The organism is Pseudomonas canadensis (assembly GCF_030980095.1).
Classification (GTDB): domain Bacteria; phylum Pseudomonadota; class Gammaproteobacteria; order Pseudomonadales; family Pseudomonadaceae; genus Aquipseudomonas; species Aquipseudomonas canadensis.
On the sequence record NZ_CP133298.1, the window covers coordinates 576,376 to 634,046 of the forward strand.

Sequence of the window (57,671 nt, forward strand, 5' to 3'; positions counted from 1 at the left end):
TCCAAGCCGTATCACCGGTACCAAAGCACGTTATCAGCGTCAGCTGGCCACCGCTATCAAGCGCGCCCGCTTCCTGGCCCTGCTGGCCTACACCGACAGCCACGGCCGCTGAGACCGGGCAGTCGACAAGTAGTAAGGGATTGAATGCATGCGCGCCTTAGCTGAGTTCATCATGCGCGGTCGTGTGCAGGCCACTCTGGTAGTGGCTGGATGTGCAGCATTGCCGTTGTTGTATTGGTTGGCTGCTGCCGCTGGATGCCTTGTGCTCCTGCGGCGCGGTTTGCAGGATGCCGTTGGCATCCTGGCCCTGGGAGTCGTAGCCGCCTTGATCTGGTGGTTGCAACTGGGCGAACCCAAAGTGCTTCTGGTGCTGCTGGGGTCGTCGAGCCTTGCGTTGGTTTTGCGCGCAAGTGAGTCCTGGGTCCGCACGCTGCTGGTCAGCGTGGCGTTGGGGTTGGTGTTTTCGGTGTTGATTGACGCGGCTTTCCGCCCGCAGATCGAGGCGCTGTCGCAAGAGATCGTCAAGATCCTGCCGATGGCCCTCGGGGAACTCTACCAACAGCTGTCGGTAGAAGAGCGAGCGCGACTGGCAACGCTGATTGCACCGGCCCTGATCGGCCTGATGGCGGTAATGATGCAGATCGTCAGTTTGCTGAGCCTGATGCTTGGGCGTTATTGGCAGGCGTTGTTGTACAACCCGGGTGGTTTTGGTCGCGAATTTCGCAGTATCAGAATCCCCGTGGGCCCGGCGATGTTGCTGCTGGCACTCATGGTGGTCGGACCGTACTTCGGTTCACAAGCCACCTTGCTGATGCTGTTTTGCAGCGTACCGCTGGTGTTTTCCGGACTGGCCCTGATTCATGGGCTGGTCGCGCAGAAGCGCCTGGCCAAGTTCTGGCTGGTGGGGATGTACGTAACGATGCTGGTGTTCATGCAACTGATCTATCCGTTACTCGTGGTTTTGGCCATTGTCGACGGCCTGATTGATTTTCGCGGTCGTCTGGCGCCGAAAGACGCCGATAACGCGAACGGTGAAGGTTAAAAGTTAGAGGATTTTCACATGCAACTGATCCTTCTGGAAAAAGTCGCCAACCTGGGCAACCTGGGCGACAAAGTGAACGTTAAGGCCGGTTACGGTCGTAACTACCTGCTGCCATACGGCAAAGCCACCGCTGCAACCGCTGCCAACCTGGCTGCGTTTGAAGAGCGTCGTGCTGAGCTGGAACAAGCAGCAGCAGACAAAAAAGCTTCGGCCGAAACTCGCGCTGCCCAACTGGCTGAGCTGGAAGTGACTATCACTGCCACCGCCGGTGACGAAGGCAAGCTGTTCGGTTCGATCGGCACCCACGACATCGCTGATGCACTGACCGCCTCCGGCGTTGAAGTGCAGAAGAGCGAAGTTCGTCTGCCGAACGGCACCATCCGTAACGTAGGTGAATTCGACGTAGCCGTGCACCTGCACGCCGAAGTTGAAGCCACCGTACGCGTTATCGTGGTAGCAGCTTAAGCAGCACCTAACTGACTGGCACCTCGCGTGTCAGCCAGTTAACATCGGGCACGATCCTGTTTACAGGTCGTGCCTTTTGTTTTTCTACACACCCCAAATTCCAAGTGGCCATGAACGATATTTCAGCTCCTGAGCAATACGATCTGCAAACCGCTGCCCTGAAGGTGCCGCCGCATTCCATCGAGGCCGAACAGGCTGTGCTCGGTGGTTTGATGCTGGACAACAACGCCTGGGAGCGCGTGCTGGATCAAGTCTCGGACGGTGACTTCTATCGCCATGACCACCGCCTGATCTTCCGTGCCATCGCCAAGCTGGCCGACCAGAACTCACCGATCGACGTGGTGACCCTGGCCGAGCAGCTAGACAAGGAAGGCCAGACCTCCCAGGTCGGCGGCCTCGGCTACCTCGGTGAACTGGCGAAGAACACGCCGTCCGTCGCCAACATCAAGGCCTATGCCCAGATTGTTCGCCAGCGGGCCACGCTGCGCCAACTGATCGGTATCAGCACCGAGATCGCCGACAGCGCCTTCAACCCGGAAGGGCGTACCGCCGAAGAGATCCTCGACGAAGCCGAACGCCAGATCTTCCAGATCGCCGAGGCCCGCCCGAAAACCGGCGGCCCGGTAGGCGTCAACGAGCTGTTGACCAAGGCCATCGACCGTATCGACACGCTGTTCAACACCGACGCGGCCATCACCGGTATTTCCACCGGCTATGCCGACCTCGACGAGAAGACCAGCGGCCTGCAGCCGTCCGACTTGATCATCGTCGCTGGTCGTCCCTCCATGGGTAAGACCACCTTCGCGATGAACCTGGTCGAAAACGCCGTGTTGCGCAGCGACAAGACCGTCCTGGTGTACTCCCTGGAGATGCCCGGTGAATCGCTGATCATGCGGATGCTCTCGTCCCTGGGCCGTATCGACCAGACCAAGGTGCGTTCCGGCCAGCTGGAAGATGACGACTGGCCGCGGCTGACCTCGGCGGTCAACCTGCTCAATGACCGCAAGCTGTTCATCGACGACACTGCGGGCATCAGCCCCTCGGAGATGCGTGCACGCACCCGCCGCCTGGTGCGTGAACACGGCGATATTGCCTTGATCATGATCGACTACCTGCAGTTGATGCAGATCCCGGGTTCCAGCGGTGACAGCCGGACCAACGAGATTTCCGAGATTTCCCGGTCCTTGAAAGCCCTGGCCAAGGAATTCAACTGCCCGGTGGTGGCGCTGTCCCAGCTCAACCGTTCCCTGGAACAACGTCCCAACAAGCGCCCGGTGAACTCCGACTTGCGGGAATCGGGTGCGATCGAGCAGGACGCCGACGTGATCATGTTCGTGTACCGCGACGAGGTATACCACCCCGAAACCGAGCACAAAGGCATCGCCGAGATCATCATCGGCAAGCAGCGGAACGGGCCGATTGGTTTTATCCGCCTGGCGTTTATCGGCAAGTACACCCGCTTCGAAAACCTCGCGCCAGGCAGCTACAACTTCGACGACGACGAATAACTCGTCTGCTCAATTCCGACCATTACCGTCGGAATTGGTCAAAATTTGTGCTATATTCCGCGCCCGCGATTTTCCATCTCAACACCGGTCACCGTCATGCAAACAGCCAAGCCGTTATTTGACTATCCCAAGTACTGGGCCGAATGTTTCGGTCCAGCGCCATTCCTGCCGATGAGCAGGGAGGAGATGGATCAGCTTGGCTGGGATTCCTGCGACATCATCATCGTCACCGGTGATGCGTATGTTGACCATCCGTCGTTCGGCATGGCGATCATCGGCCGGCTGCTGGAGTCCCAGGGCTTCCGCGTCGGGATCATTGCCCAGCCGAACTGGCAGTCCAAAGACGACTTCATGAAGCTCGGCGAGCCGAACCTGTTCTTCGGCGTCGCGGCCGGCAACATGGATTCGATGATCAACCGCTACACCGCCGACAAGAAAATCCGTTCCGACGACGCCTACACCCCCGGCGGCATGGCCGGCAAACGCCCGGACCGCGCGAGCCTGGTGTACAGCCAGCGTTGCAAGGAAGCCTATAAGAACGTGCCGATCGTACTTGGCGGCATCGAAGCCTCCCTGCGCCGCATCGCCCACTACGACTACTGGCAGGACCGCGTGCGTAACTCGATCCTGATCGACGCTACCGCCGATATCCTGCTGTACGGCAACGCCGAGCGTGCGATTGTCGAAGTCGCCCAGCGCCTGTCGTGGGGCCACAAGATCGAAGACATCACTGACGTGCGCGGCACCGCGTTCATTCGCCGCGACACGCCGGTGGGCTGGTACGAAGTGGACTCCACGCGTATCGACCGTCCAGGCAAGATCGACAAGATCATCAACCCGTACGTCAACACTCAAGACACCCAGGCTTGCGCTATCGAGCAAGAGAAGGGGCCGGTGGATGACCCGGAAGAAGCCAAGGTCGTCCAGATCCTGGCCAGCCCGCGCATGACCCGCGACAAGACCGTGATCCGTCTGCCTTCGGTAGAGAAGGTCCGTGGCGACGCCGTGCTCTACGCTCACGCCAACCGCGTGTTGCACCTGGAAACCAACCCAGGCAACGCCCGTGCCCTGGTGCAGAAGCACGGTGAGGTGGACGTGTGGTTCAATCCGCCGCCCATTCCCATGACCACCGAAGAAATGGACTACGTGTTCGGCATGCCTTACGCCCGTGTTCCGCACCCGGCGTATGGCAAGGAAAAAATTCCGGCCTACGACATGATCCGTTTCTCGGTGAACATCATGCGTGGCTGCTTCGGCGGCTGCACCTTCTGCTCGATCACCGAGCACGAAGGGCGCATCATCCAGAACCGTTCCGAAGAGTCGATCATCCGCGAGATCGAAGAGATCCGCGACAAAGTGCCGGGCTTTACCGGCGTGATCTCCGACCTCGGCGGCCCGACCGCGAACATGTACCGCATCGCCTGCAAGAGCCCGGAAATCGAATCTGCGTGCCGCAAGCCATCGTGCGTATTCCCCGGTATCTGCCCGAACCTGAACACTGATCACTCGTCGTTGATCCAGCTGTATCGCAGCGCGCGTGCATTGCCGGGTGTGAAGAAGATCCTGATCGCTTCCGGCCTGCGCTATGACCTGGCCGTCGAATCGCCGGAATATGTCAAAGAGCTGGTGACCCACCACGTCGGTGGCTACCTCAAGATCGCCCCGGAACACACCGAGGAAGGTCCGCTCAACCAGATGATGAAACCGGGCATTGGCAGCTATGACAAGTTCAAGCGCATGTTCGAGAAGTACACCAAGGAAGCGGGCAAGGAGCAGTACCTGATTCCTTACTTCATCGCCGCCCACCCGGGCACCACCGATGAAGACATGATGAACCTGGCCCTGTGGCTCAAGGGCAACGGCTTCCGCGCCGACCAGGTGCAGGCGTTCTACCCGTCGCCGATGGCCACCGCCACCGCGATGTACCACTCGGGCAAGAACCCGCTGCGCAAGGTCACCTACAAGAGCGATGCAGTGACCATCGTCAAGAGCGAAGAGCAGCGCCGTCTGCACAAGGCGTTCCTGCGTTACCACGACCCGAAAGGCTGGCCAATGCTGCGTGAAGCACTGACCCGCATGGGCCGTGCCGACTTGATCGGGCCAGGCAAGGACCAACTGATCCCGCTGCACCAGCCGAGCACCGACAGCTACCAGAGCGCGCGTCGCAAGAACTCGACGCCGGCCGGCAGCCATAAGGTCGCGAAGGAAACCACCACGAAGATCCTCACCCAGCACACCGGACTGCCGCCGCGTGGCAGCGACGGCAGCAACCCGTGGGACAAGCGTGAGCAAGCCAAGGCCGCGGCCCAGGCGCGTAACAAGCAGGCCGCCAAGGAGCGCGCCGATGCGGCCAAGGGCAAGGGCGGCAAGCCTGCGCGCAAGCCGGTCGTGCCGCGTTGATCGCAGCCTGAACATGTAAAACGCCAGCCTTGTGCTGGCGTTTTGCTTTCTATTCGGTGGCGAGCCTGTTTGTTAAGGTGGCGACCATTAAATCGCCTTCGCGAGCAAGCCCGCTCCCACACTTGAATGTATTCGCAAATCAAAATGTGGGAGCGGGCTTGCTCGCGAAGGCGTCAGTTCAGTCACCACCCATTTCAAGGAAGAACACCCCATGGGCAACCCCCTGGCCGGCATCGGCATGGACTCCAACCGCTCGCAGTTCATGGCGCGCCAGCGCATTGAAAGCCAGATCAACCTGCCGCGCCTGTTCGCGGCTATCGACGCCGATCCCGGGATTGTCGGCGCAGGCGTCGTATACATCGACGCTGACTTCAACATCATTACCCTGCGCGAATTCAAGCCCATCTGCAGCATCAAGCCTAAGCGCATCATTTTGCGTGAAGCGCAGAAGTACATTGCGCCAACGCAGTTTGCTCAACATGTCGTGAGCAATCCTCGAGAGTCGCGACTGATTGGCGAAGCCGTGAATACCGGAGTCTCCTGCTTGGGGGCGGTCATCAGTTGGGCTGCGATTGCCAGTGGAACCATTCTGGTGCCTTTCAGCGCTGGCGCCAGTTCCGTCATCGTTGTAGTGGGGTATGCGGCTGCCGGCGCGAGTACGCTTCAGTGCTTTAACGGCATTGCCCGAACAGCGCTGGAAGTCGCCAAACCTGAGGTCAAGGATTCGCTCGACAGTGAAGGCTGGTACCAGAATGCGTCCATCGTGCTGGACGCCGTATCACTGGCAGGTGTGGGCGCTTCGGCCCTGACGACGGTCAAGCTGGTCAGGGCCGCCAAAGCATCGACGGGCAAGAGCCTGCGTGATGTGCTTCGCGGTTTGAATCGCCAGGAAAGAGCCAAGCTGACGAAAGAGCTGCTGAGCATCAACCATCCCAGCTTGACCGCGAAGATGATCAAATTGAGGCAGGCGTCGGGCGAACTCACCAAGCGTTTCACCCCTACGCAGCTCAAGCACAGCACCACTACCCAGATCAAAGACGTCCTCGGCGCAACCATAGGATTTGGCGGGAGTGCGTACTCCGGAAACGTCAATACCATCGCGATTGGGTTGTACGAGGAAATAAACGAATGAACGAGTTAATGACGCTACGCGACTTTTTCAGGCAATACTTTCTGACGTTTATGGGCGGCGTATTTGCTGCGTGTTTTTCTTTGGCGTTGGCTGTGGCGCTGGCGTTTATCACCTATTTTCGTGATGCGCCCATTGCTCAAGTGGGGCTCAAGATCATGTCTGCCGGGGCGCTGCTCATTCTGTTGACGGTCCATAGCAACTTTATGATTTTGCGGGGCCGCCCCTCCTGGGTGTGGGTGATGGTCGGCATCTACGTCGCCTGTCTACTGTTTGTCGTCCCAATGCTTCAGTACCAGCCTCATAAAGTTCTCTATGGGTTGGCGCTGTTATTCCCGTTCCTTGGATTGTTGATACTTAACAGCAAGGTTCAACGAGAGATGCGTGCAAAACTGGTGGGAATCCGTCGCATTCGGCAATCTGTCAAATCAACCGTTGGGTCGAGTAGCCGCATGTGAAGGAGTCGCCGTCGATACCCGGTTTTTTCGCGCGCTATTTCCCCGTGTTCATGGGCACGATTTTCATGGCGATCTTTTCCGGCTCCGCTGCGGTTTCCACGGCGCGCGTAACCTATTTGCGCGACACTGATCCCGCGCTTAAATCCGGCTGTTCGGGCGCTGCGATCCTGATGCTGGTCGCGGTGCTGGTATTTGGCAACGTCATGATCGCGCGCGGCTATCCGTTGGCGACGAAACTGGTGGCGGGGTATCTCGGCGCTTGCCTGTTGTTCGTACTGCCAATGATTCAATACGACCTGCACACGCTGGTCTATGGCTCGGCTGTGCTCTTCCCGCTGCTTGGATTGTTGCTGCTCAACAGCAAGCGCCATCGCGAAATGCGCCAGAAGCTGCTTGAGATCCGCCACCTGCGTCAAGCCGCGATCGCCAAGCGCAAAACCGGCTGATTGGGTAGATTCCCCACCCACCCTCACATCCGCGCCACAAATATGTGCGTCACATGCACCATGGCGCCCCCGTTGGCGCCGTTTTGGTGCTGTACTGCACCGGGTCTTACGATAAAGCGCAATGACCGCCGCTCTGGCATAAGTCTTGCGCGCTTTGTTCCCATGCCCTGGCTCGCAGGAGGCCGCCGTGTCGATTCATGTCGCGTTGCACCACGTTACGCATTACCGCTACGACCGCGCTGTCGAACTCGGCCCACAGATCGTGCGGTTGCGCCCGGCAGCCCATAGCCGGACGCGAATTCTGTCCTACGCGCTGAAAGTGCTGCCTGAGCAGCATTTCATCAACTGGCAGCAGGACCCCCAGGGCAATTACCTGGCGCGGTTGGTGTTCCCGGAAAAGACTGACGAGCTGCGCATCGAAGTCGACCTGGTCGCTGAAATGGCGGTGTTCAACCCCTTCGACTTTTTCCTCGAGCCCTATGCCGAGAAAATCCCCTTCAGCTACGCCGCCGACGAGCAGCGTGAGCTGGCGCCGTACCTGGAAACCCTGCCGCTGACGCCGAAGTTCGCCGCGTACCTGGCGGGTATCGACCGCACACCCTTGCCGGCCGTGGACTTTCTGGTGGGCCTCAATCAGCGCTTGGCGGCCGATATCGGCTACCTGATCCGCATGGAGCCAGGCGTGCAAACCCCAGAGTTCACCCTGGAAAACGCCTCTGGCTCATGCCGCGACTCGGCCTGGTTGCTGGTGCAGATTCTGCGCAATCTGGGGCTGGCAGCACGTTTCGTGTCCGGTTACCTGATTCAGCTCACAGCCGACGTCAAAGCCCTCGATGGGCCCTCCGGCACCGAAGTGGACTTCACCGACCTGCACGCCTGGTGCGAAGTGTATTTGCCCGGCGCCGGCTGGATTGGCCTGGATGCCACCTCCGGGCTGTTCGCCGGTGAAGGCCATATTCCGTTGGCGTGTAGTCCCGATCCATCGTCCGCCGCACCGATCAGTGGGCTGGTGGAGCCTTGCGAGTGCGAATTCACCCACGAAATGTCGGTTGAGCGGATTTGGGAAGCCCCACGCGTCACCAAGCCTTACACCGAAGAACAATGGCTGGCGATCCAGGCCTTGGGCAGTCAGATCGATGGCGACCTGCTCAAGGACGATGTGCGCCTGACCATGGGCGGCGAGCCGACCTTCGTTTCCATCGACGATCCCGACGGCGCCGAGTGGAACACCGCCGCCTTAGGTCCGGACAAGCGCCGACTGTCTGCCGAGCTGTTCCAGCGCATGCGCAAGCACTACGCACCCAAGGGGTTGGTGCACTTCGGCCAGGGCAAGTGGTACCCCGGCGAGCAACTGCCGCGTTGGTCGCTCAACTGTTACTGGCGCCGCGACGGTGTGCCGATCTGGCACAACAGCGCGTTGATTGCCGATGAGCAGGCGGACTACGGCGCTGACGGTGCGCTGGCCGGACGTTTCCTGGCCAGCGTCGCAGAGCGCCTCAAATTACCGGCGCGCTTTGTGTTCCCGGCGTTCGAAGACAACTTCTACTACCTGTGGCGCGAGGGGGCGCTGCCGCAGAACGTCACCGCCCAAGATCCGCGGCTGAGCGACGATCTGGAGCGCGAACGCCTGCGCAAGGTGTTCAGCCAGGGCCTGGATAAAGTCATCGGCCAAGTGCTGCCGTTGGCGCGCACGGCAGCCAATGACCGCTGGCAAAGCGGGCGCTGGTATTTGCGCGACAACCACTGCCGCCTGGTGCCGGGGGATTCGCCGCTGGGTTATCGCCTGCCATTGGCCTCGCAGCCATGGGTGACGGCGGCGGAGTATCCGTTTGTGCACCCGACTGACCCGAATCAGGATCAGCCGGAGCTGCCGTCCACTAGGCAACTGCAACACCATGATGAGGCCGCGCCGAGCGAGGAGCGTGTGCCCAAGGTGGACGAGTCCGCCGACTGGCTGACTCGCACCGCTCTGTGCGCTGAGGCGCGTGAAGGGCGCCTCTATCTGTTCATGCCGCCCCTGGAGCGCGTCGAAGACTATCTGGAACTGGTGGCAGCCATTGAAGCCACCGCCGAAGAGCTGCACTGCCCGGTATTGCTGGAAGGCTACGAGCCGCCGGCCGACACGCGGCTGAGTAACTTCCGCGTCACGCCGGACCCGGGTGTGATTGAGGTCAACGTGCAGCCGTCCGCCACTTGGGACGAATTGGTGGAACGCACCGAATTTCTCTACGAAGAGGCGCGGCAAACGCGATTGACCACCGAAAGATTCATGATCGACGGGCGTCACACCGGTACCGGCGGCGGTAATCACTTTGTACTCGGTGGTGCAACGCCCAAGGACTCACCGTTTCTGCGCCGACCCGATCTGCTGCGCAGTCTGATCAGCTACTGGCACAACCATCCGTCATTGTCCTACCTGTTTTCCGGCCTGTTCATCGGCCCGACTTCCCAGGCTCCACGGGTGGACGAGGCGCGTAATGACGCGTTGTACGAACTGGAAATCGCCTTCGCACAAATGCCAGAACCCGGTGAGGAATGCCCGCCGTGGTTGGTGGACCGCCTGCTGCGCAACCTGCTGATCGACGTGACTGGCAACACCCACCGCGCCGAATTCTGCATCGACAAACTCTACTCGCCGGACGGCGCCACTGGCCGCCTCGGCCTGCTGGAACTGCGCGCGTTTGAAATGCCGCCCCATGCGCGCATGAGCCTGACCCAGCAATTGCTGTTGCGCGCCTTGGTCGCGCGATTCTGGCGCGAACCCTACGCGCCGCCGAAGCTGGCACGTTGGGGCACAGAGCTGCACGACCGTTTCCTGCTGCCGCATTTCATCGAGCAAGACTTTGCCGACGTGATCGTCGAACTCAACAGCGCCGGCTATCCGCTGCGCGCCGAGTGGTTTGCCGCGCACCTGGAATTCCGTTTCCCCAAAGTGGGTGACTACGCCGTCAGCGGGATCGAGCTGGAGCTGCGTCAGGCTCTGGAACCCTGGCACGTCCTGGGCGAGGAGGGCGCGGTCGGCGGCACAGTGCGTTATGTGGATTCATCCCTTGAGCGTCTGCAAGTCAAATTGACCGGGCTGCCCCCGCAGCGCTACCTGCTGACCTGCAATGGCGTCCCGGTGCCGCTGCAAGCCACCGGGCGAGTTGGTGAGTTCGTCGCTGGCGTGCGTTACCGCGCCTGGCAACCGGCCAACTGTCTTCAACCGACCATCGCGGTGCATGCGCCGCTGGTGTTCGATCTGCTGGACACTTGGATGCAGCGTTCGCTGGGCGGCTGCCAGTACCATGTCGCCCATCCGGGTGGGCGCAATTACGACAGCCTGCCGGTGAATGCCAATGAGGCAGAGAGCCGGCGAATGGCGCGGTTCTTCCGGTTGGGGCATAGCCCAGGGAAGCTCGACGTGCCGACGGTTGTCATCAACGACGAATTGCCGATGACCCTCGATCTACGGCGTTTCCCCAATAAAAATGACTGAACGCTATCCCCTGTGGACGCTAGCTTTTGTGGTGAGCGAGCTTGCCTCGCGCGGGGCAAGCCCGCTCAGCACAAAAGCCCGCGGCTACAGGGGATTTGCAGTGTTTGTTGAGTTAATCTGAGCCCCCTTGCCTCTGCCGAGCGTTCCATGTCCGATTTGCTCGACCGTTACCCGCTGACCGCGGGCACTTATCACGAACTGCTGGATGACAGCGGCGCGGTGCGTGCCCATTGGCGGCGCTTGCTGGATCACCTGCAACGCAGCACGCCCGCGCAACTGGCCCAGCGCCAGGCGCTGTTGACCCGGCAGATCCAGGAAAACGGCGTGACCTACAACGTCTACGCCGACCCCAAGGGCGCCGACCGCCCGTGGGAGCTGGACCTACTGCCCCATGTGTTGGCCGCTGATGAATGGCAGCGCCTGTCGGCGGGTATCGCGCAACGTGCACGCCTGCTCAATGCCGTACTGGCCGATCTCTATGGCCCGCAACGCCTGATCAAGGAAGGCTTGCTGCCGGCTGAGCTGGTATTTGGGCATAACAATTTCCTGTGGCCGTGCCAGGGCATCCAGCCGCCGGACGGTGCGTTCCTGCACCTCTATGCCGTGGACCTGGCACGCACGCCGGATGGTCGCTGGTGGGTCACCGCCGACCGTACCCAGGCGCCGTCCGGTGCCGGATATGCGTTGGAAAACCGCACCATCGTGTCCCGCGCCTTCCCGGATCTTTACCGTGACTTGCAGGTGCAGCACCTCACCGGGTTCTTCCGCACCTTGCAGGAAACCCTGGCCCGCCAGGCGCCCGGTGATGACCAGCCGCCGCTGATCGTGCTGCTGACGCCCGGCCGGTTCAACGAAAGTTACTTCGAGCATCTTTACCTCGCCCGCCAGCTCGGCTACCCGCTGGTGGAGGGCGGCGACCTCACCGTGCGCGACAGCACTGTGTTCCTGAAAACCCTCAGCGGCCTACGCCGGGTGCACGCGATCATGCGTCGCCTCGACGATGATTTCTGCGACCCGCTGGAGCTGCGCACTGACTCGGCCCTCGGCGTACCGGGTTTGCTGGATGCCGTGCGCCAAGGCAATGTGCTGGTGGCCAATGCCCTGGGCAGCGGCGTGCTGGAATCCCCCGGTTTGCTGGGTTTTCTGCCGAAGATCAACGAATTCCTGTTTGGTGAAAAACTGATTCTGCCGTCCATCGCCACCTGGTGGTGCGGTGAGGCGCCGGTGCTGGCCGAAGCTCTGGAGAAACTGCCGGAGTTGCTGATCAAACCCGCGTTTCCGTCGCAGAGTTTTGCGCCGGTATTCGGCCGCGACCTCAACGACGAACAACGCCAGGCCCTGGCCGAGCGCATGCGCGCGCGGCCCTACGCCTACGTCGCCCAGGAGTTGGCTCAATTGTCCCAAGCGCCGGTATGGCACACCGTGGATGACCACCTGCAACACCGCGCCATCGGCATGCGCGTATACGCCGTGGCCAGTGACGACGGTTACCGTGTGCTTCCCGGCGGCCTGACGCGCGTAGCGGCCGAAGCCGATGCCGAAGTGGTGTCGATGCAACGCGGCGGTGCCAGCAAGGACACCTGGGTACTCGGCGAGCGCGCCGCCGGTGGCGAACACTGGCGTGCCCAACGCGCGATTGGCGCCCATGACCTGGTGCGCCGCGATCCCTATCTGCCGTCCCGCGTGGTGGAAAATCTGTTCTGGTTCGGCCGTTACTGCGAACGCTGCGACGACAGCGCGCGTTGGCTGCGTATCGTGCTGGCGCGTTATGTGGATGGCGACGACCCGCTGGCCCTGCAGGCGGCTGTCGAGCTGGGCGAAAACCTGCGTCTGCTGCCGGAGGAGGGCGAATTGCCCGAACGCCTGCTGGCGGCGCTGCTCGGAGACGACTGGCCGTCGAGCCTGCGCGCCAACCTGCAACGCTTGCAGTGGGCGGCGTCGCAGGTACGCGGCAAGCTGTCTCGGGAGAACTGGCAGGCCTTGGTGGAGCTGCAGCGCGAAGCCATGGAGCTGGAAAGCGATTCACCGGATTTTGGCGAGTTGCTGGACTTCCTCAACCGCCTGGTGATGTCCCTGGCGGCGTTGTCCGGGTTTGCCCTGGACGACATGACCCGTGACGAAGGCTGGCGCTTTTTGATGATGGGCCGGCGTATCGAGCGTCTGCAATTCCTGAGCAGCAGCCTGGCGGCGTTCCTGCGCGGCGTGGCGGTGTTCGATCAGGCCGGGTTGGAGTGGTTGCTGGAATTGGGCAACAGCAGCATCACCTACCGTTCGCGTTACCTGGCGGTGCCGCAGTTGATCCCGGTGCTCGACTTGCTGCTGCTGGACGAGCAGAACCCCCACGCGGTGTTGTTCCAGCTCAAGTTGGTGAGCCGCACGCTGCGACGCCTCAACGATGATTTTGGTGTGCCTCGGGAAACCGGCCTTGGCCCATTGGTGGAGCGCCTGGCGCGGTTCGACCTGGGTTGCCTGGAGAACCCGTTGTTCGGCGAATCCAGCGTACGTGCCGCGCTGGACGGCCTGGCCGACCTGCTGCAAGCAGTGGCCGATGAGAGTGGGCTAGTGTCGGACCGCCTGGCCTTGCGTCACTTTGCCCATGTGGATGATGTCAGCCAACAAACGGTGTCGGTGTGATGAGTGCGCGCTACCAGATTTTCCACGATACCCATTACCACTATGACAGCCCGGTGTCCCTGGCCCAGCAGTTGGCGCATTTATGGCCACGGCCGTGCGCCTGGCAGCGTTGCAGCTTGCAGCAACTGGATATCAGCCCGGAACCGACCTCGCGCCGCGATGAGCTGGACGTGTTTGGCAACCCGATCACGCGCCTGGCATTCGAGCGGCCTCATGATGAATTGCTGGTGAACGCCGGGCTGAGCGTGGAAGTGCTGGCGCGGCCGGCGCTGGATTTCCAGCAGTCGCCCGCCTGGGACCAGACCCGCGACAGCCTGACCTACAGCAGCCAGCCGATGTCCGGTGAATTGATCGAAGCCTGCCGCTACCGCTTCGAATCGCCCTACGTGCACTTGAAGAAAACCTTCGTCGAATTTTCCGAAAGCTGCTTTCCTCCCGGCAAACCGCTGCTGCTGGGCGTGCAGGCGCTGATGGAAAAGATCTTCAGCGAGTTTACCTTCGACGCCGAGGCCACCCAAGTCGCCACGCCGCTGGTGGAAGTGCTGGAGCGCCGTCGCGGCGTGTGCCAGGACTTCGCCCACCTGATGCTCGCCTGCCTACGCTCGCGGGGTCTTGCGGCACGCTATATCAGCGGCTACCTGCTCACCCAGCCACCGCCCGGCCAGCCACGGCTGATCGGCGCCGATGCGTCCCACGCGTGGGTCTCGGTGTATTGCCCGGTTTCGGGCTGGGTGGATTTCGATCCGACGAACAATGTGCAGCCGGCACTGGAGCACATCACCCTGGCCTGGGGCCGGGACTTTTCCGATGTGTCGCCGTTGCGAGGGGTGATTCTGGGGGGAGGGAGCCATGATCCGGAGGTGAGGGTAACGGTGATGCCGCTGGAATAACGAGCTTGTTGTAGTGAGCGGGCTTGCCCCGCGCTGGGGCGCGAAGCGGCCCTCAAGCCTGACACCACGGTCTTTCAGGTGTTCTGGTGGGCGCGTAATGGGGCTGCTTCGCAGCCCAGCGCGGGGCAAGCCCGCTCACCACAGCAAGCCCGCTCACCACAGTGCACCGGCTCAGCACAAAGGAATTTATTCAGCCGGATCTTTTGGTGTTTCGGTCTCGTCGCTCGTTTCTTCACCATCAACATCGGCGTTCAGCCCATTGGCCTCTTCTTCTGCAGCGGCTTTCTTGCGTTGCAGTTTTTCCTCTTTCTTCTGCTCCTTGGCCAAGTCTCTCTGACGTTTGGCGAAGGAGTAATTAGGTTTGGCCATGGGCGATCCTCTAGGGTCGAAGGTGAGGGTGGCGGCGCGCAGCTGCCTTGGGACGACATGGTAGCAGCTTCAGGGTGCGCTTGGCCTTCACTTACCGCAGGCGTAGGCGGCCAGCAGGCCGTTGAACAGTTGGTTGAGGTGCATGGCTCGGACTCCGATGGGTGATGAGTCGATCATAGTCAGGAGGTTGTACTTTGGCTGGTAGATTGTGTTGATAAGTCTGATAGCCTAAAGTTGTATACAATCTGTTGATTCAGATCATAAGAATTCCTGCCTGATTCAGGCACCCTTGTCGCAATACGCGTTTTTTAAACCCTGCCTTGGAGATTCACATGTTTGCCAAACTCGTTGCTGTTTCCCTGCTGACTCTGGCGAGCGGCCAGTTGCTTGCTGCAGAGTGCAAGGCCACTGTCGACTCCACCGACCAAATGTCCTTCAACACCAAAGCCATTGAAATCGACAAGAGCTGCAAGACGTTCACCGTTGAGTTGACTCACTCCGGCAACCTGCCGAAAAACGTCATGGGCCACAACTGGGTGCTGACCAGCGCCGCTGACATGCAGCCGGTTGCCACCGACGGCATGGCTGCCGGTATTGACAAGGACTACCTGAAAGAAGGCGACGCACGCATCATCGCCCACACCAAGATCATCGGTGCTGGCGAGAAAGATTCGGTGACCTTCGATGTGTCGAAGCTGAAGGCGGGCACTGACTACGCATTCTTCTGCTCGTTCCCAGGCCACATCTCGATGATGAAAGGCACTGTGACTGTTAAGTAAGACCGCGTTATCGTTCTTCGCGAGCAAGCCCGCTCCCACATTCGACCGCGTTCCCATGTTGGAAAACGGTCAAGTGTGGGAGCGGGCTTGCTCGCGAAGGCGGTCTAAAAAATCAACACAAACCTACAGGGTTCACCTCACGGCGCAAACGGCATGACCCGCTTGTGCTCGGTCTTGCGGTAGGTGTCGCAGATAATCTTGAACGCTTCCTCGCGCACCGGCTCGCCGTGCAGGAACGCATCGATCTCCGCGTAGGTCACGCCATGTGACGCTTCGTCCGGCTTGCCCGGCGACAGGTCTTCCAGGTCCGCCGTAGGCACTTTTTCCACCAACGATTCCGGCGCCCCGAAGTGCCGCGCAATCGCACGCACCTGGTTCTTCACCAGGCCGCTCAACGGCGCCAAATCGCACGCGCCATCACCGAACTTGGTGAAAAAGCCCATCACCGCTTCCGCTGCATGGTCGGTGCCGATCACCAGGCCACCGGCTGCGCCGGCGATGGTGTACTGCGCCACCATGCGCATGCGCGCCTTGGTGTTGCCCAGCACGAAATCCCGGGATACCGCAGCCTTGCCCTCAAACGCTGCCACTTCATTGGCCAGCGCCTTGACCGCCGGGCCGATGTTTACGGTGTGGCGCTCGTCCGGCTCGATAAAGTCCACCGAGGCGGTGGCGTCGATTTCGTCGAACTGGGTTTCGTAAGGCAGACGCACCGCGATAAAGCGGTAAGCCTGATCACCGCTGTTCTCACGCAGCTCTTTTACTGCACGTTGGGCCAAGAGGCCTGCGGTCAGGGAGTCGACGCCACCGCTGATGCCCAGCACCAGCGTCTTGAGCCCGGAATTGCGCAGGCAGTCCTGGATAAAGGTCACGCGGCGGGCAACCTCGGCCTCAAGGGCGGCTTGGTCGTTGAACGGCGCTTGGACCTTGAGCTGTTCAGCAATCTCACGCTGTACGGCTTGCATGATTCACTCCTTGCTAGAGATGGCAGGTACTTTGAAAACATGACGCAAATAGGCGACGAAATTCGGGTCGGTGCAGTGGGTCTTGCCCGCTTCATCGGAGATCTTCGCGACGGGTTGGCCATTGCAGGCGGTCATTTTAAGCACGATGCTCATTGGCTCAACACCTGGAATGTCGCAGGTCAGGTTGGTGCCGATGCCGAAGCTCACATTAATGCGACCACGCAGGGCGCGGAATATCTCCAGGGCCTTGGGCAACGACAGGCTGTCGGAGAACACCAACGTCTTGCTCATCGGCTCGATGCCGAGCTTGTGGTAGTGGGCGATGGCTTTTTCTGCCCATTGCACGGGATCGCCGGAGTCATGGCGCAGGCCGTCGAACAGCTTGGCGAAGTACAGGTCGAAGTCGCCCAGGAACGCGTCGGTGGTGATGCAGTCGGTCAGGGCGATGCCCAGCAGGCCACGGTATTCGCGGACCCAGCAGTCGAGCGCGGCGATCTGGCTGTCGATCAGGCGCGGTCCGAGTTGCTGGTGGGCCATGATCCACTCGTGGGCCATGGTGCCCAGCGGCTTCATATCGAACTCGCGGGCCAGGTGCACGTTGCTGGTGCCGACGAAACGGCCGGGGAAGTCGTGCTTGAGCACGCTGACCACTTCTTCCTGCACCCGATACGAAAAGCGCCGACGCGTGCCGAAGTCGGCCACCTGCAGCTCCGACAGTTCATCGCTGCTGGCGTTGGCGGTCAGCCAGTCGAACTTGCGGTACAGCTGCTCCCGCGCCTGTTCGAGGATCACGGTCTGGTACCGGTAGCGGTTACGCACTTCGCTGACGATGGCCAGCATCGGCACTTCAAACAGAATCACATGCAGCCACGGCCCGCGCAGGCGGATGAACAGTTCGCCGTTCTCGATGCCAGTCTGCACGTAGCGCAGGTTGAAGCGGAACAGCCCGAGGAAGCGCAAAAAGTCCGGCTTCATGAAGCTGATGCGTTCCAGGAAACCCAACTGGTCGGGGCTCAGGCTCAGCTCGGCGAGGCGTTCGATCTGGTAGCGGATCTCCGCCAGGTAAGGGCGCAGATCTTCGCTGTTACGGCAGCGGAACTCCCATTCAACTTCCACGTTGGGGTAGTTGTGCAGCACCGCCTGCATCATGGTCAGCTTGTAGAAGTCGGTGTCGAGCAAGTTCTGCACGATGCGATCGGCAAACACACTCTCGCTCATAACGGGAATCTCCAGACGGGTCGGCGATGGGCGCCGACCTTTACGCACAATTAAGGAAGGGGGCTAGTGGCGCATAGACCTGTAGGGTTTTGCCAGTGATTTTTTGCGCTGGAGCCACCGACGCCTTCGCGAGCAAGCCCGCTCCCACCTTTGGAATGCATTTCAAGTGTGGGAGCGGGCTTGCTCGCGAAGGCGATATTTCAGGCGCTAAATCACCTGCTCCATCATCCACTTCACAAAATCGCGCACCTTGGGCACCTCCGCCGAATGCTCCGGGTACGCCAGGTAATACGCATCCTGACTGGGCATCGCATGCTGCCAGGGGATCACCAGCTTGCCGTCGGCCAGTTCCTCTTCCACCAGAAAACGCGGCAGCAGCGCCACCCCACAACCCACCTGCGCGGCACGGATGCACATATAAAAGGTGTCGAACCGCGGCCCGTGATAGCTGTGCTCGGTCTGGTAGCCCTGGCTGGCGAACCAGTCATGCCAGCCCTGGGGGCGCGAGGCGTTTTGCAGCAGCACCAGGTTGCTCAATTGCGTGGGGTCGGAGAATGGCTGCGCCGGCAGGCTCTCCGGCGCGCACACCGGTACAAGCTCTTCGCTGAACAGCTTCAGGCTCTCGGTGCCGGGGCGTGAACCCTGGCCGAAGTAGAACGCCATGTCGGCCTTGCCTTGCAGCAACTCATCCGGCTCCTGTTCATTGCACAGGTCCAAGTGGATCTGCGGGTGACGCAGTCGCCAGCCCTTCAGACGCGGCACCAGCCAGCGCGCGCCGAAGGTGTAGGGCGTGGAGACCCGCAGCACTTCGGTTTCGCCACCGTAGGAGCGCAGGTAGTGAGTCGACATCTCCACCTGCGTGAGGATCTTGCGCACCTCCACCAGGTACAAGTCACCCGCTGGGGTCATCTGCAATCGCCGGCGCACGCGGCGGAACAGCAAGTGCTGCAGCAACTCTTCCAACTGCGCCACCTGCTTGCTCACCGCGCTCTGCGTGAGGTTCAGTTCCTCGGCGGCGCGGGTGAAGCTCAGGTGGCGGGTGGCGGCTTCGAAGCACTGCAAGGCGGTGATCGAGGGCAAATGTCTTTTGTTCAGCACGGCACGCCTCTTTTTATTCTTTGCATGAATAAACGGAATGATATCTCGCCTAATCGTCGTTTGTTGGCAAGTCTTGGGCCAGCTACAAATAAGCTCTGGATCGCCGTGTCGCCAGCGGCGCGAATTTTCTGTTTGAGATTGAAGGAGTGACCCATGGTTGCCGCATTGCTTGATCGTCTCGGGGTAAACCCGGCGCTGTACCAGTCGGGCAAGCAGCCCGTGCATTCGCCGATTGATGGCAGCCGCATCGGCAGTGTGCACTGGGAAGGTGCCGCCGAGGTGGAGCAACAGGTCAGTCGCGCCGAGCATGCATTCGAGGCCTGGCGCAAAGTGCCGGCACCGCGCCGTGGCGAACTGGTGCGCCAGTTCGGTGACGTATTGCGCGAATACAAGGCCGATCTGGGCGAGCTGGTGTCCTGGGAAGCCGGCAAGATCACCCAGGAAGGCCTGGGCGAAGTGCAGGAAATGATCGACATCTGCGACTTCGCCGTGGGCCTGTCGCGCCAGTTGTACGGCTTGACCATCGCCTCCGAGCGCCCAGGCCACCATATGCGTGAAACCTGGCATCCGCTGGGCGTGGTTGGCGTGATCAGCGCGTTCAACTTCCCGGTCGCCGTGTGGGCGTGGAACACCACCCTGGCGCTGGTGTGCGGCAATGCCGTGATCTGGAAACCCTCGGAAAAGACCCCGCTCACTGCGCTGGCCTGCCAGGCATTGTTCGAGCGCGTGCTGAAGAAATTCGACGGCGCCCCGGAATACCTGAGCCAAGTGATCATCGGCGGCCGCGATGCCGGTGCTGCACTGGTGGACGACCCGCGTGTCGCCCTGATCAGTGCCACCGGCAGCACCCGCATGGGCCGCGAAGTGGCGCCGAAAGTCGCCGCACGTTTTGCCCGCAGCATCCTCGAACTGGGCGGCAACAACGCGATGATCCTCGGCCCGAGCGCCGATCTGGACATGGCCGTGCGCGCCATCCTGTTCAGCGCCGTCGGCACTGCCGGCCAACGGTGCACCACCCTGCGTCGGCTGATCGCCCATGAGTCGGTGAAAGAAGAAATCGTCACCCGCCTCAAGGCCGCCTATTCCAAAGTGCGCATCGGCCACCCGATGGAAGGCAACCTGATCGGCCCGCTGATCGACAAGCACGGCTTCGACAACATGCAGGACGCCCTGGAGCAAGCCCTGAGCGAAGGCGGCAAGGTGTTCGGCGGCAAACGCCAACTGGAAGACACGTTTCCGAATGCCTACTACGTGTCGCCAGCGATTGTGGAAATGCCCGAGCAAAGCGACGTGGTGTGCACCGAGACCTTCGCGCCGATCCTCTATGTGATCGGCTACACCGACTTCAACGAAGCCCTGCGCCTGAACAACGCCGTGCCTCAAGGCCTGTCATCGTGCATCTTCACCACTGACGTGCGTGAAGCCGAGCAATTCATGTCGGCAGTGGGTAGCGACTGTGGCATCGCCAACGTCAACATCGGCCCGAGCGGCGCGGAAATCGGCGGCGCGTTTGGCGGTGAGAAAGAGACCGGCGGCGGGCGTGAATCGGGTTCGGATGCGTGGCGTGGGTACATGCGTCGCCAGACCAATACTGTGAACTACTCGCTGGAGTTGCCGCTGGCACAGGGCATTACCTTCGACTGATTCCTCAAGTCGAAGCGCGGTCAATGTGGGAGCTGGCTTGCCTGCGATAGCATCACCATGGGGTACCTGATACACCGAGGTGCCTGCATCGCAGGCAAGCCAGTTCCCACATTTGATTGGGTTTGCAATTCAAAATAACAGTTGTTTGTTAGGTTTCATCCCGGAGTCTGGCAATGGCACTACGCGAAACATGTTTGTGGGAGCACCTCACCCCTGGCCGGCCGGATCGTGCGGCGCTCAAGGGTGAGGTCAAGGTCGATGTGTGTGTGATCGGTGCCGGGATCACGGGCCTTTCGGCAGCCCTTCATTTGCTGGAACAAGGCAAAAGCGTCGCCGTGCTGGAGGCCCATCGCACCGGCCATGGTGGTTCGGGGCGTAACGTGGGGCTGGTCAATGCCGGCATGTGGATCCCGCCGGACGAGATCGAAGCCGGTTTCGGCGAGGCGGTGGGCAGCCAACTCAACCGCATGTTGGGTGCGGCGCCGTCCCTGGTGTTCAGCCTGATCGACAAATACTCCATCGATTGCCAATTGCGCCGTGAAGGCACCTTGCACATGGCGCACAACGCCCGTGGCGAGGAGGATTTGCGCAGTCGTGAAGCGCAATGGAAACGCCGGGGCGCGCCAGTGGAGCTGCTCACCGGTCAGGCTTGCGAACAGGCCACCGGTACCAAAAAGATCGCCGCCGCCTTGTTGGACCGGCGCGCGGGCACCTTGAACCCGATGGCCTACACCAGTGGCTTGGCCAATGCTGCTGCCGGGCTTGGCGGGCAGTTGTTTGATCACTCACCGGTCACTCAGCTTGAGCGCCAAGGTTCGCACTGGTCGGTGCAGACCGCTCAGGGTTCAGTGCAGGCTGCACAGGTGGTGATCGCCTCCAACGCCTACACCGAGGGCGAATGGACCGAGTTGCGGCGCAATTTTTTCCCCGGCTATTACTATCAGGTCGCGTCGGCTCCGCTCACGGGCGACGCCGCCCAACAGATCCTGCCCGGTGGCCAGGGTTCATGGGATACGCGCCAGGTGCTGAGCAGCATTCGCCGCGATGCCGATGGCCGTCTGTTACTCGGCAGCCTGGGCAACGGCAATCAGAAACCCGCCTGGTTCCTCAAGGCGTGGGCCGATCGGGTGCAGCAGCACTACTTCCCGTACCTCAAATCGGTGCAGTGGGAGTTCACCTGGACCGGCTGTATCGCCTTCACCCCAGACCATTTGATGCGCCTGTTCGAACCAGCGCCCGGCCTCGTAGCAGTGACGGGCTATAACGGCCGCGGCGTAACCACTGGCAGTGTGGTCGGCAAGGCATTTGCCGACTACCTGTGTCACCAGAATCCCCAGGCGCTGCCGATTCCCTTCGCTCCCATGCAACCGCTGGCCGGAGTGGGCCTGCGCAGCTGTCTGTATGAAGCCGGCTTCTCGCTGTATCACGCCGGCCAATGTCTGAGGATCGTGATCTGATCAGCGAAATACCGCTCAAAAGCCTGCATTTTCTTAGCAGGCTACTAATCTGTATTGGTGCAAGTCGTAGCAATCACGCACTGTAAATGTGCAGTTCCGTTACGCCGTTTGTTACAGCGCCAGGAACTGTCGTTTATAGGCTTGGTTGCAGGTGCGACCTGTCGCGGTTGTACTTTTCGGATCCATTGGTTGCACCTACAGACGCTAGAGGGTTGCACGTCCTGGCGAATGGAGCCGAAACACCTGCAATAACAATGACACCGTGTCTTTTTGAAGAATAAAAACGTAATGGCACGCGCCTTGCTCTGGGCTTTCAGTGAAAGGTTTGAATGCAAGTTGTCGTGCCAAAAATCAAAAATATCGGAGCACCACTCATGTCCCAGACGTTTTACAAGAAAGGTTTTCTGGCCCTCGCCGTTGCAGCGGCGCTGGGTGTTTCTACGTTTGTTCAAGCTGATGTGAAGATCGGCGTCGCGGGGCCTATGACGGGCGCCAACGCCGCTTTCGGTGAGCAGTACATGAAGGGTGCCCAGGCGGCAGCCGATGTGATCAACAAGGCCGGCGGCATCAACGGCGAAAAAATCGTGCTGGTGGCCGGTGACGATGCTTGCGAACCCAAACAAGCCGTGGCCGTGGCCAACCGTCTGGCTGACCAGGACAAAGTGATCGGCGTGGTCGGGCACTTCTGTTCTTCCAACACCATCCCGGCCTCCGAGGTGTATGACGAAGCCGGCATCATCGCCATCACCCCAGGCTCCACCAACCCACAAGTGACCGAACGCGGCCTGGGCGCCATGTTCCGCATGTGCGGGCGTGACGACCAGCAAGGCATCGTCGCCGGTGACTACATCGTTGACGTGCTCAAGGGCAAGAAAGTCGCCGTCATCAACGACAAGGACACCTACGGCAAAGGCCTGGCTGACGCCACCGCTGCCCAGTTGACCAAGCGCGGCGTCAAGCCGGTGCTGGAAGAAGGCCTGACCCGTGGCGAGAAAGACTTCAGCGCCCTGGTCACCAAGATCCGCTCCACCGGTGCTGACGTCGTGTACTTCGGCGGCCTGCACCCGGAAGCCGGTCCACTGGTTCGCCAGATCCGTGAAGCCGGTTTGAAAGACGTGAAGTTCATGTCCGATGACGGCGTAGTAACCGACGAACTGGTTGCCACCGCTGGCGGTGCGCAGTACGTAGATGGCGTGTACATGACCTTCGGCGCCGACCCGCGCCTGCTGCCAGACAGCAAGGCCGTGGTGGAAGAGTTCCGCAAAAACGGCACCGAGCCGGAAGGCTACACCCTGTACGCCTACGCGTCGGTCCAGGCCCTGGCCGCCGGCTTCAACGGCGCCAAGTCCAACAAAGGCGAAGACGCCGCCAAGTGGCTCAAGGCTCACCCGGTAAAAACCGTCATGGGCGAAAAAGCCTGGGATTCGAAGGGTGACCTGAAGATCTCCGACTACGTGGTTTACCAGTGGGATAAAGACGGCAAATACCATCAGCTGGAAAAACAGAAGTAATCCGAACTGACTGCGTCACCCTGTAGGAGCGAGCTTGCTCGCGAAGAACTTCAACGATGGCCCGGACATCCAGAATGCCCGCGTCGCTCTCCGGTTTTTCGCGAGCAAGCTCGCTCCTACAAGGGGTATCGCCGAGCCTCTGTTTTCCTCCAGAAGCGCCGCACACCCACCGGTGTGCAGGTGCTCACCGCGTGAGATTGCGTTATGGATGGTATTTTCCTGCAGCAACTGGTCAACGGCCTGACCCTCGGGTCGGTCTATGGCCTGATCGCCATCGGCTACACAATGGTCTATGGCATCATTGGCATGATCAACTTCGCCCACGGCGAGGTTTATATGATTTCCGCTTACCTCGCGGCGATCAGTCTGGCACTGCTGGCTTACTTCGGCATCGAATCCTTCCCGCTGCTCATTCTCGGCACCTTGATCTTTACCGTCGTCGTCACTGGCGTATACGGCTGGGTCATCGAGCGTGTCGCCTACAAACCACTGCGCAACTCCACCCGACTGGCACCGCTGATCAGCGCCATCGGTATCTCGCTGATCCTGCAGAACTACGCGCAGATCGCCCAGGGCGCCAAGCAACAAGGCATTCCCACCCTGCTGGCCGGGGCCTGGCGTGTCGATATCGGCACAGGCTTCGTTCAGTTGACGTACACCAAGGTGTTCATCCTCGTGGCGGCGTTTGCCGGCATGGCGTTGCTCACTTACATCATTAAATACACCAAGCTCGGCCGCATGTGCCGCGCCACCCAGCAAGACCGCAAGATGGCGTCGATCCTGGGCATCAACACCGACCGGGTGATCTCCTATGTGTTCGTCATCGGCGCCGCCATGGCGGCATTGGCTGGCGTGTTGATCACCCTCAACTACGGCACCTTCGACTTCTATGCCGGCTTCATCATCGGCATCAAGGCGTTTACCGCAGCGGTACTCGGCGGCATCGGCTCCCTGCCTGGGGCGATGTTGGGCGGGATCATCCTCGGTATCTCCGAGTCGTTGTTCTCGGGGTTGATCAACTCTGATTACAAAGACGTGTTCAGTTTCTCCCTGCTGGTGGTGATTCTGATTTTCCGTCCCCAGGGCCTGCTTGGTCGCCCACTTGTGGCGAAGGTGTAAACATGTCTGCTGCCAAACCTATCGATATCAAGAAAAGTGTGGTCGATACAGTCCTCGCCGGGCTGATTTCACTGGTCGTGTTCGGTCCGATCGTCGGCGTGGTCCTCGACGGCTACAGCTTCAACCTGGAACCGGCCCGCGTGGCCCTGTTGGTGGCCATCGTGATGGTCGGCCGCTTTGCCATGAGCCTGTTCCTGCAAACCCCCAAGGGCCTGAAGATCCTGCAGGGCTTCGAGAGCACCGGCTCCGGCGTGCACGTCTTGGCGCCGGACTACAAGTCGCGGTTGCGCTGGATCATCCCGGCACTGATCGTGATCGCCATCGTGTTCCCGATCTTCGCCAACAAGTACCTGCTCACCGTGGTGATCCTCGGGCTGATCTATGTGTTGCTCGGTCTGGGCCTCAACATCGTGGTCGGCCTGGCAGGCCTGCTCGACCTGGGTTACGTGGCGTTCTACGCCATCGGCGCCTACGGCCTGGCACTGGGTTATCAATACCTGGGCCTGGGTTTCTGGACGGTGCTGCCGCTGGCGGCCATCGCCGCAGCGTTGGCGGGGTGCATACTCGGGTTCCCGGTGCTACGAATGCACGGGGACTATTTGGCCATCGTGACCCTGGGCTTTGGTGAAATCATCCGTCTGGTGCTCAACAACTGGCTGTCGTTTACCGGTGGGCCCAACGGCATGCCGGTGCCCTCGCCAACCTTCCTCGGCCTGGAGTTCGGCAAGCGCGCGAAGGATGGCGGGGTTCCCTTTCATGAATTCTTCGGCATCGACTACAACCCCAACATCAAATTCCTGTTCATCTACATCGTGCTGTTCCTGGTGGTGCTGGCTGTGCTGTACATCAAGCATCGCCTGACCCGCATGCCGGTCGGCCGCGCCTGGGAAGCCTTGCGCGAAGATGAAATCGCCTGCCGCTCCATGGGCCTGAATCACGTGTTGGTCAAGCTTTCGGCGTTCACCATCGGTGCATCGACGGCGGGTTTGGCCGGGGTGTTCTTTGCCAGCTACCAGGGCTTCGTCAACCCATCGTCGTTCACCTTTTTCGAGTCGGCGCTGATCCTGGCCATCGTGGTCCTGGGCGGCATGGGCTCGACGGTGGGCGTGGTGATCGCGGCCTTCGTATTGACCGTCGCCCCGGAGCTGCTGCGCAGTTTCTCCGAATACCGCGTGCTGCTGTTTGGCGTGTTGATGGTAGTGATGATGATCTGGCGACCGCGCGGCCTGATCCGGATCAGCCGCACCGGTGTGACGCCACGTAAGGGGGTAGCGCCATGAGCAAGGAAGTCGTGCTCTCCGTGGAACACTTGATGATGCACTTCGGTGGCATCAAGGCTTTGAGCGACGTGAGCCTCAAGGTCGAACGCAACTCTATCTTCGCCTTGATCGGCCCCAACGGCGCCGGCAAGACCACGGTGTTCAACTGCCTCACCGGCTTCTACAAAGCCAGCGGCGGCAAGATCCAACTCAACCTTCGCGGCAAGCAGACCGACGTGATCCAGTTGCTCGGCGAGCGCTTCCAGCCCACCGACTTCGTGTCACCCAAAAGCTTCCTCAGCCGGGTGTACTACAAGATGTTCGGCGGCACCCACCTGGTGAACCGCGCCGGCCTGGCGCGGACGTTCCAGAACATTCGTCTGTTCAAGGAAATGTCGGTGGTGGAAAACCTGCTGGTGGCCCAGCACATGTGGGTCAACCGCAACATGCTCGCGGGCATCCTCAACACCAAGGGGTATCGCAAGGCCGAAAGCGACGCGTTGGACCACGCGTTCTACTGGCTCGAAGTGGTGGACCTGGTGGACTGCGCCAACCGCCTGGCTGGTGAACTCTCCTACGGCCAGCAGCGCCGCCTGGAAATCGCCCGCGCCATGTGCACGCGGCCGCAGATCATCTGTCTGGACGAACCCGCTGCGGGCCTCAACCCCCAGGAAACCGAAGCCCTCAGCGCGATGATTCGCCTGCTGCGCGACGAACACGACCTCACCGTGGTGCTGATCGAGCACGACATGGGCATGGTAATGAGTATTTCCGACCACATCGTGGTGCTGGACCACGGCAACGTGATCGCCGAGGGTGGCCCGGATGCGATCCGCAACGACCCGAAAGTGATTGCCGCCTATCTGGGCGCTGACGAAGAGGAGTTGGTATGAGTGCACCTATCCTCGAAATGAAGGACCTGGACGTGTATTACGGCCCGATCCAGGCCCTGAAAAAAGTCTCGCTGCACATCAATGAAGGCGAAACTGTCAGCCTGATTGGCTCCAACGGCGCGGGCAAATCCACGCTGCTGATGTCGATCTTCGGCCAGCCGCGTGCCGAGTCGGGGCAGATTCTCTACAACGGTGTCGATATTACCCACAAGTCGTCGCACTACATCGCGTCCAACGGCATCGCGCAGTCGCCGGAAGGGCGGCGGGTGTTCCCCGACATGACCGTCGAGGAAAACCTGTTGATGGGCACCATCCCTATTGGCGACAAGTTTGCCCAGGAAGACATGCAGCGCATGTTCGAGCTGTTCCCACGGCTCAAGGAGCGGCGTAACCAGCGCGCCATGACCATGTCTGGCGGCGAGCAGCAAATGCTCGCCATTGCCCGCGCGCTGATGAGCCGGCCCAAGCTGTTGCTGCTGGATGAACCGAGCCTGGGCCTGGCGCCGATTGTGGTGAAGCAGATCTTCTCGACGTTGCGCGAGCTGGCCTCCACCGGGATGACCATCTTCCTGGTGGAACAGAACGCCAACCATGCGCTGCGCTTGTCGGACCGCGCGTATGTGATGGTCAACGGCGAGATTCGCCTGACCGGCACCGGCAAGGAATTGCTGGTGAACGAGGAAGTGCGCAACGCCTACCTCGGCGGTCACTAGTTTAAAGTTTGACGCAGGCCCCTGTGGGAGCGGGCTTGCTCGCGAAAGTGGTGTGTCAGTCAGTACATCTGGAACTGACCCACCGCTTTCGCGAGCAAGCCCGCTCCCACATTTGTTTTGTGGTGTTCACAAGGCCGATGCCAAATTGTGGAAAACAAATCCAGCCTCCCTCCAAAGCGCGACATATAGCCGCCGCAAATCCCTGTTTTGTCACAGTTTTGACTTGTCCCCATCCGCTGTGGAACCGGCTGTGGGTAACGTGGGAGTAGCTGGCTGTAAGCCAATGAATCCGTGGCTTGCAGCGCGGCGGTTGTTTTTTGATCAGTAGGTTTTTGGTTGCCAGTCGGGCCCTTTGTCAACCTGTTTAAAGACACAGGTATATGACCGAAATATGTCCCGCCGGCCTGTGGATAAGTCTGTGACTAAACTCTGGAAAGACCGCCGCAGCGGCCGGATTGACTGGCCTCGAGCCATCGTTCTGATTTTGCGATCGGCGACAGGCCTACATACGTCCCAGCCAAGGTCAAGCAAAAAACTTTCTAAAACTGCCTGCAGCCCTTGTGTATAGCGGCCTGAAGCATTGTGTACTTGCCCCCAAAGACTGTGGGCGCTCTTGTGGATAACCTGCGTGCATATGGCTACAAGCCACGGTTTGTATGGCCTTGCGGAATATGGTTAAAAAACGATCAGGCGTGTATCAAGTTGTGTGCTTAGCGGTTGCCGCCATCGCGGCGTACGGGCATTCTGCTGGCTGATTTTTTCCCCGATGCCCGCAAGGAGAACACCATGTCCGACACGCTGTTTATTACTGGCGCAACCTCAGGTTTCGGCGAAGCCTGCGCCCGTCGTTTTGCCGAAGCCGGCTGGAAACTGGTGCTCACCGGTCGTCGTGCCGACCGCCTGAATGCGCTGGTCGAAGAGCTTTCCAAGCAGACTGAAGTGCATGGCCTGGTCGTGGATGTGCGGGATCGCAAAGGCATGGAAGATGCCATCGCCAATCTGCCTCCGTCGTTCGCCAAGCTGCGCGGGCTGATCAACAACGCCGGCTTGGCCGTGGGCACCGACCCTGCGCCCAAATGCAACCTCGACGATTGGGAAACCATGGTCGACACCAACATCAAGGGCCTGCTGACCACCACCAACCTGCTGCTGCCACGCCTGATCGCTCACGGTCGTGGTGCGGGCATCATCAACCTGGGTTCCATCGCGGGTAACTACCCTTATCCGGGCAGCCACGTGTATGGCGGTTCCAAGGCATTCGTAAAGCAGTTTTCGCTGAACCTGCGTTGCGACCTGCAAGGCACAGGCGTGCGCGTGACCAACATCGAACCGGGCCTGTGCGAGAGCGAGTTCTCGTTGGTGCGCTTTGGCGGTGACCAGGCGCGGTATGACGCGACTTATGCGGGTGCCGAGCCGATCCAGCCGCAGGATATTGCCGACACGATCTTCTGGGTCATGAATACGCCGGCGCATGTGAATATCAATCGGTTGGAGCTGATGCCGGTGAGCCAGACTTGGGCTGGGTTTGCTATCGAGCGTGGCGCCAAGGGCTGACGCTCCGTCCTGCTGGTTTTTGTGGTGAGCGAGCTTGCCTCGCGCGGGGCAAGCCCGCTCACCACAGGATCAGGTTTTTACCGGTAATCATGCGTCAAATCGGCCAAAACACGACATAAGGTACACTCCACCCGATAAAACCCCTCCGCACCGTGCGGATTTGAGGTTTTGACGGGAGGAAATGTGAGTAACCGAGGTGAGCAGGCACTGCTCAAACAATCGACCATCCTGATGTTCGCCGTAGCGATCGCCGGGATTGTCACGGGTGTGATTTCTGGCGCCCAATCCATTCTGTTCGACGGCTTTTTCTCGCTGATCGCCACCGCCATCAAGGTGTTGATGCTGATCACGGCAAAGCTGATTGCCAAGAAAAGCAACGAGCGTTTCCAGTTCGGCTATTGGCACTTGGAGCCGATGGTGCTGCTGATCGAAGGCAGTTTCCTCTTGCTGATCGCCATCTATGCGTTCCTCAACGGCGTGTTCGGCATTATCAATGGCGGCCGCGAGATCGAGTTGGGGTTGGTGATCATCTACGCGGCGGTGTTTACCGTCGTCGAGTTCGCCTACTTCTTCTACGTGCGTTATCGCAATCGCCGGCTGAAATCATCGCTGATCCAGTTCGACAACATCAGTTGGCTGGTGGACGCGATGTTGTCGGTGGGCTTGCTGATCAGCTTTCTGGCGGCGCTGTTGCTCAAGTCCCAGGGCTACGGCGAGTGGGCGGTGTATGTCGACCCATTGATCCTGATCCTGCTGGCCCTGAGCATGCTGGCACCGGCGTTCAAGATCCTGCGCCCAGCGTTGCGCGAGGTGCTGGGAATCGCGCCGGACCAGTTGGACGACACAGTGCGCGAAGTGATGGAAGCGGCGCAGGCCAAACATGGTTTCGACGACTACGTGTCGTACGTGCAAAAGCACGGGCGGGCGCGGTTTATCGAGATTCATGTGGTGCTGCCGGCGGATTACCCGGTGGATAACGTCGCGACGCTGGACCGTCTGCGCGAAGAGATATCCACAGGGCTCGGTGCGCCGGATGCGGCGCGTTGGCTGACAATCAGCTTTACCGGAGATCGCAAGTGGATTGCGTGAGGTCAGTGAGACCGAGTTGACGTCTTCGCGAGCAAGCCCGCTCCCACAATGAATGACACAACCCTGTAGGAGCCGGCTTGCCGGCGATGAGGCCCTTAGGGTCAGCCCAGGTGCTGGACCAGGCCCTGATAGCAAGTCGCCAAATGATAAGGCGTGGTCGACGGCATATCCCGTCGGCTTACGGCGCCCTTGGCATCCAGGCATTCATTCCAGCCTTTTGCATGCAGAAAATGTTGTTGCAGCGCCAGCAATTGGCGGTGCAGCACCGCTTCGCTGTTGGGTCGCAAGGTCAGTGCCCGCAGGTATTCGGCCTGTGCCCAGATGCGTTGGGTGCCGTCGCGCACCGTACCGTCAAGCGCCAGCATGCCGCTGACTGCACCGCTGAGGTTATCCACACCCTTGAGTTCTGCGTAGGCGAAAGCCCGGGTCAGCGACGCATGCAGCGGCGAACCGCGCAACACATCCGAAGACTCCAGCAAAAAGAACCATTCGAACTGGTGCCCCGGCTCGAACCAGTTATCCACAGCGTCCAGCGGTTTTTCCATCATCACGCCGTGCTGGCGGTCGATGAAACGCTGCTGCATGGCCGTCGCCAGCGCCAGCAGGGCGGCTTGCACGCTGGCGTCTTCACGCACCGAGAGGGTGGCAAGGAAACCTTCGGCCAGGTGCATCAGCGGGTTTTGCAGCGGGCCTGACTTGAGCGATGACCAGTTGCGTTCCAGCACGGCTTCGTACAGGCCGTCGCCTGTGGAAAATCGCTCGGCGACCACTTCCAGGGCGGCATTGAGGACCGACTCTACCAATGGCTCGCGCACCTTGGCCCAGTAATGGGCGCAGGCAAAGATGATGAAGGCGTGGGTGTAGAGGTCTTTGCGCTTGTCCAGCGGCTGACCGGATGGGTCGATGCTGTAGAACCAGCCGCCGTGTTCGGCGTCGTGGAAGTGCCGTTGCAGTGACCGGAACAGTGCCGCTGCGCGCTCTTGCGCGAAGGCTGCGCCGGGCTCGCCGATCAGGCTGGCAAACAGGTACAACTGCCGGGCGCAGGCCATGGCGCGGTAGCGTTGCGGGGGCAGCGGGTGATGGTCGGCGTCCAGCGCTTCATAGGGCAATGCCAGGTCGGCATTCCAGCCCGGGCCTTGCCAGAGCGGCACGATCAGGCTGTGGAAGTGCGTAAGCACGGTGTTCAAGGAGGGTTGGGAAGCGCTGGGCATTGGCTGGCGTCGTCACGGCAGGGGTGTAGGCGCGCATGGTATCAGGCTTGGGTTCTGTGGTGTCTGTGCTACTGCTATCGCCGGCAAGCCGGCTCCTACACAGGATGACCTCGCGATCATAGGTAGGAGCCGGCTTGCCGGCGATGAGGCCCTTACAAACGCCGCGAATATCAGCCCGCGAGCAACCAGACCCCAGTCGCCGCCGACGCCGCGCCCGCAATCCGCACCAACGGCGCCGCCGCAGCCGGCAGGAAGCGCACCACCGCGTAACCGGCCGCGTGCAACACGGCAGTCGCACCGACAAAACCCGCGGCATACGCCCACGGGCTGGACATGTCCGGCAGCTCCAGACCATGCGCCACACCATGGAACAGCGCGAACAATGCCGTGGCCCCCACCGCCATGAACAACGGCGGACGCACCGCCAGCGCCACCGCCAGGCCCAGGGCCAACACCGACGCGGCAATCCCGCTTTCCAGCGCCGGCAACGCCAGGCCTTCAAAACCCAACACGCCGCCAATCAACATGGTGCCGACAAAGGTGCACGGCAGGGCCCAACGTGCGGCGCCTTTTTGTTGGGCGGCCCACAAACCGACGGCGACCATGGCCAGCAAGTGGTCGATGCCGCCCAGGGGATGGCTGATGCCGGCCACCAGGCCGTTGTCGCCATGGCCCGGGTGAGCGAAAGCCAGGGCTGGGGCCAGCAGCAGGGCGGCGGCGGTAAAGAGTTTCTTGAGGCTCATGGACAGGTTCCTTATGGGTTGATCAGGCGGCGGTCAGCAGGCCTTGGCGTTCGATGAAGGCGACGATTTCATCCAGGCCGACACCGGTCTTCTGGTTGCTGAACACAAAGGGTTTGCCGTTGCGCATGCGGGTGGTGTCGCTGTTCATCAGCTCCAGCGACGCGCCGACCAAAGGCGCCAGGTCGATCTTGTTGATCACCAGCAGGTCGGACTTGCAGATGCCAGGCCCGCCCTTGCGCGGCAGCTTGTCGCCGGCGGACACGTCGATCACGTAGATAGTCAGGTCCGACAACTCCGGGCTGAAGGTGGCCGAGAGGTTGTCGCCCCCGGACTCCACCAGAATCAGGTCCAGGCCGGGGAAGCGGCGGTTGAGCTGGTCAACGGCTTCAAGGTTGATCGAGGCGTCTTCGCGGATCGCGGTGTGCGGGCAGCCGCCGGTTTCCACGCCGATGATGCGTTCCGGCGCGAGGGCCTGGTTGCGCACCAGGAAGTCGGCGTCTTCGCGGGTGTAGATGTCGTTGGTGACCACCGCGAGGTTGTAGCGATCACGCAGCGCGAGGCACAGGGCCAGGGTCAGGGCCGTCTTGCCGGAGCCTACCGGGCCGCCGATGCCGACACGCAAAGGTTGTGTGTTCATATGTGCTTTTCTCCTAGGAACGGAATAGGCGGCTGTATTGGCGCTCGTGGGCCATGCAGGCCAGGGACAGACCAAACGCGGCGCTGCCGAAATGGTGGGGTTCGATGCGGCTGGCGTCCTGCTGGGCTTGTTGCAGCAACGGCAGCAGTTCACTGGTCAGGCGTTGGGCGGCTTGTTGGCCCAGGGGCAGGGTTTTCATCAGCACGGCCAATTGGTTTTCCAGCCAGCTCCACAGCCAGGCGGCGAGGGCGTCGGCGGGGCTGATGTTCCATGCGCGTGCGGCGAGGGCCCAGCCCAGGGCGAGATGGGGCTCACTGCACTGCTCAAGAAATTCGCGGGCGCCGCCGTCCAGTTCCGGCAAACCATTGAGCAACTGTTGCAGCGAGTAGCCCATCTGTCGGCTCTCTTGATACAGCTCGCGGGTCTCACGGCTAGCGCGATGTTCTTCGCACAGCTGGGCCAGGCGCGGCCAATCGGCCTCACAGGCTGCTTGGCAATGGGCGAGTAACACCGGCGCTTCGAAGCGCGCCAGGTTGAGCAGCAACTGATCGCTGATCCAGCGTCGCGCACTGGCTGCGTTGTTGACGCGACCGTTCTCCACCGCCATTTCCAAGCCCTGGGAATAGCTGTAGCCACCAATCGGCAATTGCGGACTGGCCAGACGCAGCAGCGCCCAGGCTGGGTTCACAGGCGCACGCCGAACTGGTGCAGCTTGGGCGGGTAGTTGAAATCTTCATCGCCATGGCGCGAGTGATGATGCCCGCCGCCGTAGGCGCCATGTTCCGGCTGGAACGGCGCTTCGATGGTCTGTGTCTGCGCGCCCAGCTGTTCGAGCATGGCCTTGAGCACATAGTCATCGAGCAGGCGCAGCCAGCCATCGCCCACCTGCAACGCCACGTGCCGATTACCTAGGTGATACGCCGCGCGCGTCAGTTCAAATGCGCTGCTGCAGGTGACATGCAGCAGTTGTTCAGGCCGGGCACACACGCGTACGACTCGTCCGTCTTCCGCCTGTAGGAATTCGCCGTCGTGCAGCGGTGGCTGACCGCGCTCCAGGAAAAGGCCGACATCTTCACCGTCGGCACTGAAACAGCGCAGGCGGCTTTTGCTGCGTGCTTCGAAATTCAGTAGCAACTCGGCGGCCCAGAGGGCTTGGGGGGCGATTCGGCGGTGGATCACCAGCATCAGGAAGCTTCCAGCTATGAGCGATGCAAGTGCTAGAGCAAGGGGCTTGCCAACCCGGCTGCAGAGTAGGAATTCCCTGTCAGCAGGGACGGTAACGCCACTAAATAGGGCGTAGGAAGATTTTTGGTGTGAGCAAAAATGGTGCGCTGGCTGGGCTGATGCACTCGCTATGGGCGTTTTCGGATTTTTCCTACGTAGTTCGGGGATTCGCCGTTCAAGTAGTTACCTGCTGTGTCTTTAGTCTGTGCGCCGTGTTCAATCCACTGCGACGTTTATCATGTTTAGATCATTGTGTTGTTTAGTCATTGTCAGCCTGTCTTTTGCCATTTCATCAGCGTCAGCCTCTCTGCAGCCGCGTCCCACGTTCAGCGCTTCAGTCCAAGAAGCCGCCATTGACGATGTGGTTGACCGTGCCCATGAACTGCTCGGCACGCCGTACAAGTGGGGTGGCTCTTCGGTGCAGCAAGGCTTCGATTGCAGCAGCTTCCTGGTTTACCTGTTCAAGACCGAAGCCAATATCCAGATACCACGCACCACCGCCGCCATGCACCGCTCCACGGCTCCGACCATCAAGCGCAACGCACTCAAGCCCGGCGATGCGGTGTTTTTCAAGGCAAACGGGCGCGGCCAAGTCAGCCATGTGGGGCTTTATATAGGCCAAGGCAAATTCATTCATTCGCCACGTACGGGCAAGAACATCCGCATCGACTCATTAAGCAACAGCTACTGGAACAAGCACTACACCACGGCTAAACGTTTTCACACGGCAGGCTGATGGCTTTATTCGGTGCTGCCCAGCCCTTGCCAGTGCTTCAGGCCGATAAAGATAAAGCGCAATTGCTGGGTGATTTTCGCCTGCGGCGTGAGGTGGTCAGGCAGGGCCTGGGCCGGCGGATCGATGATGTCGGGGAGGGTGGCGAACACACTTTTGACGATCAGGTCGGCCATCACATGCAGGCCTTCGGCATCCAGGTGCTGCAGTTTTGGCATGAACGTCAGGTCGGCCGCCAGGTCACGGGTGATGTCTTCACGCAATGCACCGATCGCCTGGCGCACCGCCAGGCAGCCGCCGTATTGCTCGCGGGCCAGGAACAGGAATTGCGAACGGTTGGCCGAGACCACATCGAGAAAGATCCGCACGGAGGCATCGATAATGCCGCCCATCACGAATTCGTTATGGCGCACCAGGCGGATGGTGGCGCGGAAGGTCTGGCCGACTTCACTCACCAACACCAGCCCCAACTGGTCCATGTCGGCAAAATGCCGATAGAAACCGGTGGGCACGATACCGGCGGTCTTCGCCACTTCACGCAGGCTCAGGCTGCCAAACCCACGGCCACACTCCATCAAATGGCGGGCTGCGTCCATCAGGGCGAGGCGGGTCTGTTGCTTCTGTTCGGCGCGGGGCAGCATTGGCGGGCGGGCTTTGTTGGCAAGTACAGCGACGCACTCTAGCAAAACAGGTCTGTTGGCGTCGAACTTGGCGGGGGGCGGGCGTGACGTGATCTACAGGAAAGCAAAAGCCCGATCGACAGATCGGGCTTTTCTCTCGGCCACCACAGGGTTAGCTCTGTGCTTGATGCAGTTCTTGCAGACGGTCAGCACCGCCTTCAGCAACGCCTTCGGTGTAGGCGCGTTTGTTGGCTTGTTCAGCACCGCCTTCGACCAGACCTTTCTGTTCCAGACGATCACGGCCACCTTCGGCAACAGCGTTGCGTTCCAGCAGGCGATCAGCACCACCTTCAACCAGGCCTTTTTCTTCCAGGCGGTTGCGGCCGTTTTCGGTCAGGCCTTCGGTGTAAGCGCGTTTGTTGGCTTGTTCCGAACCATTTTCAGCTACAGCGCCTTTGGCGTAGTCACGGTTCTCTTCTTCTTGCGAACCGCTGCGAGCGACGGTCTGGCTGAAAGGAACGGCGTCAGCTTTGACTTGTGGAGTGGCTTGTTCGGCGGCTGGCAGGGCAAAGGCACTGGAAGCCAGGATGGATAACAGGGCGGTAGCGAGTAATTGGCGTTTCATGATGGGTTGCTCCTTGGGAGGGCGATAAAGTGGGTACAGGACTAATGCTACTCTCGATAAGTCGATATAAAAGTTCATAAACACAATGGTAATAATCAACAGAATTGATTGTTCTAGGCGGAGGCTCTAGAACGGGCCTCTCAAGCACGCGGTTTTGCACTGGTGTGGGTATTTTCGACACGCGCGTGGGTAACAATGGTGCGCCGTGGTAGGAGGAATCTGTCGAAGTGGTCAGAAATTGAGGTTTTTCCAGGCAAATCGGGGATCGGGTTAAACCCCCAGGCGGTTTGCCAGTCGTAGTTCTATAAGCTGTCCTTAAAGGCTGTGACCCAGCCAGTCGTATTCAGGAGTCCTGTGCAATGACGCGCACTCGTAAAATCGTCGCTTGGAGCTGCGCCAGCTTCGTTGTGTTAATCGCCGTGGTGGTGTTGGTCCTGGTGTTCTTTGACTGGAACCGCATCAAGCCGCCCCTCAATGCCAAGGTCTCCGAAGAATTGCATCGACCGTTTGCCATCAACGGCAACCTGGCGGTGGTGTGGGCGCGTGAGCCCGATGAAGGCGGCTGGCGCGCCTGGGTGCCGTGGCCGCATGTGATTGCCGAAGACCTGACCCTGGGCAACCCGGACTGGTCGAAAAACCCGCAAATGGTCACCCTCAAGAAGGTGGAACTGCGCATTTCGCCCCTGGCGTTGCTGGTGCAGCGCGTGGTGATCCCGCGTATCGACCTCACCGAACCGAGCGCGCAGTTGCAGCGCCTGGCCGATGGCCGCGCCAACTGGACCTTTAAGTTCGATCCCAAGGACCCGAACGCCGAGCCTTCCAACTGGGTGGTGGACATCGGTGCCATCGGCTTCGACAAAGGCCACGTGACCCTCGACGACCAAACCCTCAAGACCCAACTGGATGTGATCATCGACCCGCTGGGCAAACCCATCCCGTTCGGCGAAATCGTCGGCGACGCCGATGCCAAGAAGGCCCTGGAGAAAGGCTCCGCACCGCAGGATTATGCGTTCGGCCTCAAGGTCAAAGGCCAGTATCACGGCCAGAAACTCGACGGCATCGGCAAGATCGGTGGCCTGTTGGCCCTGCAGGACGCGGCCAAGCCGTTCCCGCTGCAAGCCCAGGTCAAGATTGCCGATACCAGCATCGCCCTGGCCGGCACCCTGACCGACCCACTGAACCTGGGCGCGCTCGACCTGCGCCTGAAACTCGCCGGTTCCAGCCTGGGCAATCTCTACCCTCTGACTGGCGTGACCCTGCCGGATTCGCCGGCCTACTCCACCGATGGTCATCTGATCGCCAAGCTGCACGAAGCCAATGGCGCGTCCTTCCGCTATGACAACTTCAACGGCAAGATCGGCAACAGCGACATCCACGGCAACCTGGCCTACGTCGCCAGCCAGCCACGGCCCAAGCTCAGCGGCGCGCTGGTCTCCAACCAGCTGCTGATGACCGACCTCGCACCGCTGATCGGCGCCGACTCCAACGCCAAACAAAAAGCCCGTGGCGGCGACAGCAAACAGCCGGCGACCAAAGTGTTGCCGGTGGAAGAATTCCGCACCGAGCGTTGGCGCGTCATGGATGCCGACGTGGAATTCACCGGCAAGCGCATCGTGCACAGTGCCGATCTGCCGTTTACCGACCTCTACACCCACCTGGTTCTGAATGACGGCGAACTGAGCCTCGAACCCCTGCGTTTCGGCGTGGCCGGCGGTAAGCTGGATGCGCAGATCCGCCTCAACGGCCGCATCACGCCAATGGAAGGCCGCGCCAAACTTACCGCGCGCAACTTCAAGCTCAAGCAGCTTTTCCCGACCTTCGAACCGATGAAAACCAGCTTTGGTGAACTCAATGGCGACGCGGATATTGCCGGTCGCGGCAACTCCGTGGCGGCCCTGTTGGGCAGCTCCAACGGTGACCTGAAGATGCTGATCAACGACGGTGCCATCAGCCGCAGCCTGATGGAAATCGCCGGGCTCAATGTGGGCAACTACGTGGTAGGCCGACTGTTTGGTGACAAGGAAGTGAAGATCAACTGCGCGGCGGCGGACTTTGGCATCAAGACAGGCTTGGCGACCACTCGGTTGTTTCTGTTCGACACCGAGAACGCCATCATCTACATCGACGGCACGGCGAACATGGCCACAGAGCAGTTGGACCTTACCATTACCCCGGAATCGAAAGGCTTCCGCCTGTTCTCCCTGCGTTCACCGCTGTACGTCAATGGACCTTTTATCAAGCCGAACGCGGGTGTGAAAGCCATCCCGCTGGCGCTGCGAGGGGCTGGCATGGTGGCGCTGGGTGTGATCGCCGGGCCGGCGGCCGGGTTGCTGGCATTGGTTGCGCCCAGTGGCGGTGAGCCGAATGAATGTGCGCCGTTACTGCAGCAGATGAAGGAAGGCAAGGCGCCGAAAACCGTAAAAGGTTGATCGGCCACAAAAACGTAGGAGCCGGCTTGCCGGCGATGGGGCCCTTGAACGCTGTCGAGATCGTCAGGCTACCATCGCCGGCAAGCCGGCTCCTACAGAGTATTGCGGGGTTACAGGCTTTCTAGGATGTCAGCCATATCGTCCGCATGCTCTTCTTCCTGGGCCAGGATTTCTTCGAAGAGGCGGCGCGTGGTCGGGTCTTTATCGCCAATGTACTGGATGATTTCGCGGTAGCTGTCCACGGCAATCCGCTCGGCGACCAGGTCTTCGTAGACCATTTCCTTCAAGTTATTGCCTGCCACGTACTGTGCGTGGGAATTCTTCGACAGCAGGTCCGGGTTGAACTCCGGCTCACCACCCAACTGCACGATGCGCTCTGCGAGCTTGTCGGCGTGTTCGGCTTCCTGGGTAGCGTGCTCAAGGAATTCCTGCGCGGCGACTGCAGCCTTAATGCCGCTGGCCATGAAGTAGTGGCGCTTGTAGCGCAGCACGCAGACCAGCTCGGTGGCCAGCGATGCGTTGAGCAGGCGGATGATTTCTTCGCGGTCGGCGTCATAACCTTCGGTCACTGCACCGTTTTCGACGTTCTGGCGGGCGCGGCTGCGCAGGGTCGCAACGTCAGTCAAGTTTGCTTCGGTCATCTCAATCTCCTGATACTAATCCGGTTTTGCGCCACGCTCTGCCGGCGTGATCGCTCCAAGTTGTGAGTCCTGCGTCACGCAAAAAGTTTTATCGGATTTATGTCATCACTGCGTCGCGGGACTGGGCTAGCCTCTGGTGAGTCTTTCCTGATCAAGGACGTTCGGCCCATGCCGCAGTCGTTAGCCACGCGTTATCCCCTGGTGCTGGTCCCTGGCATGCTCGGGTTCGTGCGCCTGGGGTGGTTTCCTTATTGGTACGGTATCGTCCCCGCGCTGCGGGCGGGCGGGGCGCAGGTGTTTCCCGTGCAGGTGGCGCCGCTGGATTCCAGCGAAGTGCGCGGCGAGCAATTGCTGGTGCAGATCGAGCGCATCCGCCGTGAAACGGGGGCCGACAAGGTCAACTTGATCGGCCACAGCCAGGGCTCGCTCACCGCCCGGTATGCGGCGGCCAAGCGCCCGGAATGGGTGGCGTCGGTGACGTCCGTGGCCGGGCCCAACCACGGCTCGGAGTTGGCGGACCACATTCACCTCAATTACCCGGTGGATGGCGTGAAGGGGCGGATCATGAGCGCGCTGTTTCACGGAGTCGCCTGGCTGATGGGCGTGCTGGAAACTGGCTATCGCGGGCCACGCTTCAAGGCGGATCTGCAGGCCTCCCACCACTCGCTGACCAGTGCGGGCGTGGCGCTGTTCAATCAGCATTATCCACAGGGGCTGCCGCAGACATGGGGTGGGCAGGGGCCCGAAGAGGTCAATGGCGTGCGTTATTACTCATGGTCCGGCACCTTGCAGCCGGGCATTACCGACCGTGGTCGTAACCTGTTCGACGGTACGAACCGTAGTTGCCGCCTGTTCGCCCGCAGCTTCGTGCGCGAAAAGGGCCAGTGTGACGGCATGGTCGGGCGCTACAGTTCACACTTGGGGTTGGTGATCGGCGATGACTACGCCCTGGACCACTTCGATATCGTCAACCAGTCCCTGGGGCTGGTGGGCAAGGGCGCCGAGCCGATCCGACTGTTTGTCGAGCATGCCCGGCGCTTGAAGGAGGCCGGGGTTTAACGGACCGGCGTGGTCCAACGCTCCGACAGAATTACCCCGCCCAAGGTCAGCAGGCCGCCCACCAGGTGGTATAGCGCCAACTCTTCCTTCAACACCACCGCCGCAATCAGCGCGGTGATCAATGGCAGCAGGTTGAAAAACAGCGTGGTGCGGCTCGGGCCCAAGGTCTTCACCGAATGCATCCACGCCAGCGGCGCGACCATCGAGGCTAACAGGCACGCATACAGCACCAGTGGAATGTTCGCCCAACCCAAGCCAGCTTTCGCCGAAAACAGAAACAGCGGGAACAGCACCACCACCGCCACCAGCACCTGCAGATACAGCAACACCAGCGGCGGCAGGCGCAGCTGCCATTTTTTCAGCAAGGTGCTGTAGACCGCGTAGGCCAGGGTCGCGACCAGCATCATGCCGTCCCCCAGGTTGACCCCGTGCTGCAGCAGTGCGTCGAGGCTGCCGGCGGAAACCACCACCACCACGCCAGCGAATGACAGCACGGCACCGGTCATCGCGCCGTAGGTGAGGCGTTGACCGAGGCTGATGATCGCCGCCGTCAGTGCCATCAACGGCATCAACGACAGGATGATGCCCATGTTGGTCGCGGTGGTGAGCGACGCGGCGTAATACGCCAGGCTTTGGTAAACCGCCATGCCCAACACGCCGAGGATGAACACCTTGCCCAGGTTCGGACGGATCAGCGCCCAGTTGGCGATCACCGGCTTGATCATGAACGGCGTGAACAGCAGCGCCGCCAGCAACCAGCGGTAAAAGCCAATTTCCGCCGGGAACAGTGCGCCCACAGCCAGCTTGTTGACGACGGTGTTGCCGGCCCAGATAAAAATGGCCAGCAAGGGATAAGCGTATTGCATCGAAAGTAACCAAGTGTGTTGATGAGGCAGGATTATCCATTGTCTGGATCGAAGCCTATACTGCGATCCAGACAAACCACCTCTGTATCCAGACAATATGGCCAAGCACAACGTACGTCTTGCGGATTTCCCCCGGTTGCCGAGCCCGGTGTACTTCCGTTATTCGGATTTCGCGCCTGACACCGAGTGCACGCCGCACCGGCATTTCTGGGGCTCGCTGGATTACTCGGCCAGCGGTGTGATGCGCATGGAAGTGGCCGGCAACCGCTTCATGTCGCCGCCGCAATACGCGGTGTGGGTGCCACCTCACACCGAACACAGCTCCTACAATGCCGAGGCGATCGTCTATCACTCGGTGGGGCTGGCGCCGGAACTTTGTGAGCAACTGCCCCAGCAGCCTTGCACCCTGGCCATCAGCGACATTCTCAAGGCCATCCTCAGCGATTTTGCCCAGCGTGACGTGAACATGCCGCAGACCGAGTCCGACATCCGCCTGGCCCAGGTGCTGGTGGACCAGCTCAAGCAGGCGCCGATCCACGAATGCTTCCTGCCATACGCCCGCCACCCTGGCTTGCTCGGCGTACTCGAAGGCATGCAGGCCGATCCTGCCGACAACCGGCCCCTGGCGCACTGGGCCGAACAAGTCCACGTGAGCGAACGCACCCTGGCGCGCCTGTTTGTGCGGGAGCTGGGCATGAGCTTCGGCGAATGGCGCCAGCGTCTGCGCTACCTGGCGGCCATCGAAGCCCTCGACAGCCCACGCAGCGTGCAACATGTGGCGTTTGACCTGGGCTACAGCACCGCCTCGGCCTTTATCGCCATGTTCCAGCGCCAGGCGGGCTGTACGCCGGAGCAGTATCGACGGACGCATATCCGTACCCGGTGAAGTTGTAACAGGCTTTGACTACACTGCTGGGTAGTCCGTGCCCTTCGGTGCGGTAACAGGGAGAAAACTCCATGAAGATGCTGCGAATTCCGCTGTTGATGATGGGCCTGCTGCTGTGTTCCCAAGGCTTTGCTGCCACCGCTCAGCAAAATAAAATGACCACCTGTAACGCCGAAGCCACCACCAAGACGCTTAAAGGTGATGACCGCAAGGCCTTCATGAAGACCTGTCTGTCTGCTCCAGCAGCCAATGACGCCAAGACGCTTACGCCACAGCAGCAGAAGATGAAGGACTGCAATGCGGACGCCAAGACCAAAGCCTTGACCGGCGACGCGCGCAAAACCTTTATGAGCACTTGCCTGAAGAAATAATAGCCCCAGGCCATAGAAGGCTGCGACACTCGCACACAGCCCTGCTGTAGGAGCGAGCTTGCTCGCGAAAAACCTGAACGATAACGCGTGCCTTCAGACTAAAACGCGGTGTCCTTGCGTTTTTCGCGAGCAAGCTCGCTCCTACATCAACATCCTTTAACGCCGTTCGTTTTGAGGCTGTATGCCAACGTTTTCTCAGCGTCATGTGATATTGCTGGCCAGCTACATCATCATTTTTGGCGGACTGCTGCTGGTACTGCCGCTCAAGTTGCTGCCCAGCTTGCTGGCTGGCCTGCTGGTGTTCGAGCTGGTCAACATGCTGACCCCCCAACTGCAACGGCTGATCGAAGGACGGCGTGCGCGCTGGCTGGCGGTCGCCTTGCTCGGCACCCTGATCGTCAGCGTGCTGACCCTGATCTTCGCCGGCGCCATCAGCTTCCTGCTCCACGAAGCGGAAAATCCCGGGGCCTCTCTCGATAAATTCATGGGTGTGGTTGATCGCGCGCGCGGCCAGTTGCCGCCGTTCCTCGACGCTTACCTGCCTGCCAGTGCCGCCGAGTTCCGCGTGGCCATCGGCGACTGGCTAAGCAAGCACCTGAGCGAGTTGCAGTTGGTCGGCAAAGACGCCGCCCACATGTTTGTCACCCTGCTGATCGGCATGGTGCTTGGCGCCATCATCGCTCTGCAACGCGTCCCCGACCTGACCAAACGCAAACCCTTGGCCGCCGCGCTGTTCGACCGCCTGCACCTGCTGGTCCAGGCCTTTCGCAATATCGTATTCGCCCAGATCAAGATCGCCGCGCTCAACACCGCCTTCACTGCCGTGTTCCTCGCCGTGGTACTGCCGTTGTGCGGGATTCACCTGCCGTTGACCAAAACCCTGATCGTTCTCACGTTCCTGCTCGGCCTGTTGCCGGTCATTGGTAACCTGATGTCCAACACCCTGATCACCATCGTCGCGCTGTCGCTGTCGATCTGGGTGGCAGTGGCGGCGTTGGGGTATCTGATCGTGATCCACAAAATCGAATATTTCCTCAATGCGCGGATCGTGGGCGGGCAGATCAGTGCCAAGTCGTGGGAGTTGCTGCTGGCGATGTTGGTGTTTGAGGCCGCGTTCGGCCTGCCGGGTGTGGTGGCGGGGCCGATTTATTATGCGTATTTGAAGAGTGAGCTGAAGCTCGGTGGGATGGTTTGACGCAGTAACCTGTAGGAGCGAGCTTGCTCGCGAAGAACGCCAACGATAACGCAGCGCTCTCAGGTTTTTCGCGAGCAAGCTCGCTCCTACAGTCGATCTTTTTAGCAGCCGTAGCGCTTGCTGGCTTCGATGGCCAACCCGCTGCCGATGCTGCCAAAGATATTGCCTTCCACATGCCGCGCATTCGGCAGCATCGCCGAAATGCTGTGGCGCAGCGCCGGAATCCCGCTGGAGCCGCCGGTAAAAAACACCGTGTCCACTTGTGCCACGCTCACCGATGCGTCGTTGAGCAGTTGCGTCACGCTCCCGCGCACACGCTCCAGCAAGCTGTCGATGGACGACTCGAACAGCGCCCGGCTCAGGTCTACGCTCAGGCCTGCTTCGATGCGGTCCAGCGCCACATGGCGGCTGTCTTCGTGGGTCAGTTGGATCTTGGTTTCTTCCACTTCCATCGCCAACCAATGCCCGGCGCGCTGTTCGATCAGCTTGAACAGGCGGTCGATGCCACCGGTGTCTTCGATGTCGTAGCGCATGCTGCCCAACGCCAACTGGGATTTTTGCGAGTACACCGAGTTGATGGTGTGCCAGGTGGCGAGGTTCATGTGATGGCTGGTGGGCATGTAGGCGCCGCTTTTCATGCGGCTGCCGTAGCCGAACAGCGGCATCATGCCTTGCAGGCTGAGCTGTTTATCGAAGTCAGTACCGCCGATGTGCACGCCGCCGGTGGCGAGGATGTCGCTCTGGCGGTTGTCGTTGTGGCGACGGTCCGGTGACAGGCGCACCAAGGAGAAGTCGGAGGTACCGCCGCCGATATCGACAATCAGTACCAACTCTTCTTTCTGGATGGTGGACTCGTAGTCGAACGCGGCGGCAATCGGCTCGTACTGGAACGAGATGTCCTTGAAGCCAATCTTGCGTGCCACGTCGACCAGGGTGTTCTCGGCCTCCTGGTCAGCCATTGGGTCGTCGTCGACGAAAAACACCGGACGACCCAGCACCACTTCTTCAAACTCACGGCCGGCATTGGCTTCGGCGCGGCTCTTGAGCTGGCCGATAAACAGCGCCAGCAGGTCGGTGAATGGCATCGCCGTGCCGAGCACGCTGGTGTCGTGCTTGATCAGCTTGGAGCCCAACAGGCTCTTGAGCGAGCGCATCAGTCGGCCTTCATAGTTTTCCAGGTACTCATGCAGCGCCAGGCGGCCGTACACCGGGCGGCGTTCCTCGAAGTTGAAGAACACCACCGACGGCAGGGTGATCTTGTCGTCCTCCAGCGCGATAAGCGTCTCCTCGCCGGGGCGGATCCAGCCGACGGTGGAGTTGGACGTGCCAAAGTCGATGCCGCAGGCACGGGCTGGGGATGAGTTTTCCATGACAATCAGGTTCCGGTTGAAAAACGGCCGCGCAGTGTATGCCAGTCGACGCCGGATGCGTAGGCCGACCATCTGTTAAATCGTGCTTGAAACCTGGGGATTTGCCCCCACATCTGCTGCATACGGCAAGTGCCGATAACACTTTGACGCACCCCCAGGCCACATCACTCAACAGGTGCAATGCAGCGCACGCTGTGCCCCGGGCTGTGCGATCTCGATTAAGGATGGTGAACCGCCGATGGATTTCAAAGACTACTACAAGATATTGGGCGTAGAGCCGACGGCCGACGACAAGGAAATCAAGGCGGCCTATCGCAAGCTTGCGCGCAAATATCACCCGGATGTGAGCAAGGAAAAAGACGCCGAAGCCAAGTTCAAGGACGCGTCCGAAGCCTATGAGGCGCTCAAGAGCGCTGACAAACGCGCCGAATACGACGAACTGCGCAAATACGGCCAGCATGGCCAACCTTTCCAGGGACCACCGGGCTGGCAGAGCCGTGGCGGCTTTGGCGGCGGTGGCGGTGAGGATTTCTCGGACTTCTTCAGTTCGATCTTCGGCTCCCGTGGCGATGCGTTTGGTGGCGGCCAGCGCCGTCCGGCTGGGCGCAAGGGTCAGGACGTGGAGATGCAACTGACAGTGTCCCTTGAAGAGACACTGTCCACCGAGTCCAAGCAGATCAGCTTCCAGGTGCCGCAATACGATGCCTCGGGCCGGCATGTGAGCAACACTACCAAGAGCCTGAACGTGAAGATCCCCGCCGGCGTGGCCGACGGTGAGCGCATCCGCCTCAAGGCGCAGGGCGCACCGGGGATTGGCGGCGGGGCCAATGGTGATCTGTACCTGATCATCAAGTTTGCACCGCACGCTAAGTTCGAGGTGGAAGGTCAGGACTTGGTAATCACAGTGCCCCTGGCACCGTGGGAGTTGGCGTTGGGCACGGAAGTGGCTGTGCCGACGCTGACCGGCAAGATCAACCTCAAGGTGCCTGCTGGCAGCCAGAACGGCCAGCGCATGCGCGCCAAGGGCCATGGCTTGCTGAACAAGAGCGGGGAGCGCGGCTTCCTGTTTATTCAGCTCAAGGTGGTGATGCCCAAAGAGGTCGACGAAGAGGCCAAGGCGTTGTGGCAGGCGTTGGCGAAAAACGCTGACTTCGATCCGAGGCAAACCTGGAATAGCTGATCGTAAGCCCTGACGCTGTTCAGTGGAGGGGCGAGGCAGGGGGCCATGCCGTGCTCGCGAAAAACGCAGGAGCCCCCCATGCACTCAGGCTGCCTGCACAATATCTATGCAGTCCGACCGTGTCGGATCGTTCTATAGGCTGGTGTCTTTGTCACCCGTCAAGGACGATCCGCCATGTCAAACCCTACTGCAACTGCCACCCCCGTTGGTGTGTTCAACGCCAGCGCTCGCGGTGCTCACTACGACTTCCTGAAAGACCGTGTGCCGTCTTGGTTCAACCAGGCGCACTTCGTTCGTTTCTGCATACATAGTTAACGCAGTCGACGTTCCTGATAAAAGCAATAAAAAACTATTCTTTTTCGCACTTATATAAATGGTTAATTCTGTTCTCGGGTCAAGAACTGCCCGGCGGGCATTAATTTATTTTTTATCGGTAATGCCTAAAACGTTTATTGAATTCAACTGCATATGGAACGTGTGAAATGACTGACGATTCAGTAGTAAATGTCGCTGGTGATAATCCCGAGAGCAACGATAAGGGTATTCATTTTGACTTGATTAAAAATATCATCCCAGGCTGCCTCATTGGCGCTTCACCCGTGCGGCGTAAAGTGCTTAAAGACACCAATCCTGACCTTCCAGACTGGTATGAAAAATGTTCCACTGAGGAACAGAAGCAATTAAAACAGTTACTGGAGGCTGACTGTCATGCGCAAAATGAATGGGAAAAGTTTCTCGGGGACGTGCAGAACATCACCGCCTACGCTAAACCAAAATTAACCGCAGCCTTGGCCGAAGCAGGCGTCAAGCTGGATGTCGACACTACCTGGCTGCGCCTGTATTACCCAGTGGAGTATAAGTTTTTCGGCCTTCCGACAGGCGTCCAAACGGGCGACTTTCGTAGCAGGACTTTTTCCTTGTTACAGGCGGCTCTGCATAATTTCGAAGCCTTTGAAGCTGAGGCGGGTTACTTCGACGGCGAGTCGTTGTTTATAACTGAGCCCGATGCGCGGGGGCATTTCGATGTCATCCGACCAGCGCCGATGAAGGTTGAGACGTTCGTTACCATTTGTCGCAAGCTGGACATCGGTGGACAATATGAGAAACATATAAAAGATAAGCTCTATGGCCCCGGCGGAAGATTTGAGCTGGGTCGTGTGCCCTTTATCAATAATAAAAAATCAGCCCTGAAGGCCGCCGCGTTTGCCGCCTTGCTGAAAAAGGATATTAAGCGCAAACATTATGATTTATTGGTCGAGTTGATCAGCGATAAGTTCGAGGTCAAAGATAACGACATACGTCGAACGATCAGTTATAGCCCAATGCGATTGATGGGATATGACATTGCCGAGTGCGCGCTGTTTTTCCCCACGCACGAGAATCGCTACGACGGCGGCTATGTCATTGTTTATATTCCGGACGATCCCGAACATCCGGTCAAACATTACGCGTCATTGGCCGAGTTTGAAGAGGAACTTACCCATAAACTGCTGTACCGGCCGCAGGGGAGCTGGATCGACAGTGGCCGGGATGTGCTCACCGACTACCAGCGGTTTTTCAGCCGCTTCGTGTCGGAAAAGGACCGCGGCCGGTTTTTTCTTCGATTCACCGAGAAAGTCAAAGACTTCCCGTCCGGTGCCTATTGGACAGACGGGGTGCGAACCTATCTGAAGTACCTTGAGCCGGCCTCCAGATTGGTCGGTCCTTTGGTTGACCGGCACTGGCGGCGCGATCCCCTGGAAAACATCGACCTGCACCTGAAGATCTCGCTCGACATGCAGTGGCTGGGTATGTCCGGCATCTGGTTTGAAATGTATCTGCAGCACCGCCGACGTATCCTCGAGAACGCCCAGGTGCTGGCTGTGTCTACGGCTGCCGAGGACAACCTCACTCGCGAGCGCCGACTCTCCAATTATCTGAACGTCGGCCTGTTCATCGTGGGTATTGCCGCGTTCTTTGTGCCGCCCGCAGGCGCCGCGATGTTATTGATCACCGCAAACCAATTGTTGTTCGAGACGATTGAAGGTGTTCGTGAGTTGAGCCGGGGTGACCGGGAGGCAGGCTGGGCGCATATCACTGATGTCGTGGAGAACCTGGCAACCATGTTGGCGTTGGCGCCAGTATTCCATTTCGCGGTTTCACCTTTTATCGACGAGCTCAAAGCCGTCGTGCTCCCCAGTGGCAAGACACGTTTGTGGAAGCCGGACCTCAAGCCCTATCAGTTGGACATGACGTTGCCGGAAAGCTCCCGACCCAACGCACAGGGTCTTCATCGCTTTGATGGGCGAGATGTTCTGCCGCTGGACGGCAGTCACTACGCCGTGCAGGAAGACGTGGCCACGGGCAGGTATCGGATGCAGCACCCCACACGCCTCAATGCCTATGCTCCCGAGCTGAACACCAACGGCTCCGGTGCCTGGAATCATGAATTGGAACAGCCGCGAACCTGGGAGGGCCCCCAGTTGATGAGGCGCCTTGGGCATGCAGTCAGTGAGTTCAGCGATACCGAACTGGAGCAGATTCGCCATGTCAGCGACACCTCTGAAGACGTGTTGCGCAGAATGCATGTCGAGAACGAGCCGCCAGGGCCACTGCTGGCCGATACGATCAGTCGCTTCGACGCGTACAAACAGGTCGAAACGTTCATCGCCGCCATGAAGGATGATTCCTCGACCTTATCTACTCAGGACCACTCGATCAGTCAGTTGCATGTCATGACGCGTTACTGCAAGTGGCCAGAACAGGTCTCGATGCGAGTGATCGACGCACAGGCCAAGACACTCTGGAGATATCTCAGCTCACACAGTCCACAGAGCGAAATACGTACCGTGCAGATCCATGATTTGCAGTTGCGCAACGGGGAACTGCTGCCGACGCTTCTGGAAGCCCTGGATGAGAGCGAAACCAATACGCTACTGGAGCAAGCGCCTGGAACTCCGCGCGGCCTCCTCGACGCACGTGTTGCAACACTGCGCGCGACCATTGCCAAGGTTGCCGAACGCCGTAAAGCTCAGCTACTCGATGATGTGTACGAGGCCGATACCGACTTCAGCGACCCTCGGGCCAATTTGATTCGGGTACGCTATCCCGGTGTGCCCATGAAAGTGATCAAAGCGCTTCTGCAAGAGGCCAGCAGTGCTGAACGGCAACAAATGGCCAAATGGGACTTCGCCGACACGCTGCAGACCAAGCCCATACCGCTCAAATTGGCGGAGGCCTTGCGCATCGCCCAGCGTGAAGTGCGTCTGGCGCGTGCCTACGAGGGGCTTTCTCTGGACGCGTTGATCAACCCGGATACAGAGAAGCTCGTGCTTAATTCGCTGAAGAAACTCTCTGGCTGGCCAGCTGATTTGCGTATTGAAGTTCGACAGGACTCGGTTGATGGACAACTACGGGCCAGTGCCGGCGCTAAAGAGGCTAAGAGTACCAAGGTGCTCGTGCGAAAAAACGACGGCTTGTATGAGGCGCGTGACAGGAATGATCTTGAATTGCTTGGGCCCGACGATTTCTTCGCCGCCCTTCAACATGCTCTGCCCGATGACCATCGCACTGCATTGGGCTTGCCTGACGTGAACCAGGGGCCAGCCCTGGAAACGTTGATCAAGCAGCACCTGCTTTCACGGGAAGAGTTGCGCTCGGTATTGAAGATGCAGCCGATCAGACCCTGGTTCAAGGCGCCCACACGCTGGAGCAATGGGCGTCTGGGTTATCCGTTAAGTGGTCGTGGGACTGGCGAGCCCCGGCTGTTAAGAGACAGGCAGAGGGTCTTGAGACTGTTTCCTGACTATACCGATGCACAAATTGACAAGTTTCTGGGGCAGATAGGCACTCAACGTGAGAAGTATCTGGTCAATTTTGAGGCAGAGCTGGAAGTTCTGCGCAACGAGTTGCAGCAATGGAAGTCAACACCGAGTACTCGCGTACTGCCGGATGGCAGAATCGCCGCTGTCGAGCCGTATGAAAAGGCCGTAGTCGCAGAAAAGCTTCAGCGCTGCTGGCAGAAGCGCGCAGGTACGATGAAGTACGGGCCAAACGGTAGGGCATTGGGGTATGAGCTCGATCTTCACGGCCGCACCGCCGGGGAGCTGCCTGCGATGAAAGGCTACTTCTCCCACGTGCGCTTTGTGGACCTGAGTAACATGGGACTCACAGAGGTGCCCACGGAGTTCCTGGACTCGTTTCCGTCTATTGTGCAGTTGCAGTTGCAGTCCAACGGGCTGGTTGAGTTGCCGACAATGATCACTGATAAATCCTCGCTGATTTATCTGAATGTTTCCAATAACAACATCACCCTGACAGAGCAATCAGCCGACGCTTTGGCGAAGATGACTCACTGGAAATATCTCGAACTGAGCCACAATCCACTTGGGCTTCTCCCTGACTTTAGTCAGATGCCGGACCTGACCCACGTCCGACTACAAGCCTGCGGTCTCACCGAATGGCCTGTCGGGCTGCGTGATCAAGCGGAGCTAGTCATGCTTGACTTACGTGATAACCAGCTCACCTCGTTTCCTGAATGGGCGGTGAATCCATCAGCGGAGCATGCGCCTGACATCAACCGTGTGTTGGAAGTCACTGAACTCAATGGCAATCCCCTTTCTGATCAAGGCATGCAGCAGTATGCCGACATTCTGACGCGTATCTTTCTGGATGACGATCAGGCCGGCTTGATGCCAGTTCCTCCGGATGGCCCGGCTGAGCGTGGCGCAGAAGGCGGCACTTTAGCGCCATCGGCGCAGAGAGTTGAGCATTGGTTGAAAGGCTTTTCGACGGCTGAGCAGGCCGTGAGAAAAACACAGTGGGCGCTACTCGACGCTGAGGCTCTGGAGCGAGAAGCGGCAGGAGGAGAGGGGGGCAGCATAGTCAGTGAGAGCGAAGAATTTTTCCGGTTGTTGGAAAAGTTGAAAGAAACGGCCGAATACAAAAAGTCATATTCCGATCTCAACGCGCGGGTGTGGGCGGTGCTGGATGCGGCAGAACAAAATGAAGCACTGCGTCGCGAGTTGTTCAAAGCTGCGGGCGAACCACAGACGTGCAGTGATCGGGCCGCGCTGGTGTTTAGCGATCTGGAAATCAAGGTGCAGATTCATAAAGCGTTGGCGCAGGTAGGTGAGGCTGGCGCGGGCGTTGAGTTGCTCAAATTGGCCAAAGGTCTGTTCCGCCTGGATGAGGTCGAGGCATTTGCGCTCAAGGATATCCAAGAGCGCGTTCAGCTGATTCTCAGCTCCGACGTGTTGACGCGTGAAAAGGGCAATCAGCTGTTGTTGATGGATCAAATCGAAGTACGACTGTCTTATCGGGTGAGTCTGCGCGACAGACTCCAATTGCCCGGGCAGCCCAAGCAAGCTGAATACACCGGTTACCAATACGTGTCGCGAGCAAAGCTGCGTGCTGCCGAGGACCATGTGAATAGCCTGCGGGATTCGAAGCAGGAGATTGAGTCGATTGCTCGTCGAGACTTCTGGGGCGAGTACCTTAAGGATAAATATCGCTCCAGGTTCGACTTGGCTGACGAGCCTATCTACAGTCGCATGGAGCAGCTTGAGCTAGCCATACGCACGATGAGCAGTGGTGAATACAACCGCCAGTTCACGGCGTTGGCTGAGGAAAAACAGCTGACTGAGCGCAAGCTCATCGATCTGCTGACTCCTCAGGAAATACTCAACCTGGAAGAGTGAGCCTTGGTAGATGAATAGCCCCCCGGATGGTGTAAGAACAACAGTCGGGGGGCGCATGGCCGAGTGATCAAAAGGATGAATCCAAGCTCCGATGCCCTGTGTGCCGGGCGCTAAAAATACCTTGCCGCCGTGCCTATATATGTGGGAACTAAGTGCGCGGTAATTACTTGTTTTTCAGCAGGCAAAATTCAATGTAACTTCAACTGGATTGTGTTGTTTTCAGCCATTTTTTAATCTTTTTTTTTGTTTGGGGCTCACTGACACTGGCAAGTGAATTTACTGCATAGGATATGCAAGATGAGCCAGCTAACGAGTAGTTCCACCGTTGATGTATTGTACTCAGCTGTCGCGGGGCAGCCGAACGTCTACCGTGATTATCTGCTGAGCAAGTTGCCGACGCCGATAAAAGACGCTCCGCCCTCGGTATTGATATCGATCATCAACACGCAACCGAATTTTCCTGAGTGGTACATCAATGCGCGGCGCATGAATCAAGAATATCTTGACGACTTGATTGATAGACGCTGGCGACTCCAGGGCCCGCTGCAAACAACGCTGGAAAACTTGCAGCAGGACATCAATGCCTTTGCCGAGCCGTTGCTCGTTGCCGCACTGAAAGACGAATTACAACTGGAACTGGACGTCAATACGACCGTGATTCGGTTATACATCCCGGCCCCTCTGTTTCCCGGCATCGATAACAATGCCAGCCGGATGCGGCAATCTTCATTACTGGAAGCGGCACTGCACAACTTTGAGCAGCCGGAAACGTTGGCAGGTGCGTTTCGCGATGGTTCCGGCATCTTCACCCTCGACAGCACCAACGCGTTGCAGCGCCATGAGTTGACCGTAGAAAAATTTGCGACCTTGTGCCGCAAGCTCGATCTAGGGGCGCAATATCAAACGCATATAAAGGCCTTGTTGATGCCCGAGCAGGCAGCCGCTATGTCGGCCGTCGCCAAACAAGAAATGGATATTGAAAAAGCCGCCTTCAAAGAATCGTCTTTCATTGCCTATTTGAAGAACGACGTTTCTTCAGGGAGTTGGGCAAAACTGTTGCAGATCCACCAAGGTAATCAGGGCGTGCTATTGGGTAATCGCCCTTTGCATTGCCATCGGCTCTCGCTGATGGGTTTTAACGTCTCGGGAGTTGTATTGTTCAGCGCCGTTGCGGACCCTTCCGAAGTCAAACGGCTTTATGACAGCTTGGTACCGCAGCACCAGCGAACGCTGATGGAGTGGTCGCGACGCCTGACCCTGTTGCCAGGACAGGAATTTGACCAATTCAAGTTGTTGAAGGCGTTCTTCGCCAATGGGCCCAAGGGCTTGGTCGAAGCCATGATGAAACGCAATGATCTTTACGAGCAGAGCCGTCTGGACGGCACATTGCTGGTTTATGTACCCGATGACCCTGATCACCCCATCAAAGAGTATGACTCCCTCGCGGACTTCATGAAGGTATTGCTGGGCCAACTGCGTTCGCCGAGTTACCAGGAGTTTTTTAGTCGATTTATTGCGCACAAAGACAAGGGCCGGTTCTTTGCCCGCGTGCGTGAGCGCCTCACGACCTATACCTGGACTGCCCGTGGCCCATTGGACATGGGCCCCTGGTGGCGCGAAACCGCCGTCGAAAACCCCAACGCCGAACCTATCACCAACGTCATCCCCGGCGATTTGTGGCCGCGAATGGGTCGCTGGCGCAGGGAAAAGGCGATAGCGGACGCACGGCAGATCGCGGTGCTGACTGACGATGAAGACGCTGCCACGCGCTGGAACCGGCTGACCACCTACCTGAATATCGGTTGGAATGTGTTCAATTTCGGCGCCATGCTCGTGCCTGGCCTGGCCGGACCGCTGCTGGCAGTCATGGTGGGGCAAATGCTCCTCGAAACCATGGAGGGTATAGAGGAGTGGAGCAAGGGCGACAAGGAAGAAGCGGCGGCCCATCTGGTCGGGGTGATGATCAATGCGGCGCAGTTGGCGCTGATGATGGCGGGGCATGTCCTGCCGGGTGGTACCGCCACGCCGGTCAGGCCATCCTCGCTCATCGACAACCTGAAACCGGTTCAACTGCCCGATGGCAGCATGCGCCTGTGGAACAAGAACCTGGCCCCCTACGCCCATGACATTGCCTTGGCCACCGATGCGAAGCCCAATGAGCAGGGCCTGTTTCGGCACAGCAACAAAGACATCCTCAAACATGACGGCCAGCATTTCGAGGTTCGCGATGATCCGCGCACAGGCCAGTCATGCATGCCGCATCCGAGTCGACCGAAAGCGTATCAGCCCAAACTCGAACACAACGGTGCCGGCGGCTGGAAGACTGAACTTGAGCGTCCGCTCGAGTGGGACAAGCCTACTCTCATGCGCCGACTTGGACCCATGGCGGAAGGTCTTTCCGATGCGACGCTGGAGCAAGTTCGTGTGGCTAGCGGTGTAGGCGAGGACGAGTTGCGCAGGCTGCATGTGGTCAACCAGCCACCGCCTGCCGTGTTGCTCGACACCCTGGGACGCTTCAAAGCGTGGGCCGAGGTAGGCAACTTGCCGGAGCAGATCAAACTCGATCAGGTGCCGCAGGCCTTTATTGAGCAGATGCCACACTTGCTGCTGGAGCTGCCGGGATGGCCCGAGCACATCGGCATCGAGCTATTTGAAGGCGCCGAACATTGGGGCACCTCGATAAAGTTTGGTGACGTCGACGCATCGCCAGCGAACACTTTGAAGATTACCCGCGCCGAAATACGCGCAGGAAAGCTGCCTGAGTTTGCGGTGAAGTTTATGAGCGAAGCCGACATTCGGGCCATGTTTGGACAGGGCATTTCCCGAGAGCAACCCCTGCGCATCAATGCCTTGAAAAACAAGTTGGCCGAGCAGGCAAAGCTGCAAAGCGACTCCTTGTTTAATGTGCTCAACCGTGCGGGACGGCAAACCGGCTCGCCGCAGGCAGTGGTGTTGCAGGATGCATTCAGCGGGCTTTCCACGGCCGCTGCCGAGGCGTTGTTGGCTGACGTCGCGGCTGAGGATTTGCCGAAGATTACCGACTCTGCACACATCCCGCTGGCGTTGCAGGAACGGGCGCGAGTTGCCGCGCTGACGTCTCGAGTTGCACGCGCCTATGAAGGGTTGTTTTTCGATGTGGCCTACGGTGCAGACACCGAGCGACTGGCGTTGCATTCTCTACAGGCGTTACCCGAGTGGCCGGAAAATGTACGGATTGAAATCCGTGGATCTTCGTTTGACGGACCTTTGAACAACAGCCTCGGCCCGGTTGATGCTGACATTTGCCGGGTGCTCGTCAGCGAAAATGGAAAGTACGAAGCCCGTGACGCCAACGACTTGCACCTCTATGGGCCCGACGATCTCTATGGCTCCATATTGCATGCCCTCCCCGACGCCGAGCGAGATGCGTTGGGCTATCAGATCAACCAGGGGGCCACGCTCAAACAGGCCGTTCTACAAGACCCCTTGCCACGAGACAGGTTCACTGCCTTGCTGGCGGATAATCCGGTGCGCAAGCCGCACTATGACCCGCTGACTATGCGCGTGCGAGGCGGCATGCGCGGAGTTTCTCAGGGGCTGGGTCAAGTCACCGGGCAACTGACGCCCCAAGTGCGAGTGCGCGTCGTGCGCCCCGGATGGTCAGAGGCTGAAGCCGAGGCCTATCTGCAGGCAGGCGGAAGTGATGCCGATATCGAGCAAAGGGCGAGCGCGCTGGAAGCGGAATTCAATAGGCTCAACGCGAACTTTCAACGCTGGTTAAGCTCGCCGACCGAAGCGTTCCGCTACTCGCCAGCCGGGGTTGCGGAATGGCAGTCGCGCAATGCGCTATACAAGGCTGTGCGGGAGTGCTGGCAGCACAGCGGTCTGCGCGACGTGGACTCGTTCGGCAACCTGCAGGGCTCGGTGCTGGATTTACACAATGTCCCGCTAGGACGGCACCTGAACACCATGCCTACTCTGGAAGGCAATTTCGATCACGTCACCCGGCTGGATTTGAGCAGCACCGAATTGTCCAATATACACATTTCGTTCCTCGATCATTTCCCTCGTTTGCGCTCGCTGAGCGCCAACGACAATTTGCTCACGCGCATTCCGAATGCACTCGGGCGCATGCGTGCCTTGACCGACTTGAACCTGCGCGGTAACCAGATTGTGATGGACGCGCGAGGCATCGCCGACCTGGCAGTGCTCACACGGCTCAATACACTGGACCTGGTGGGTAACCCATTGAGAACCCCTCCAGATATAAGCAGGATGAGCCTGTTGCATACGCTTCTGTTGGCGGACACACGCATTCGAAGCTGGCCGAGTGGCCTGTTCGCGCAACCGCGGTTGCGGCATTTTTACCTGGATCTGCAGCAAAACCTGCTCACCGATATTCCTGCAGTACCCCGTGGTTCGGTCCAGGCGGAAATACTGGCGCGAACCGTGGTGAGCCGTGATCCGGAATTTCTTTCAGCAGACAATTTGCAGACGTTGCGCGATTACATCGAGTCCGTCGGCCTTGACCCCGATCGCCCTTATCCGCCGCGTGGCGTGCGCGATAGCCTCTACTGGGAAGAGGGCATGTCTCGATCCGAGTGGGTCGCCCGGCAGAAGGTCTGGAACAGCGTCGAGGACGAGACCGGATCGGTTCAGTTTTTCAACGAGATCCGCAAACTGACCCAATCGTCCCATTACGTCAATGACACGCTTTACCGGGTCGACCTGACTGCCAAGGTGTGGCGAATGCTCGACGCCATGGCCGAGAACACGGAGTTGCGCTTGAAGTTGTTCACCATGGCTGAACCCGGCACTTCGTGTGTCGATGCCGGTGCGCAGTTGTTCAACGCCATGGGCATGGAGGTGCTGATTCATGAGGCGTATGAGTTGGGCAATCCCGGCCTGGTGGAAACCGAGCTGGCCACGCTGGCACGGGGTAAGGGGCGGCTGGATGAATTGACCAGGATCGCCCACAAGACGGTCGCCGAGCGCCTGGAGCAGGGTGAGGAGTTCACGCGAGTCGGTGCTGACGGCGAGGTCCAGGGAACCATCGACGAAGTTGAGGTGCATATGGCGTTCATGACCGATCTGGCAGAACGGCTGGACTTGCCCTGGCAGTTTCGCAAGATGCAATTCAGAAGGATTGCCGGGGTTGATAAGGCAATGATCGATGCCGCCTATCAACGCGTGATGGACCTTGAGGCTGGGGATTTGCTGGATGACGTGCTCCTCGATCAACCGTTCTGGACATCCTACGTTGAAGGCTCCAATCGCAGCACGTTCAAAGGTTTCAGGCGCCGGCTGGACCTCACTACCGAGTTCTATATGGCGCTGGAGGAGCGCGCGCGAGGCATCGAGCTTTCCCTCGAGCAAAAGGAACAGTTGAAGATTGAAATCAGGGTGCTGGGTTCTGAATTGAAAAAAACGGAGCGTGCGTATGCCCCGGGTACCGTCATGACCGATGACGAGTACGTTGCCGAGGTGAAAGTGATTGAGGATGAGATGAAAGCAACGCTCAAGACGATCACTGGCCAGGCGATTGATCGGGCGAAATTGCGACGGGTGGAAATCCCTTTCACCGTTGAACCCGCCAGTTGATGGCGGTTGAGCGCAGGCACCGGGTATACCCGGTGCCTGCGCGCCAATAGAAGCATCAGAACAGGAAGTAACGTTGAGCCATCGGCAACACCTCGGCTGGCTCGCACCACAGTAAAACGCCGTCAGCCTTGACCTGATAGGTCTGTGGATCGACTTCGATATCCGGCAGGTAATCGTTGTGGATCAAGTCGGTTTTCTGCACGTTACGACAACCCTTGACCACAGCGATCTGCTTTTTCAAACCCAGGGCCTCGGGCAATCCGGCGTCCTGGGCGGCCTGGCTGATAAAGGTCAGGCTGGTGGCGTGCAGCGAGCTGCCGAAGCTGGCGAACATCGGGCGATAGTGCACCGGTTGCGGCGTCGGGATCGAGGCGTTGGCGTCGCCCATCAGGCTTGAGGCAATCGCGCCGCCCTTGAGGATCAGGGTCGGTTTGATGCCGAAAAACGCCGGGCGCCAGAGCACCAGGTCGGCCCATTTGCCGACTTCGATGGAGCCGACAATATG

General features: G+C 59.6%; 46 protein-coding genes (2 of these 46 only partly in view). 31 read left to right on the forward strand and 15 right to left on the reverse strand.

Features of this window, described 5'->3' with window-relative positions; all coding sequences use genetic code 11:
* The 11 genes from rpsR to RB216_RS02590 form a co-directional block, all read left to right on the forward strand.
* A protein-coding gene (gene rpsR / locus RB216_RS02540) for a 30S ribosomal protein S18 (protein ID WP_002551829.1) crosses the window boundary here: on the forward strand, nucleotides 1-112 show its end. The gene continues 119 nt to the left of window position 1, outside the view; the window shows 112 of its 231 coding nt (coding positions 120-231); its start codon lies off the left edge, out of view; it ends in the stop codon at nucleotides 110-112.
* 36 nt (nucleotides 113-148) lie between these two features.
* Entirely contained in the window at nucleotides 149-1,042 is an 894-nt protein-coding gene (locus RB216_RS02545; protein ID WP_028615521.1) for a YybS family protein, read from the forward strand.
* A gap of 18 nt (nucleotides 1,043-1,060) precedes the next feature.
* The gene (rplI, locus tag RB216_RS02550; protein ID WP_016976915.1) at nucleotides 1,061-1,507 is read left to right on the forward strand and encodes a 50S ribosomal protein L9; all 447 of its coding nucleotides are present in this window, start codon (nucleotides 1,061-1,063) and stop codon (nucleotides 1,505-1,507) included.
* A 110-nt stretch (nucleotides 1,508-1,617) separates the two neighbouring features.
* The gene (gene dnaB / locus RB216_RS02555; protein WP_016976916.1) at nucleotides 1,618-3,015 is read left to right on the forward strand and encodes a replicative DNA helicase; all 1,398 of its coding nucleotides are present in this window, start codon (nucleotides 1,618-1,620) and stop codon (nucleotides 3,013-3,015) included.
* A gap of 96 nt (nucleotides 3,016-3,111) precedes the next feature.
* The gene (locus RB216_RS02560) at nucleotides 3,112-5,415 is read left to right on the forward strand and encodes a YgiQ family radical SAM protein (protein WP_028615522.1); all 2,304 of its coding nucleotides are present in this window, start codon (nucleotides 3,112-3,114) and stop codon (nucleotides 5,413-5,415) included.
* A gap of 211 nt (nucleotides 5,416-5,626) precedes the next feature.
* A complete protein-coding gene (gene ssp4 / locus RB216_RS02565) occupies nucleotides 5,627-6,547 on the forward strand; it encodes an Ssp4 family T6SS effector (RefSeq protein ID WP_308908280.1) in 921 nt (306 codons plus the stop codon).
* Complete coding sequence (locus tag RB216_RS02570; RefSeq protein WP_100491617.1) at nucleotides 6,544-7,002, forward strand: hypothetical protein; 459 nt, start codon at nucleotides 6,544-6,546, stop codon at nucleotides 7,000-7,002. Before ssp4 ends, RB216_RS02570 begins: the two co-directional genes overlap by 4 nt.
* Before the next feature lie 50 nt (nucleotides 7,003-7,052).
* Complete coding sequence (locus RB216_RS02575) at nucleotides 7,053-7,448, forward strand: hypothetical protein (RefSeq protein ID WP_308908867.1); 396 nt, start codon at nucleotides 7,053-7,055, stop codon at nucleotides 7,446-7,448.
* 187 nt (nucleotides 7,449-7,635) lie between these two features.
* Nucleotides 7,636-10,926 (forward strand): transglutaminase family protein, encoded by a 3,291-nt coding sequence (locus RB216_RS02580; protein WP_308908281.1) that lies wholly within the window; start codon nucleotides 7,636-7,638, stop codon nucleotides 10,924-10,926.
* Between the two features lie 147 nt (nucleotides 10,927-11,073).
* Nucleotides 11,074-13,560: a circularly permuted type 2 ATP-grasp protein gene (locus RB216_RS02585; RefSeq protein WP_308908282.1), complete on the forward strand. Its 2,487-nt coding sequence runs from the start codon at nucleotides 11,074-11,076 to the stop codon at nucleotides 13,558-13,560.
* Nucleotides 13,560-14,450, forward strand: a complete 891-nt coding sequence (locus tag RB216_RS02590) for a transglutaminase family protein (RefSeq protein WP_028615528.1) — start codon at nucleotides 13,560-13,562, stop codon at nucleotides 14,448-14,450. Before RB216_RS02585 ends, RB216_RS02590 begins: the two co-directional genes overlap by 1 nt.
* A gap of 186 nt (nucleotides 14,451-14,636) precedes the next feature.
* Here the strand turns inward: RB216_RS02590 and RB216_RS02595 are convergent, their stop codons facing one another.
* Nucleotides 14,637-14,819, reverse strand: coding sequence for a hypothetical protein (locus tag RB216_RS02595; protein WP_016976924.1), 183 nt, complete (start codon nucleotides 14,817-14,819; stop codon nucleotides 14,637-14,639).
* 332 nt (nucleotides 14,820-15,151) lie between these two features.
* Here RB216_RS02595 and azu point away from each other — a divergent pair, with 332 nt between their 5' ends.
* A complete protein-coding gene (gene azu / locus RB216_RS02600; protein WP_308908283.1) occupies nucleotides 15,152-15,598 on the forward strand; it encodes an azurin in 447 nt (148 codons plus the stop codon).
* A gap of 137 nt (nucleotides 15,599-15,735) precedes the next feature.
* On the opposite strand, the gene nadE is transcribed toward azu, so the two are convergent.
* The 3 genes from nadE to RB216_RS02615 all read right to left on the reverse strand — a co-directional run bounded on the left by nadE (nucleotide 15,736) and on the right by RB216_RS02615 (nucleotide 18,879).
* Nucleotides 15,736-16,563 (reverse strand): NAD(+) synthase, encoded by an 828-nt coding sequence (gene nadE, locus RB216_RS02605; protein ID WP_308908284.1) that lies wholly within the window; start codon nucleotides 16,561-16,563, stop codon nucleotides 15,736-15,738.
* 3 nt (nucleotides 16,564-16,566) lie between these two features.
* Entirely contained in the window at nucleotides 16,567-17,781 is a 1,215-nt protein-coding gene (pncB, locus tag RB216_RS02610; RefSeq protein WP_012721934.1) for a nicotinate phosphoribosyltransferase, read from the reverse strand.
* A gap of 207 nt (nucleotides 17,782-17,988) precedes the next feature.
* Nucleotides 17,989-18,879: a LysR family transcriptional regulator gene (locus tag RB216_RS02615; RefSeq protein ID WP_016976928.1), complete on the reverse strand. Its 891-nt coding sequence runs from the start codon at nucleotides 18,877-18,879 to the stop codon at nucleotides 17,989-17,991.
* Nucleotides 18,880-19,032: 153 nt separating this feature from the next.
* Here RB216_RS02615 and amaB point away from each other — a divergent pair, with 153 nt between their 5' ends.
* The 9 genes from amaB (at nucleotide 19,033) to RB216_RS02660 (ending at nucleotide 30,118) form a co-directional block, all read left to right on the forward strand.
* Nucleotides 19,033-20,523 (forward strand): L-piperidine-6-carboxylate dehydrogenase, encoded by a 1,491-nt coding sequence (gene amaB, locus RB216_RS02620; protein ID WP_308908285.1) that lies wholly within the window; start codon nucleotides 19,033-19,035, stop codon nucleotides 20,521-20,523.
* Nucleotides 20,524-20,696: 173 nt separating this feature from the next.
* Nucleotides 20,697-21,980 carry an L-pipecolate oxidase gene (gene amaA / locus RB216_RS02625; protein WP_308908286.1) on the forward strand — a complete coding sequence of 428 codons (1,284 nt, stop codon included), beginning with the start codon at nucleotides 20,697-20,699 and terminating at the stop codon, nucleotides 21,978-21,980.
* Between the two features lie 374 nt (nucleotides 21,981-22,354).
* Nucleotides 22,355-23,491 (forward strand): branched-chain amino acid ABC transporter substrate-binding protein, encoded by a 1,137-nt coding sequence (locus RB216_RS02630; RefSeq protein ID WP_010213577.1) that lies wholly within the window; start codon nucleotides 22,355-22,357, stop codon nucleotides 23,489-23,491.
* A gap of 204 nt (nucleotides 23,492-23,695) precedes the next feature.
* Nucleotides 23,696-24,610 carry an ABC transporter permease subunit gene (locus tag RB216_RS02635; protein WP_003188099.1) on the forward strand — a complete coding sequence of 305 codons (915 nt, stop codon included), beginning with the start codon at nucleotides 23,696-23,698 and terminating at the stop codon, nucleotides 24,608-24,610.
* A 2-nt stretch (nucleotides 24,611-24,612) separates the two neighbouring features.
* Complete coding sequence (gene livM, locus RB216_RS02640; RefSeq protein WP_016976932.1) at nucleotides 24,613-25,890, forward strand: high-affinity branched-chain amino acid ABC transporter permease LivM; 1,278 nt, start codon at nucleotides 24,613-24,615, stop codon at nucleotides 25,888-25,890.
* Entirely contained in the window at nucleotides 25,887-26,762 is an 876-nt protein-coding gene (locus RB216_RS02645; protein WP_028615532.1) for an ABC transporter ATP-binding protein, read from the forward strand. The genes livM and RB216_RS02645 overlap by 4 nt, the downstream gene beginning before the upstream one ends.
* Nucleotides 26,759-27,475, forward strand: coding sequence for an ABC transporter ATP-binding protein (locus RB216_RS02650; protein WP_010213569.1), 717 nt, complete (start codon nucleotides 26,759-26,761; stop codon nucleotides 27,473-27,475). Before RB216_RS02645 ends, RB216_RS02650 begins: the two co-directional genes overlap by 4 nt.
* Before the next feature lie 786 nt (nucleotides 27,476-28,261).
* Entirely contained in the window at nucleotides 28,262-29,029 is a 768-nt protein-coding gene (locus tag RB216_RS02655; protein WP_028615533.1) for an SDR family oxidoreductase, read from the forward strand.
* Between the two features lie 183 nt (nucleotides 29,030-29,212).
* Nucleotides 29,213-30,118: a cation diffusion facilitator family transporter gene (locus tag RB216_RS02660; protein WP_068935281.1), complete on the forward strand. Its 906-nt coding sequence runs from the start codon at nucleotides 29,213-29,215 to the stop codon at nucleotides 30,116-30,118.
* A 101-nt stretch (nucleotides 30,119-30,219) separates the two neighbouring features.
* Here RB216_RS02660 and RB216_RS02665 read toward each other — a convergent pair whose 3' ends face one another.
* From RB216_RS02665 to ureE, 5 genes are all read right to left on the reverse strand, one after another.
* Complete coding sequence (locus RB216_RS02665) at nucleotides 30,220-31,329, reverse strand: AGE family epimerase/isomerase (protein WP_308908287.1); 1,110 nt, start codon at nucleotides 31,327-31,329, stop codon at nucleotides 30,220-30,222.
* 170 nt (nucleotides 31,330-31,499) lie between these two features.
* Nucleotides 31,500-32,072, reverse strand: a complete 573-nt coding sequence (locus RB216_RS02670) for a HupE/UreJ family protein (RefSeq protein WP_028615536.1) — start codon at nucleotides 32,070-32,072, stop codon at nucleotides 31,500-31,502.
* Nucleotides 32,073-32,094: 22 nt separating this feature from the next.
* Nucleotides 32,095-32,709: an urease accessory protein UreG gene (gene ureG, locus RB216_RS02675; RefSeq protein ID WP_028615537.1), complete on the reverse strand. Its 615-nt coding sequence runs from the start codon at nucleotides 32,707-32,709 to the stop codon at nucleotides 32,095-32,097.
* A gap of 13 nt (nucleotides 32,710-32,722) precedes the next feature.
* Nucleotides 32,723-33,397, reverse strand: coding sequence for an urease accessory protein UreF (locus tag RB216_RS02680; RefSeq protein WP_236317937.1), 675 nt, complete (start codon nucleotides 33,395-33,397; stop codon nucleotides 32,723-32,725).
* The gene (gene ureE, locus RB216_RS02685) at nucleotides 33,394-33,894 is read right to left on the reverse strand and encodes an urease accessory protein UreE (RefSeq protein ID WP_016976942.1); all 501 of its coding nucleotides are present in this window, start codon (nucleotides 33,892-33,894) and stop codon (nucleotides 33,394-33,396) included. The genes RB216_RS02680 and ureE overlap by 4 nt, the downstream gene beginning before the upstream one ends.
* 277 nt (nucleotides 33,895-34,171) lie before the next feature.
* Between ureE and RB216_RS02690 the strand changes: the two genes are divergently transcribed.
* Entirely contained in the window at nucleotides 34,172-34,669 is a 498-nt protein-coding gene (locus tag RB216_RS02690) for a C40 family peptidase (RefSeq protein ID WP_028615539.1), read from the forward strand.
* 5 nt (nucleotides 34,670-34,674) lie between these two features.
* Here RB216_RS02690 and RB216_RS02695 read toward each other — a convergent pair whose 3' ends face one another.
* Together RB216_RS02695 and RB216_RS02700 are read right to left on the reverse strand one after the other, a co-directional pair.
* Nucleotides 34,675-35,307, reverse strand: a complete 633-nt coding sequence (locus tag RB216_RS02695) for a TetR family transcriptional regulator (RefSeq protein WP_025857330.1) — start codon at nucleotides 35,305-35,307, stop codon at nucleotides 34,675-34,677.
* A 151-nt stretch (nucleotides 35,308-35,458) separates the two neighbouring features.
* The gene (locus tag RB216_RS02700; RefSeq protein ID WP_068935285.1) at nucleotides 35,459-35,911 is read right to left on the reverse strand and encodes a hypothetical protein; all 453 of its coding nucleotides are present in this window, start codon (nucleotides 35,909-35,911) and stop codon (nucleotides 35,459-35,461) included.
* Nucleotides 35,912-36,270: 359 nt separating this feature from the next.
* Between RB216_RS02700 and RB216_RS02705 the strand changes: the two genes are divergently transcribed.
* Nucleotides 36,271-38,340 (forward strand): AsmA family protein, encoded by a 2,070-nt coding sequence (locus RB216_RS02705; protein ID WP_308908288.1) that lies wholly within the window; start codon nucleotides 36,271-36,273, stop codon nucleotides 38,338-38,340.
* Between the two features lie 110 nt (nucleotides 38,341-38,450).
* On the opposite strand, the gene RB216_RS02710 is transcribed toward RB216_RS02705, so the two are convergent.
* Entirely contained in the window at nucleotides 38,451-38,981 is a 531-nt protein-coding gene (locus RB216_RS02710) for a ferritin-like domain-containing protein (protein ID WP_028615542.1), read from the reverse strand.
* A gap of 168 nt (nucleotides 38,982-39,149) precedes the next feature.
* Here RB216_RS02710 and RB216_RS02715 point away from each other — a divergent pair, with 168 nt between their 5' ends.
* Nucleotides 39,150-40,040 carry an esterase/lipase family protein gene (locus RB216_RS02715; protein ID WP_068935290.1) on the forward strand — a complete coding sequence of 297 codons (891 nt, stop codon included), beginning with the start codon at nucleotides 39,150-39,152 and terminating at the stop codon, nucleotides 40,038-40,040.
* On the opposite strand, the gene RB216_RS02720 is transcribed toward RB216_RS02715, so the two are convergent.
* Entirely contained in the window at nucleotides 40,037-40,906 is an 870-nt protein-coding gene (locus tag RB216_RS02720) for a DMT family transporter (RefSeq protein ID WP_028615544.1), read from the reverse strand. The two genes, RB216_RS02715 and RB216_RS02720, sit on opposite strands and share 4 nt — an antisense overlap.
* 97 nt (nucleotides 40,907-41,003) lie before the next feature.
* On the opposite strand from RB216_RS02720, the gene RB216_RS02725 reads away from it, so the two are divergent.
* The 3 genes from RB216_RS02725 (at nucleotide 41,004) to RB216_RS02735 (ending at nucleotide 43,358) form a co-directional block, all read left to right on the forward strand.
* Entirely contained in the window at nucleotides 41,004-41,792 is a 789-nt protein-coding gene (locus RB216_RS02725; protein ID WP_028615545.1) for an AraC family transcriptional regulator, read from the forward strand.
* Between the two features lie 71 nt (nucleotides 41,793-41,863).
* The gene (locus RB216_RS02730; protein WP_016976953.1) at nucleotides 41,864-42,163 is read left to right on the forward strand and encodes a PsiF family protein; all 300 of its coding nucleotides are present in this window, start codon (nucleotides 41,864-41,866) and stop codon (nucleotides 42,161-42,163) included.
* 181 nt (nucleotides 42,164-42,344) lie between these two features.
* Nucleotides 42,345-43,358, forward strand: coding sequence for an AI-2E family transporter (locus RB216_RS02735; protein ID WP_016976954.1), 1,014 nt, complete (start codon nucleotides 42,345-42,347; stop codon nucleotides 43,356-43,358).
* 101 nt (nucleotides 43,359-43,459) lie between these two features.
* Here RB216_RS02735 and RB216_RS02740 read toward each other — a convergent pair whose 3' ends face one another.
* Nucleotides 43,460-44,728, reverse strand: a complete 1,269-nt coding sequence (locus tag RB216_RS02740; protein ID WP_028615546.1) for an Hsp70 family protein — start codon at nucleotides 44,726-44,728, stop codon at nucleotides 43,460-43,462.
* A gap of 238 nt (nucleotides 44,729-44,966) precedes the next feature.
* On the opposite strand from RB216_RS02740, the gene RB216_RS02745 reads away from it, so the two are divergent.
* The 4 genes from RB216_RS02745 (at nucleotide 44,967) to RB216_RS02760 (ending at nucleotide 57,166) form a co-directional block, all read left to right on the forward strand.
* On the forward strand, nucleotides 44,967-45,908 hold the full coding sequence (locus RB216_RS02745; protein WP_028615547.1) for a DnaJ C-terminal domain-containing protein: 942 nt from the start codon (nucleotides 44,967-44,969) through the stop codon (nucleotides 45,906-45,908).
* 174 nt (nucleotides 45,909-46,082) lie between these two features.
* Nucleotides 46,083-46,223 carry a hypothetical protein gene (locus tag RB216_RS02750; protein WP_164671641.1) on the forward strand — a complete coding sequence of 47 codons (141 nt, stop codon included), beginning with the start codon at nucleotides 46,083-46,085 and terminating at the stop codon, nucleotides 46,221-46,223.
* Nucleotides 46,224-46,390: 167 nt separating this feature from the next.
* Nucleotides 46,391-51,586, forward strand: coding sequence for an NEL-type E3 ubiquitin ligase domain-containing protein (locus tag RB216_RS02755; protein WP_308908289.1), 5,196 nt, complete (start codon nucleotides 46,391-46,393; stop codon nucleotides 51,584-51,586).
* A gap of 297 nt (nucleotides 51,587-51,883) precedes the next feature.
* Nucleotides 51,884-57,166: a dermonecrotic toxin domain-containing protein gene (locus RB216_RS02760; protein WP_308908290.1), complete on the forward strand. Its 5,283-nt coding sequence runs from the start codon at nucleotides 51,884-51,886 to the stop codon at nucleotides 57,164-57,166.
* A gap of 55 nt (nucleotides 57,167-57,221) precedes the next feature.
* On the opposite strand, the gene ureC is transcribed toward RB216_RS02760, so the two are convergent.
* Nucleotides 57,222-57,671 carry the 3' end of an urease subunit alpha gene (gene ureC / locus RB216_RS02765; RefSeq protein ID WP_308908291.1) on the reverse strand. The gene runs 1,251 nt beyond the window's last position, so 450 of the gene's 1,701 nt are visible here — the last part of the coding sequence; its start codon lies off the right edge, out of view; it ends in the stop codon at nucleotides 57,222-57,224.

Coding starts and splice junctions, on each gene's coding strand:
- RB216_RS02545 (WP_028615521.1), top strand. CDS start 149: ATGCGCGCCTTAGCTGAGTTCATCATGCGCGGTCGTGTGCAGGCCACT.
- rplI (WP_016976915.1), top strand. CDS start 1,061: ATGCAACTGATCCTTCTGGAAAAAGTCGCCAACCTGGGCAACCTGGGC.
- dnaB (WP_016976916.1), top strand. CDS start 1,618: ATGAACGATATTTCAGCTCCTGAGCAATACGATCTGCAAACCGCTGCC.
- RB216_RS02560 (WP_028615522.1), top strand. CDS start 3,112: ATGCAAACAGCCAAGCCGTTATTTGACTATCCCAAGTACTGGGCCGAA.
- ssp4 (WP_308908280.1), top strand. CDS start 5,627: ATGGGCAACCCCCTGGCCGGCATCGGCATGGACTCCAACCGCTCGCAG.
- RB216_RS02570 (WP_100491617.1), top strand. CDS start 6,544: ATGAACGAGTTAATGACGCTACGCGACTTTTTCAGGCAATACTTTCTG.
- RB216_RS02575 (WP_308908867.1), top strand. CDS start 7,053: ATGGGCACGATTTTCATGGCGATCTTTTCCGGCTCCGCTGCGGTTTCC.
- RB216_RS02585 (WP_308908282.1), top strand. CDS start 11,074: ATGTCCGATTTGCTCGACCGTTACCCGCTGACCGCGGGCACTTATCAC.
- RB216_RS02590 (WP_028615528.1), top strand. CDS start 13,560: ATGAGTGCGCGCTACCAGATTTTCCACGATACCCATTACCACTATGAC.
- RB216_RS02595 (WP_016976924.1), bottom strand. CDS start 14,819: ATGGCCAAACCTAATTACTCCTTCGCCAAACGTCAGAGAGACTTGGCC.
- azu (WP_308908283.1), top strand. CDS start 15,152: ATGTTTGCCAAACTCGTTGCTGTTTCCCTGCTGACTCTGGCGAGCGGC.
- nadE (WP_308908284.1), bottom strand. CDS start 16,563: ATGCAAGCCGTACAGCGTGAGATTGCTGAACAGCTCAAGGTCCAAGCG.
- pncB (WP_012721934.1), bottom strand. CDS start 17,781: ATGAGCGAGAGTGTGTTTGCCGATCGCATCGTGCAGAACTTGCTCGAC.
- amaB (WP_308908285.1), top strand. CDS start 19,033: ATGGTTGCCGCATTGCTTGATCGTCTCGGGGTAAACCCGGCGCTGTAC.
- amaA (WP_308908286.1), top strand. CDS start 20,697: ATGGCACTACGCGAAACATGTTTGTGGGAGCACCTCACCCCTGGCCGG.
- RB216_RS02630 (WP_010213577.1), top strand. CDS start 22,355: ATGTCCCAGACGTTTTACAAGAAAGGTTTTCTGGCCCTCGCCGTTGCA.
- RB216_RS02635 (WP_003188099.1), top strand. CDS start 23,696: ATGGATGGTATTTTCCTGCAGCAACTGGTCAACGGCCTGACCCTCGGG.
- livM (WP_016976932.1), top strand. CDS start 24,613: ATGTCTGCTGCCAAACCTATCGATATCAAGAAAAGTGTGGTCGATACA.
- RB216_RS02645 (WP_028615532.1), top strand. CDS start 25,887: ATGAGCAAGGAAGTCGTGCTCTCCGTGGAACACTTGATGATGCACTTC.
- RB216_RS02650 (WP_010213569.1), top strand. CDS start 26,759: ATGAGTGCACCTATCCTCGAAATGAAGGACCTGGACGTGTATTACGGC.
- RB216_RS02655 (WP_028615533.1), top strand. CDS start 28,262: ATGTCCGACACGCTGTTTATTACTGGCGCAACCTCAGGTTTCGGCGAA.
- RB216_RS02665 (WP_308908287.1), bottom strand. CDS start 31,329: ATGCCCAGCGCTTCCCAACCCTCCTTGAACACCGTGCTTACGCACTTC.
- RB216_RS02670 (WP_028615536.1), bottom strand. CDS start 32,072: ATGAGCCTCAAGAAACTCTTTACCGCCGCCGCCCTGCTGCTGGCCCCA.
- ureG (WP_028615537.1), bottom strand. CDS start 32,709: ATGAACACACAACCTTTGCGTGTCGGCATCGGCGGCCCGGTAGGCTCC.
- ureE (WP_016976942.1), bottom strand. CDS start 33,894: ATGCTGGTGATCCACCGCCGAATCGCCCCCCAAGCCCTCTGGGCCGCC.
- RB216_RS02690 (WP_028615539.1), top strand. CDS start 34,172: ATGTTTAGATCATTGTGTTGTTTAGTCATTGTCAGCCTGTCTTTTGCC.
- RB216_RS02695 (WP_025857330.1), bottom strand. CDS start 35,307: ATGCTGCCCCGCGCCGAACAGAAGCAACAGACCCGCCTCGCCCTGATG.
- RB216_RS02700 (WP_068935285.1), bottom strand. CDS start 35,911: ATGAAACGCCAATTACTCGCTACCGCCCTGTTATCCATCCTGGCTTCC.
- RB216_RS02705 (WP_308908288.1), top strand. CDS start 36,271: ATGACGCGCACTCGTAAAATCGTCGCTTGGAGCTGCGCCAGCTTCGTT.
- RB216_RS02710 (WP_028615542.1), bottom strand. CDS start 38,981: ATGACCGAAGCAAACTTGACTGACGTTGCGACCCTGCGCAGCCGCGCC.
- RB216_RS02715 (WP_068935290.1), top strand. CDS start 39,150: ATGCCGCAGTCGTTAGCCACGCGTTATCCCCTGGTGCTGGTCCCTGGC.
- RB216_RS02720 (WP_028615544.1), bottom strand. CDS start 40,906: ATGCAATACGCTTATCCCTTGCTGGCCATTTTTATCTGGGCCGGCAAC.
- RB216_RS02725 (WP_028615545.1), top strand. CDS start 41,004: ATGGCCAAGCACAACGTACGTCTTGCGGATTTCCCCCGGTTGCCGAGC.
- RB216_RS02730 (WP_016976953.1), top strand. CDS start 41,864: ATGAAGATGCTGCGAATTCCGCTGTTGATGATGGGCCTGCTGCTGTGT.
- RB216_RS02735 (WP_016976954.1), top strand. CDS start 42,345: ATGCCAACGTTTTCTCAGCGTCATGTGATATTGCTGGCCAGCTACATC.
- RB216_RS02740 (WP_028615546.1), bottom strand. CDS start 44,728: ATGGAAAACTCATCCCCAGCCCGTGCCTGCGGCATCGACTTTGGCACG.
- RB216_RS02745 (WP_028615547.1), top strand. CDS start 44,967: ATGGATTTCAAAGACTACTACAAGATATTGGGCGTAGAGCCGACGGCC.
- RB216_RS02750 (WP_164671641.1), top strand. CDS start 46,083: ATGTCAAACCCTACTGCAACTGCCACCCCCGTTGGTGTGTTCAACGCC.
- RB216_RS02755 (WP_308908289.1), top strand. CDS start 46,391: ATGACTGACGATTCAGTAGTAAATGTCGCTGGTGATAATCCCGAGAGC.
- RB216_RS02760 (WP_308908290.1), top strand. CDS start 51,884: ATGAGCCAGCTAACGAGTAGTTCCACCGTTGATGTATTGTACTCAGCT.